The following is a 57,671-nucleotide window of genomic DNA, read 5'->3' on the forward strand; positions in this document are numbered from 1 at the left end:
ACAAAAAAGCCAACTAATTCGCAACATTTTGTGTATGAATTAGTTGGCTAATTTTATACTATCTACTGAATCTCCCTTATTATCACACAATCTCAATCCCCTGCTTCTTGCAAAGTTGTAATCCCAGGTCTTTCAACTTGAATTTCTGTATCTTGCCACTTCCCGTCATGGGGAATTCTTCGATGAAGAAGATATACTTGGGTATCTTGTAGCGTGATATTTTGCCGATGCAGAAGTCTCGTACATCCGATTCGTGCATATCCACTCCTTCGTGCAGGATGATGAAAGCGCCTACGGCTTCACCGTACTTTTTAGACGGAATACCGGCTACTTGCACATCTTTTACGCCTTCCAGTTGATAGAGGAACTCTTCTATTTCGCGCGGATAAATATTCTCACCACCGCGGATAATCATGTCCTTGATGCGCCCTGTGATGCGGTAATTGCCGTCCTCGTCCTTTACTCCAAGGTCTCCTGAGTGCAGGAAGCCGTTCTTGTCAATGACTTCGGCTGTAGCTTCCGGGTTTTTGTAGTACCCCTTCATGGTGTTGTAGCCGCGGTTGCACATTTCACCTTGTACGCCTATAGGACATTCTTCTCCGGTTTCGGGGTCGATGACTTTTACTTCCGTATGCTCAAAGTCGTGCCCTACGGTGTTGCAACGTACGTCGAACGGGTCGTCTATCCGGGTGGCCGTCATTCCGGGAGCAGCTTCGGTCAGCCCGTAAACGCTGGTTACCTTCATGTACATTTTCTCTTCCACCTGCTTCATCAGCTCTACCGGGCAGAGGGAACCTGCCATGATGCCCGTACGGAGGCTGGACATGTCGAACATATCGAACATCGGATGGTTCAGTTCGGCAATGAACATGGTGGGTACGCCGTAAAGCGCCGTGCAGCGTTCCTTGTGAATGGAAGCGAGCACTACCAGCGGGTTGAAGCGTTCCACCATTACTTCCGTGCAGCCGTGTGTCAGGCAGTTCATGGTGGCAAGTACCACACCGAAGCAATGGAACAATGGTACACAGACGCAGAGTTTGTCATCGGCGGTAAACTTCATGTGTTCACCGGTAAGAAAGCCATTGTTGGCAATGTTGTAGTGGGTAAGCATGACACCTTTCGGAAATCCTGTAGTGCCGGACGTGTATTGCATGTTCACTACATCGTGGCAGGTCACCTGACTCTTGAGCTCATTCAGGCGTCTGTCTTCTATATTGTCGCCCAAGAGGAGTATTTCGGTGGTATTGTACATGCCCCGGTGCTTTTCTTGGCCCACATAGATGACGTTTTTCATATAAGGGAAACGTTCGCTTTTCAGGTGTCCGCGCTGGCAGGTTTTCAGTTCCGGAAGCATGGTATAAGTCATCTGCACAAAGTCACTGTCCTTTTCGCCATTGACGATGCAGAGGGTATGCATGTCGGAGTTCTGGCAGAGATATTCCAGTTCAGACTGTTTGTAGTTGGTGTTCACCGTTACGTAGACAGCACCAATCTTGGCGCAAGCGTATAACAGAGTCAGCCAGTCGGGTACGTTGGCTGCCCAGATGCCTACGTGTGTTCCCCGTTCCACGCCGATGGCAATCAGTCCTTTGGCCATGTCGTCCACCCGGCGGTTGAACTGGCTCCAGGTGAAACGCAGGTTGCGGTCGGAGTAAACGATATATTCTTTGTCTGGTGTTGTCGCGGCCCAATGTTCCAACCATTGGCCGAGGGTGCGTTCGTATAACATGATGCGGAACTTTCCATTAATTTAAATTGGTGTATAAACTACTGCAAGTATCTTGGCTGCCTGTCCTTCGTAAGCGTGTACGTGGTGCGGAACAATGGAATCGTAATAGATGCTGTCGCCTTCTTCGAGCAGATAGGTGTTTTTGCCGTAACTGATTTCCATGGTTCCTTCCATCACCATGATGAATTCTTCGCCTTCGTGTGAGGAGAGTACAAAGTCATTGTCGTCCGTAGCGGCCACATCAATAATAAACGGCTCCATATGGCGGTCGGCTTTGGATTTGGAGAGTGAATGATACTCCATATGCTTGCGGCTGTGGATAGCATTGTTGGAGAAACTGATGCTGTTATGCGACTCGTTCTTACGGCAGACCACGGGACTGTTCTCATCTTGGTCGTCAAGAAAAGTTCCCAAACGCACCCCCAGCACGCGCGCTATCTTGATGAGAGGAGCCAGTGACGGGAGGTCAATGTTGTTTTCTATACGTTCTATCTGTTCGATGGCAAGTCCCGAACGTTGTGACAGTTCTTCCATGCTGATAGATTGGCTTTCGCGGAGCGATTTAATCTTTTCTCCTACAATTTTGCTGGTGTCCATAATGGTAATCAATCTCTAAGGTTATGATTTATAATTGTTAAATTGCAAAAATAAGAGAATCTTTGGCTTGTTGCAACATTCTTGGAAAAAAAAGTTTGTTTTGTGGCCGCAGCTCATTTAAAACAGACTTTTACGCTGGCTGCGTTTGAAAAAGGTATAAGATATGGAGGAGGTGCGGCTTAGGTATTTGCAGGACACTTATATATAATAAATGTATAGTCAGGCAATTTATTCATCTGGTTGTGCACAGTTATGTTGCGAAACGAAGAGTTTAATTCGTTAGACATCTGTCTAATGAGAAAAAATGGCGTTCGAAGATATTAAAAGACGGAAGGAGAAGCTAAAAGATGCGCGTTTTCTAATATGGAGTCGTGCAGATAAAAGTTCAAATAGGTTTCTATTAAGGAAACATACGACATTGAAAATGTTAAAACTGCTAAAATCAGTCAGTATGATGCTGTTCCTCATGGGGCTTTCCACCGGAGCAGCTTACGCAGTTTCCAATACGGGAACTGACGATGTGCGAATCACACAACAGAGTGCTACGTGTACGGGTGTCGTAACAGACTCCACAGGCGAAACCGTCATCGGTGCGTCCGTCGTGGTGAAAGGTACTACCAACGGTACCATTACCGGTCTCAATGGTGATTTCACTTTGAACAACGTGAAGAAGGGCGACATCATCCAAATCTCTTTCGTGGGTTACAAGACCATAGAAGTGGCTTGGGACGGCAAACCCATCAAAGTGAGCATGGAGGACGACTCTCAGACGTTGCAGGAAGTGGTGGTAACCGCCCTCGGCATCAAGCGCGAGAAGAAAGCGTTGGGTTACGCCATGCAGGAAGTGAAGGGTGACGCTTTGGTGGCTGCCCGCGAAACCAATTTGGCGAACGCCTTGAGTGGTAAGGTGTCCGGTGTGCAGATTATCCGTTCAAGTAACGGTCCTGCCGGTTCTTCTAAAATCCAGTTGCGTGGTGCCAACTCTGTGACGGGTACCAACCAGCCGTTGATTGTGGTCGATGGAACGCCACTGGATAACTTCACCGGCGCCGACAACAATGACTTTTGGAACCCATCTACCGATATGGGTAACGGCCTTTCGGATATCAATGCCGAGGACATCGAATCCATGTCAGTATTGAAAGGTGCATCTGCCGCCGCCCTCTACGGTTCGCGTGCCGGTAATGGCGTCATCTTGATTACTACCAAGAAAGGTTCGCAGAACCCGGGTCTGGGTATCACCATCTCCAGCTCTATCTCCATCGAGGACGTATTCATGAAGCCCGACCGCCAGATGCTCTTCGGTCAAGGTTCCGATGGCATTTATAACGCGCAAAGCGGTAGTAACTGGGGACCGGTCATCGACGGCAAGATGGTGGAGGACTGGGAAGGAAAGTCTGTTCCTTTCAAGTACTACGACAACGTGGGAAACTTTTTCAAGACAGGCGTCAACGCCACGGAGAACGTCGCTTTCTCGCAGCAGTACAACAAGACTTCCGTCTATACCTCTTTTACCAGACTGGATGACTTCTCCAAGATTCCGGGTGCAGACTACAAGCGTACCAATGTGACTACCCGCATTGCCTCTACCTTTGGTAAGGACGACCGTTGGAGCATTGACGGTAAAGTGCAGTACATCAACTCTTACGCCAAGAACCGTCCCATCTCCGGTCAGAATGCAAACAACTATTTCTATGCCATGTACTCCTTCCCGCTCACGATGGACATTACCCGCTTCAAGCAGGCTGTGGATCCGACGGACGGCAGCATGTACTGGTGGGCAAAAGGTAACAGCCGTAACCCCTACTGGTCCAAGGATCACAGTACTAACGAGGATAGCCGTAACCGTTTCTTGATGAACTACTCGATGAAATATCAGTTCACAGATTGGTTGAACGCTGAAATTCGTTTCGGCAGCGATATGTACTACACAGAAACCGAAACCAAGCTGACTTCCGGCGGACCGGATTCTGAAACAGGCCGTTACAGCGTGGGCGAACAGAAGTTCTATGAAAACAACTACAGCTTCTTGATTACTGCACAGAAAGACCAGGTGCTTGGCAAGTTCGGTGGCGTGGTTACCTTCGGTGGTAACTTGATGCAGCGTCGTTCGACGGGTATCAGTACCTCGGCAAGCGAACTCATTGTTCCCGACCTCTTCTGGATTACCAACTCCGAGTCTTCCAAACGTGACATTTCGCAGACCCTCTCTCATCGCAAGATTAACTCCTTGTATGGTACGTTTGGCGTAAATTACGACGGTTGGGTGTTCTTGGACGGTACGTTCCGTAACGACTGGTCTTCCACGTTGAGCAAGGAAAACCGTTCCTTCTTCTATCCTTCAATCAGTGCATCGTGGGTCATCAGCGATATGGTGAACAAGACGGGACACGAAATGCCTTCCTGGTTCACGTATGCCAAGACGCGCGTCTCTTTCGCACAGGTTGGTAACGACATGGACCCCTATCAGTTGTATAACACTTACTCCATCGGTTCCGATGGTTTCACTGGCGGTGTTACAGGCAATACAGGCGGCACCTTGTACAACGACAGGGTACGCAGCGAGCTGATTTCTTCTTGGGAAGCAGGTTTGGAAGTACGTTTCTTCAACAACCGTTTGGGCTTCGACTTCGCTTGGTATAAGTCGAACGCACGTCGCCAGTTGCTGAACATGCCGATGAACTCACTTTCCGGTTACAGCCAGTATAAAATCAATGCCGGTGACATCCAAAACACAGGTATCGAAATCATGCTGAATGCCACTCCGGTGCAGACCAGAGACTTTACGTGGGATACGCAGGTGAACTTCTCGCAGAATAAGAACAAGATTATCGAACTGGAGAAAGGCATCGAGGAATATCGTCTGGGCGGTTATGACAATCTGAAAATCATTGCCAAGGCTGGCGGTAACTACGGTGAAATCTGGGGTACTACGTTCACGCGTGTGACCGATAAGAGCAGCCCTCACTACGGCAAACTGTTGCTGAATTCCAGCGGTCTGCCCCAAGGCAATTCACAGATGACGAAACTGGGTGACCAGCAGGCTACTTGCCTGGTAGGTTGGACCAACACTTTCACTTACAAAGGATTCACGCTGAGCGCATTGGTTGATGCCCGTTTCGGCGGTAAGATTTTCTCCGGTACCAACCGTGCCCTGCAATCCAATGGTACGGCAGCTTGTACCGTGGTGGGCGGCAAGCGTGAGAAATTCGTGGTTGACGGCGTGATTGCCGACGGAAACGGCGGATACAAAGTGAGCGATGTTGAGGTGACTCCGCAACAGTACTGGGCAGCCGTTACCGGCTCAACAGGTAACCTGGGTATCGGCGAGGCAAACCTTTACGATGCCTCCAACATTCGTTTGCGTAACCTCTCCTTGAGCTACGCTTTCCCCAAGAAGATGCTTTCCAAGACTCCGTTCCAGCAAATGAAGCTGGGTGTTTCCTGCAACAACGTATGGATGATTAAGAGTCACCTGAACGGTGTTGACCCCGAATCAGTCTTTGCAACAAGCACCAATGCTACCGGTTTCGAGAATATGTCTTCTCCCACTTCACGGACATACTTGTTTAATGTAACCCTTGGTTTCTAATCCTATAATATCAGAATTACAATGAAAAAGATAAATAAATATCTCTATGGGTTCCTGTTGGGAACCATGACTGTCGGGTTGGTTGCTTGTGACGACTTCGACGAAATCAATCTGAGCCCTTCCGCTGCCGGTGCGGAAAGCATGCGCCCGGACTACCTGCTTGCCACCTCTTTCCAGAAAGCACAGCAGAACCCGAACGACAACGAACGTGTATTTGTTTACAATTGGGCTTCTATTGCCCGCGTCATCGGTGAAAATACCTTCGGATGCGCCGCCCGCTACAGCGACGAGTACAACGGCTGCCTTTACAGCTTCTCGTCCAACTCCATCAGTGCAGCCACCAATGCCATCAAGCTTGTGGACGAAAACGAGGCTGCCGGAAACTACAACGAGCGTGAGAAGAAATATAACAACAATATACGGCAGATTGCCCGCATCTGGCGTTGTATGGTCATTGCGGACTTCACCGATTGCTTCGGCCCTTACCCGCTGAACGCTTTCCAAGGTGTGAACCCCACGTTCAACAGCGTACAGGAAGTATACGACTTCATGCTTTCCGAACTGAAGGACGCACAATCCAAATTGGTGATGGATATTGATATTAGCGAAAAGGAGTCCAAACAGGACGCGGCTTTCAAACTGAACCCGACGAAATGGCAGAAACTGGCGAATTCCCTCCGTCTGCGCTACGCCATGCGTCTCTCCGAGGTGGATGCGGCAAAAGCCAAGAGCGAGTTTGAAGACGCTGCTCGCAGCGCGTTGCTGACAGACAACGCTGATTTGTTCGGTTTCCAGGAATATGGTGGATGGAGCGACTGGGAAGGTGTTTACAACCGTCCGTGGGATGACAATGTCATCTCTCAATCCATGGTCAACATCCTCACCGGTATCGGCGGCATCAAGACGGCGGAGAGTTACAATGCCATCACCGAAAGTACGGCCGACATCACTCCTTACGTGAAGCCCATGAACTACATCGGTCTGGAATTCAAGAACCACTATCCTGAAAATACGGATAACCCGATGAACTACCAATGGCTGGATGGTGTGCCCGAATCGGTTGACCCCCGCGCCTTCGTGCTCTACAACCTGCCGAACGATGCAACGGCAAACACTTACAGTGACGAGGCCAAGCAGACGGTGGCAGAAGAGGGTAATTCAAGTTATAAAGAGCGTGGTATGCTGGATACAGACGGAGAAACTTATACTTGGGGAAAAATAAACGCTACATTGACCTTCAATGGTGCGCTTTCCGGTGTAAGAACCGCTTGGAGTCCGACATTCAAGTTCAACGAAGTGGTGGTCAATAGTTGGAACACTTGCTCTTTCCTGAGCGAGAAGTATCGCAACAACTCGAAGGCACGTATCTGGTTCGGTCCGTGGGAGACTCACTTCCTGCTGGCTGAAGCTGCCGTTCGCGGATGGAGTGCCGGTACGGATGCCAAGACGGCTTACGAGGCAGGCGTTACCTCCAGTTTCGCTTATCACGGACTGGAGCGTTATGCAAGCGCATACTTGGCTTCGGAAGTATACAATCGTGTAGGTACATCGGCAAGTTTTGACCACACCGCAGAACCCGTTGACTTCGAGGCTGACTATGTGGACGGCTATACCAAGACCGCCGGCAAGAAAATGTATCACTATCCCGATGCTTCCAAGGCTCTGTACAAGGGTCACAAGCTGAACGATGCCCTGTCGAAGATTATCACGCAGAAGTATATCGCCAACACTCCTTACGGTGTGGTTGAAATGTGGAACGATCGCCGTCGTTTGGGGCTGCCGTTCTTTGAAGTGCCTGGTGCAGAAACCGTATTGACCGGTTCGGATATGGACAACGCAAAGACTTACGACCCCGTTACCCAGTCTTGCAAGAACGGTCAGACATGGGGTATGTTCACTCAGCGTATGCGCTACCCGACCTCTTTGGAAAATGCGGACGTGACCGAATACAACCACGCGTTGCAGCTCCTCGGTGGAGAGAACAACATGATGGTTCCGCTTTGGTGGGCTATCAAGTAAGATTGAGATAGAATAGGAAAAGGAAGGGGGTATCAGAACAAACTTTCTGTTTCCTTTTGATTAGGCACGGATTACACGGGATACACGGATTGGCAAAAGAAAAAAATCCGTGTAATCCGTGAAATTCGTGCCTGAGTTCTATCATTATGTTAGTCTTTCTTCATTTCGACACACCTAAATGTGTCTGAAAAGGTATACTTTTATATATGACAATGAAAACAAGAGCACTTTGCATTGACTTGCTGGTGGTATGGGGAAGCGTTATGCTTGCCAATGCCCAGCAGTCCACAGGCTATTACTTCAAAGAATTCACCGCCGGGAAAGTCCTGTTGAGGAACCGGCAGTTTGCCAAGGGCAAGTTTAACTACGATTGCATCAACAAGGAGATGCATTTCCTGAACGGAACGACGGACATGGTCGTAGAGAATCTGGATGACATCGACACGATAGCCGTGGACAAGCATCGTTTCATTCCGTTTGGAGGACATTTCCTGGAAGTGCTGACCGACCGTAACGCCACTCTTTTTGTCGACTGGAAGATACTTCCGAAAAGTGTAGGGAAAAAGGGAGCCATGGGAACCGTCACCCAAGGAAGCGTGCAGGCGATTGATGTCAACGCGCGCTACCAGCGTGTCAACGGCGAACAGGACCTGGACCTTTCTGTCTATAAGATGGCAACGGAGAACACTTATTATATATGTGTAGAAGGCAAATGGAAGAAATTCAGGAACGCGAAAACCTTGTTGGCACTTTTCCCTAAAGGGAGGCAGCAGGAGATGAAAGCGTTCATGGAGCGTGAGAAAGTCGACTTTGAGAATCCGAAAGAGATATTGAAAGTGCTCGTTGTGCAATCAGCATGGAATGAATAAGAAGAGCGGGAAACTTCCCAAAGGGGACTTCCCGCTCTTTCAATGGTTTTGGCGCAAGTAGATTACTTACGTAAGCCGAGTTCTTTGACGATAGCACGATATCTGGTGATGTCGCGGTCCTTCAGGTAAGTCAGCAATGCACGGCGTTTACCTACCAACATAGTCAAAGCTCTTTCTGTACTATAATCCTTTCTGTTGAGCTTAAGGTGCTCAGTCAGATGAGCAATACGGTAGGAAAACAAAGCTATCTGAGCCTCAGCTGAGCCAGTATCAGTGTTAGACTTTCCGTATTTGCCGAAGATTTCTTGCTTTTTAGCAGCGTCTAAATACATAATGTTTAATTAAAAGTTATTATAAATTATTCCCTTTCGGGGCTGCAAAGATAGGGATAAACTTTTATATCACAATGATATTCAGCAAAAAAATCATATCTATACTGCATATCTAATCCAAAATCACTAACTTTGCCGCCTGAAAATAATAGGTATTATATGCAAAATATTAGAAACATTGCAATTATTGCCCATGTAGACCATGGGAAAACGACGCTCGTTGACAAGATGCTTTTGGCCGGAAACCTTTTCCGCAGCAATCAGAGCACAGGTGAATTAATGCTGGATAATAATGACCTGGAGCGTGAACGAGGTATAACGATTCTTTCCAAGAACGTTTCTATCAACTACAAGGACACCAAGATTAACATTATTGATACTCCGGGACACAGTGACTTCGGAGGTGAAGTGGAACGTGTATTGAATATGGCGGATGGATGCATCCTGCTTGTGGATGCTTTCGAAGGTCCTATGCCGCAGACACGGTTTGTATTGCAGAAAGCCCTGCAAATTGGCTTGAAGCCTATTGTTGTTGTGAACAAGGTGGATAAGCCCAATTGTCGTCCCGAAGAAGTGTACGAGATGGTGTTCGACTTGATGTTCAGTCTGGAGGCTACCGAAGAACAATTAGATTTTCCCGTTGTCTACGGTTCGGCCAAGAACAACTGGATGAGTACCGACTGGCAGCAGCCCACTGATAACATTTGTCCGCTTCTGGACTGTATCTTAGAGAATATTCCTGCTCCCGAACAGTTGGAGGGTACACCGCAAATGCTGGTTACTTCGCTGGATTATTCTTCGTATACTGGGCGTATTGCTGTGGGCCGCGTGCATCGTGGCACACTGAAGGAAGGTATGAACGTGTCTTTGGCAAAACGTGATGGGAGTATCGTGAAATCAAAAATCAAGGAACTGCATACGTTCGAAGGTATGGGCCGTGTAAAGGTGCGGGAAGTATCTTCCGGTGACATCTGTGCGTTGGTAGGTATCGAAGGATTCGAAATTGGAGATACAATCTGCGATTTTGAAAATCCGGAAGCGTTGCCGCCCATTGCCATTGACGAGCCTACGATGAGCATGCTCTTCACCATCAATGACTCCCCGTTCTTCGGCAAGGAAGGCAAGTTTGTTACTTCCCGCCACATCCACGACCGTTTGATGAAGGAGCTGGACAAGAATCTTGCCCTTCGCGTGCGCAAGAGCGAGGAAGACGGCAAGTGGATTGTTTCCGGCCGTGGCGTGCTTCATCTTTCCGTATTGATTGAGACTATGCGTCGTGAGGGATATGAGTTGCAGGTAGGGCAGCCGCAGGTAATCTTCAAGGAGATTGACGGCGTGAAGTGCGAACCTATCGAAGAGTTGACCATCAATGTTCCTGAAGAATATGCCAGCAAGATGATTGACATGGTGACCCGCCGTAAGGGTGAAATGGTGAAGATGGAAAGTACCGGCGAACGTGTAAACCTTGAGTTCGACATGCCGTCACGCGGTATCATCGGTCTGCGTACCAACGTGCTGACTGCTTCTGCCGGAGAAGCCATCATGGCGCACCGTTTTAAGGAATACCAGCCCTATAAGGGTGAGATTGAACGGCGTACCAACGGTTCTATGATTGCCATGGAGTCCGGTACGGCTTTTGCCTATGCCATTGACAAATTGCAGGATCGCGGTAAGTTCTTCATCTTCCCGCAGGAAGAGGTTTATGCAGGGCAGGTAGTGGGCGAGCACTCTCATGACAACGATTTGGTGATTAATGTTACGAAGTCCAAGAAGCTTACCAATATGCGTGCTAGTGGTTCGGACGACAAGGCACGTCTGATTCCTCCCGTACAGTTCTCTCTTGAAGAGGCTTTGGAATATATCAAGGAGGATGAGTATGTAGAGGTTACTCCCAAGTCCATGCGTATGCGTAAGGTTATTCTGGATGAGATTGAACGTAAGCGTGCCAACAAGAACTGATAAATAGAAAATTTTTTAGTTGCTATAATACGATAGGAGTGCCCTGCCGAAAGGTAAGGCACTCCTTTTTTGTTGTCATTCAAACGGGAATCAATCTATGAATTTTACTTTTGCCGCATTGCGGGATTTGGCGGCAGGCGCCTCATCCGGATAGCCGAAAGCAATGCAGTAAAGCAGCTGGTATCCTTCCGGAATATCCAGTCTCTTCAAATATTCGGCAGCAGCCGGAGTAGAGGTCATGAAGCGCGTAGGACCGCCCAAGCAGCAAGAACCGATTCCCATGGACCAAGCTGATAGAATCATATTCTCACCCATCAGTCCGCAATCAATTTGCGAAAGGTCATATGCCAGGTCATTGGCAATAAATACCACTGTAGAAGCATTGCGGAACATGTTCTTGAATTTCGGGTCTTCGGCGGCTTTGGGATTTTCCTTCTTGTAGATTTCCGTAATGCCGTTGATGAAATCCGGGTTATCCACTACACGCACTTCCCACGATTGCTTGTTCTGTCCGTTGGGTGCATTGATACCGCAATCCAGGATAATCTGCATGGTGTCGCGGTTCACGGCTTGTGGTTTGTACTGGCGGATGCTGCGGCGTGACATAATGGTTTCAATCACCGCACTTGCTTTGCTTTCATCTACATTAGACTTCGTTGTTTGAATCTCTTTCTGAATTTGGGCACCACAACTGCAAAGTAGGAATAAACTTGCACCTGTCAACATTTGTTTGATACGTTTCATATTGTCTTGATAATTGGTGTTTGCAAATCTAGTAAAAAGGGATAATAAATCAGTGCAAATCCGGCAAAAAGGGGAAGAAGGCTCCTTGTAAGCCCTCTTCCCCTCCCAATGATTTTAAGATTTAAATTGAAGGTGAAGATTGTGTCTATTCATTCGTATCCGGTGCTTCCGGGTCTTCAACAGTAACCGAATAGAACTTGAATATGGACATAGTCCAGAACACGCTCTTTGAATTAGTTTCGTTGACTACAATACGTATCTGTTTAAACGGTTGTTCCACATCAAACACTTCCGAAGCATAGGTCCCGTCACCGGCAATGCCGTCAGCCTCTTTGGTGAAGTTCTTTATCAAGAACCACTCGTTGCCATCCATGCTACCCATCAAATCAAAATCTGTAGGTCTGTTGTTGGCATTACGCGGCGCGTATTCAAATCTATAAGCTTCCGTAATTTCTTTCTTCAAGTTTACTTGCAACCAGTGCGGTCCCGGAATCTCTACACTCCATGCCGTATGGAAGAATGTACCTGTATTTCCATCCAGCAAATTGGCGATAGGACCTTCGCTGGGTTCCTGCGCGTTTGTAGATAAATCAGCGGCAGTCAACGCAATTTGTGTGCTGACGTAAGTCGGCTCTGCCGGCTCTGAAACCTTTGAAATGCTCTGTAAGGCACTTCTGTCGCCCGTGGCGCTGACACTCTGCACCGTAAAGTTATACTCCCCGTATTTGGCGCGAGTATCCGGGATTTCGATGCTGTTTGCATAGACGCTTGCGGTACGCATCACATCCTTTTTCAACAATGGATCGTAATACTTCACCTCAATATAACGGATATTAGACTCTTCTGGAGTGTTCCAGCGCAATATAATGCAGCCCGGAGTACTTTCGGCTGTCAAATCAGTGATTTCACCCGGAGTAATACCGCTCTCGTTGTCGCAGCTGGTGAGCAGGGCAGCTCCGGAGAGGAGCAACCCTACAAAATATTTAAGTGTATTTTTCATTTTCATACTGTTTTTTCATTAATAACCAGGATTCTGAACCAGATTCAGATTTCTGTTGACATCTTCCACGGGGACAGGCATCAGATATTGAGTGGGGCTCTCGAATTTGCGTTCAAAAGAAACTTCTGATTCTTGTGCGAATTCTTCAATATTCTTACCCAAAATATTCATACCTTTTGCTTTTACACCGAAATGACGCTCGGCATCCTTCCAGCGGCGCAAATCCCAGAAAGTGTGATTCTCCAGATAGAACTCGATAGTACGCTCTTGACGCACAATCTCACGCATCTTGTTCTGGTCTAATGTGGCAATGCCATTCCAGGAAGTTTCCACATCAGGTATGCCGGCACGTTTACGAACTTCGTTCAAATACTTCTTGGCATTGGACAAATCGTTGCATTCCACACAAGCTTCGGCATACCCCAGATAAAGTTCGGCCAGACGGATTACCGGCCACGGATAAAATGGAGGATAGTACAGAGATGTACGTACACTATAACCCGGCACTACTCCTTTCTTGTTCAGGTATCCGGTAGGTGAATAGTTGTTTGTGCGCAACGTGCTTCCTTCCGGCTGGCGTGAAGTGTTGCCGCCAATCACAAAGTCACAGACCAATTTGCCCTGATTGACAGCCAAATTGTATTTCTGGTAACTTGCATCAGCATCATAAGCGCCATTGCCGTCCGTGGCGCTCAGAATTTCATAGAAACCTCCTTGGAAGGCCACCCAAGCGTAGAAACGGGGTTCGCGATTCAGATTGAACCGGATGGTCTGTGCTTCAGGATCACCGATGCTTGCATTCTCCTCGCCCAAAGTGGTCGATTCATAAATGCTGTTGCCTTTCGGGAAAGCCGGATCCGCATCAATCGGCAGACCGTTTTCGGTATAGAAACGCTTCAGCATGGCAAGTGTCGGAGACACGCCATTGTATGCCGAACCATTGCAGAAAGGCAAAGACTTGTTCTGTATACTGTAAGCACCTTCCGAGCGGCAATCAGCCCAAATCACCTCGTTATTGGCAGGCTCGATTACCGTATAGCGCAACGTGTGCTGCACCGGATCTACCGGTTCCACGTTATCAAAACCGTCCAACATATAGTCCGTTTTCTTGTAGAGCCCGTATCCGGCAGCTTCTGCCACACGGATAGCTTCTTCGTATGCGCTCTTGGCTTTCTGCCATTTGCCGGCATCGTATGTAAGAGGCATCAGTGCGTTGCCGTCCTTATCTTTAAAGTCGGCATAGAACTCACTGTTTCCATTGAACAAAGGAGATGCTGCATAAAGCAACATTCTGGCTTTGATGGACTTGGCAGCCACACTGGTGGCCAGCCCGTAATGCTCGTTGACGCGGGTGGCGGGCAGGCCTTCGGCCGATTCGTCCAGCATCTGGCATACATAGTCCACACACTCGTCATAGGAAGAACGGGGCGAATATTGGTCGGCAGGTGTAATCAGTGAAGGCTCTTCCTTTACCAGAATTACCGGACCATAGCTACGCACCAGCAAGAAGTGATAGTAACCTATCAGGAACTTGGCTTGGGCAATGTAATCGGCCTTGACGGATGCCTCCAATGCCGGAACCTTGTCAATGTTGTTTAATAGGATGTAGCACTGCTTGATTCCTTGGAACAAAGAGTTCCAATAGGAAATAACCGGACGGGAAGCGGAATAGTTTCCTTTCGGAAAAGAAGCGAATGTTTCATGCTCAAATGCTGTTACCACCTCATCAGCGGTAAAAAGATCGAGAGACGAGGTGCCGTTTCTCGGATTGGGGATATAAGCATAGCAAGAATAGATGAAACGTCTGGCTGCTTCCTTGTCCTCAAACGCATCTTTTTCTGTAGCTTTTTCATCGGGAACCACGTCCAGATAATCGCACGAAGACAAAACACCCAACAGCAAACACGCCATCACGATGAATATTTTATAGAACTTTTTCATACTGTTCATTTTTATCGGGTTATTTAAATGTCAATTGGAAACCAACGTTGAAAGTACGCTGTGTAGGATAACTTAAGCCTTTACCTCCACCCATTTCCGGGTCCCAAAGCTTAAACGGAGAGAAAGTCAGCAAGTTGATGCCGCTGATGTAGAATCTGGCTTTCTTATATGTATAGCCGATTTCTGCATTTTTCAGTTTTAGGAAAGCACCGTTGCGCAACCAATAGTCGGAGGATTGCATGTTGTGATTGTTATCGTTCTTGGTCAGACGCGGATGGCTGGCATTCGGGTTCTGGTTGGTTTCAGACCAATAGTCATCGGCAATCCAAGACAATACATTACGGTTATACTGCGTTCCGAAAGGAGCGAAGCCAGACATCATCAGCGAAGTATTCGCCACTCCCTGGAAGAAGAAGGAGAAGTCCCAGTTTTTATAGGAGAGAGAGGGTCCGAAACCGTAAACGATTTCCGGTACGGTGGGATAGCCCATGGCTACGCGGTCATCACTGGTGATTTTTCCATCATAATTACCGTTTTTGTCCGGTTGGTCCACATATTTGATGTCACCCGGAGCAATAGCGATATTGCCCAATGTAGAAGTCGGATTGTTGTCGATATCGGCTCTGTCTATATAAAGACCGTTGGATATATAGCCGTAGATGGTGTTGAGTTTCTTACCGATGTTTGAAAGCGTAGGACGTACGCCTGGAGCTTCGTCATATTCCAGAATCTTGTTGTGCGCATAAGTAAACGTGCCCTTGAACTGAATGGCAAGGTCCTTGTTCAATTGTCTGCCATAATCTACTGACAAGTCGAAACCGCTGTTCTTTACTTTGGCCAGGTTACCGTAAACGGCTGTACTTGCCGTACCCAGGTAGTTAGGAATGGAGTAGCGCTGTTGGAAGATGTCGCGGCGGATTTCGCGGAATACGTCCACATTGATATTCAATGAATTGAATAGCTGCATATCAAATCCTACGTTCAGTTTCTCGCCCACTTCCCATGTCAGGTCGTTGTTCTGATAACGTGTATACACGGGGCCGTTTAAAGTAGTCTGCTGCTTGTCACCGGTGGTGAAGCTTGCATTATCGCTCTGTAGGGTGATGTCCGACATATAGATGAAACGGATAATCTGGTTGCTTGAATCTAACAGCTGGTCGTTACCTACCAGACCGTAAGAAGCACGGAGTTTCAGGCTGGAGATGATATCTTTTATCGGTTCAAAGAAAGCTTCTTGGCTAACGTTCCATCCCACAGCTACCGAGGGGAAAAATCCCCATTTATGTCCTTTGGCAAAGTTTTCGGAACCGTTGTAACCGGCATTCACTTCCATCAGGTAGCGGCCGGCATAATCGTATGATGCACGACCGGCAAAACCCATTTTGCGACGGGGAAGAGATGCCACCAAGTCAGTAGGAGCATTGCTGTCATATTGGTCGATATTCCACAACACCATTCCATTGAAATTATGGTTGCCGAATTTCTGGTTATAGTCCAGATATGACTGGAAATAAATGCGGCGGTCTCCGCCAACATAAGAGGTCGTACTCAGTACTGGCTTAGTAGGGTTGGACGAACCGAACGGAGAAATCGTCATGTTATAGGTACCGTCCGGATTCTGTTCATATCCGGTCAAGGTATAACGGTTAATGCCTTGACTACGCATGGTGGTCGTCTTGTTATAGTTTTTATAAGAGAACAAGGCCTTGAAACGGAGTCCTTTCAGCAAGAAGTCCAGTTTCTGTTCAAAATCGATATTGGCCATCACCGTACTTTCAAAGATATCCTGATAACCGTTGGTCAGACTTGCCATGGGGTTCACGGCTCCCTGGTCGTTACCGCCGGCGTAAGCTCCCCAATATACCCAGTTATTTACGCCGTCTGCCGGATAAGCGATGGGGAAGTCTACCGGGTTGGAGTTCATTACGGCTCCATATAGGTCACCCACAGAGGTGTTTGGCTGAGTCAGGTCATTCAGCTGTACATTCAGGTGCAAGGAGATAGTAGAGCTTTTGGACATGTGGAAGTCAATATTGTTTTGAAAAGTATATTTCATCAAATCAATATTGTTCTTATAAGAGAAATACTTGGAAGCCTCGTTCTTCAACATACCGGTTTCGTGATTGACACCTACGTTCATGAAATAGGTGATTTTTTTCGTACCGCCGCGAATATTGAAGTTTGCCTTCTGGTTGAAAGCCATGTCATTGAACAATGATCCGTACCAATCTACATTCGGCCAGATATAAGGATTCACGCCATTGCGTGTGTTGTTAATCTGTTCTTGGGTATACAGAATGTTTCCGGTCTGTTCACTGGTCACGGCTTCATTGTAAAGTTCCATGTAACGGTAGCCGTCTACGAAACTTGGAATTTGGGTGGGAGTAGTGATATTCGTTTCCACGCGCACACCAATGATGGGCTTTTCCGAATCGGCACCACTTTTCGTGGTAACAATCATTACACCATTTGCACCACGTGTACCATACATGGCTGTGGCCGTGGCGTCTTTCAAAATAGAGAATCCTTCGATGATTTCGGGATCAAGTGCATTGAGGTCGGCGGAACTGACTTCCACGCCATCCAGAATAATCAACGGTGAAGTCATACCACTCAAAGTAGATATACCGCGGATGTAGAAATCGGAGCCATTACTACCCGGTTGTCCGCTACGTTGGTAGGCAATCACACCGGAGAGACGCCCGGCAAAAGAGTTGGATAAGTTAGATGACGGTACTTTCAAGTCCGAAGGTCGCACGGTTTGTATGGAACCTACCACGCTTTCTTTTTTCTGCCCTGTACCGAAAGCCGTTACTACAACTTCATCCAGGACTTCGCTGTCTTCCTTTAATGTAATTCTGAGTGAAGTCTGATTTCCTACTTTGATTTCTTGCGTTACGAAACCAATGAACGAAATCACCAAAACGTCTTTCGGAGAAACATTGATGGAAAAATTACCGTCAACATCGGTAATAGTCCCTAGATTGGGTTTGCCTTTTACTTGGATAGTTACGCCGATTATCGGCTCTCCTGTCTCATCTACCACTGTACCTTGCATTTTACTTGCTTGTTGCACAATGGCCGATTCATTGATAATAGGAACTTCTACTGCTTGTGCCCCAAGGAAATATCCTCCTAAGAGGGCCACCAATAGTGCTTTCTTTCTCATAATACTTTTTACTAATTCAAGGTTTTGATTTTAAATGTTTTGATAAACTCTTTTTACTTTTTCCATGTTACATTAGGGTGGTTTCATTCTCTTTGTATAATTATAGTTAATAAAAAAGGTTTTATTTAATTAGGTTTTGAAGTCGTTTATCTTTTAAGTTCTGTAGGAACTTATTTCGTGTTTCCTATCAACCTCGTTCCTGTAGTGGGGTAGCATTAAAAGCCTTTTAGTCATATTTTTCCTGTACTGTCTTCCTGACAGACTTATGCACGTATCCTGCTTTCCGGTTGCACTAAGATGCCATAACATGGAAGAGTAGCACTATTCTATTAAATACTAAAATATTTAAAAAAAGAAACGTCAATTATTTCTTTTATTAAAAAGAACAGATATATTTGCAAAAGATAATTCATTTTAGCAAATTATTCCTTTGAAGCTTTACCGAGTTCCTACAGAACTTGTAGTACAATTTGCACATGAAGGCTTCCCAGAATTATTGTTTTCTGTATGGTGCGATTATAAGTGCTGATGATAAGTTTTTAATATTATCTGTTATTCAGGCTGCGTTGAAATTTCTTTCTATTTTTGAGGGTTGGCGGTGAAGGTGGCTTCGGAAGTGTGCGGAGTCATTATTTTACTGGTGGGCCGCGTTTTTATTGTGCAGACTAGCTTTTGAATTTGCTCATATAAAGAAAGCGGCTCCCGAAAACGGGAGCCGCTTTAACTTTATGCAAATTGCTGTTATTAGAGTTTCGGACCAGCGGTAACCAGAGCCTTGCCAGCTTCGTTGCCAGTGAACTTAGCGAAGTTCTTGATGAAGCGGCCAGCCAGGTCTTTTGCTTTTTCTTCCCATTGGCAAGCGCATTCGTAAGTGTCGCGAGGATCAAGAATCTTCGGATCTACGTTAGGCAATTCAGTAGGTACTACGAAGTCGAAGAAAGGAATAACCTTCGTCGGAGCTTTGTCGATAGAACCGTCGAGGATAGCGTCGATGATACCACGAGTATCTTTGATGGAGATACGTTTGCCGGTACCGTTCCAACCGGTGTTAACCAAGTATGCTTTAGCACCAACCTTGTTCATCTTCTTAACCAGCTCTTCTGCATATTTAGTAGGATGCAGGCTTAAGAAAGCAGCACCGAAGCAAGCAGAGAATGTCGGAGTCGGTTCAGTGATACCACGTTCTGTACCGGCCAACTTGGCAGTAAAGCCTGACAAGAAGTAGTACTGAGCTTGTTCAGGGTTCAGGATAGATACCGGAGGCAATACACCGAATGCGTCGGCAGACAAGAAGATTACCTGGTGAGCGTGAGGACCCTTGGAAACCGGCTTAACGATGTTGTTGATGTGGTAGATAGGATAAGAAACACGAGTGTTTTCAGTTACGCTCTTGTCGGCGAAGTCAATCTTGCCGTCAGCAGCAACTGTAACGTTTTCCAACAGAGCGTCACGCTTGATGGCAGCGTAAATGTCGGGTTCGCTTTCTTTATCCAGATTGATAACCTTAGCGTAGCAACCACCTTCGTAGTTGAATACACCTTCGTCATCCCATCCGTGTTCGTCATCACCAATCAACAGACGTTTCGGGTCGGTTGACAGAGTAGTCTTGCCTGTACCTGACAGACCGAAGAAGATGGCAGAGTCAGTGCCTTCCATGTTGGTGTTGGCAGAGCAGTGCATAGAAGCGATACCACGCAACGGGTTCTTGTAGTTCATGATAGAGAACATACCCTTCTTCATTTCACCACCGTACCAAGTGTTCAGGATAACCTGTTCGTTGGTCTTCAAGTTGAATACAGTAGCTGTTTCAGAGTTCAAGCCCAGTTCCTTGTAGTTGTCAACTTTTGCCTTGGAAGCATTGAATGATACGAAATCGGGTTCTCCGTAGTTAGCCAGTTCCTCAGCTGTGGGGCGGATGAACATGTTAGTTACGAAGTGAGCCTGCCATGCCACTTCCATGATGAAACGTACTTTCATACGGGTAGCGGGGTTGGCGCCACAGAAAGTATCGACAACAAACAGACGCTTGCCGCTCAGCTGCTTAACAGCCTTAGCCTTCAGGTCAGCCCAAGCTTCTTCAGAGCAAGGTTTGTTGTCGTTTTTGTATTCTTCAGAAGTCCACCATACAGAATCCTTGCTGGCTTCATTCATTACGAAGAATTTATCTTTAGGGGAACGACCGGTATAGATACCTGTCATTACATTTACAGCACCCAGTTCAGTTACCTGACCTTTTTCAAAACCTTCCAAACCTGGTTTGGTTTCTTCTGCGAACAGTACATCGTAAGACGGGTTGTGGAAAACTTCCTTCACGTCTTGGATACCGTACTTGCTTAAATCTAAATTTGCCATTTCTTTTAATGATTTAAAATGTTGGTATTTGGTTTATATTCTCTTTTCTTTAATTCCTTTTTTCCTTTGATTTACAAGGGAAAACGGGTGTAGAAAAATCTCTTTTTTCCTGCTTTTCAGTAAGTCCCTTGTCTTTCGCCTACAAAAGTAATACTTTCTTTTTAAAGAAAGGCCCTATTAGAGAAATTTTTCTCTAATGAGAAATCTTTTATAAAACCATAACAAGATCTGCTAACTGAATGTTGCAAATTGGGTGAAATTCGTTTACTTTGCAGCACATTAGCACATTTATAATTATGAAGGTTATTAACTTTGCCGAGGCAAATTCCGTTTTGAACCAATACGTGGCGGAAATCCGTGATGTAGCAGTCCAAGGTGACCGTATGCGTTTCCGGCGTAATATTGAACGCATTGGAGAGATAATGGCGTATGAAATGAGTAAGGAACTGACGTATTCCATCAAGCGGGTACAGACTCCTTTGGGAGTGGCACCGGTCAGCACCCCCGATGACGAGGTGGTGATTGCCACTGTTTTCCGTGCCGGACTACCCTTGCATACGGGTTTCTTGAACGTGTTCGACCGTGCCGGAAATGCGTTCGTTTCAGCTTACCGTTATTATAAGGATAAGGAATGCCGCACGGTGGATGTACACATCGAATACATCGCTACTCCGGATTTGTCCAAGAAGACATTATTGATTGTAGACCCGATGCTTGCCACGGGTGAAAGTATGGAACTGGCCTGGAAGGCTCTCATCACCAAGGGGATGCCGGCCAAGTTGCAGATAGCTTGTGTCATAGCCAGTCGGCAGGGTGTAGAACATCTGGAAAAGTTGTTTCCCGGAGATGAAGTAACCTTGTGGTGTGCAGCCATCGACCCGGAGATGAACGAGCATTCCTATATTGTGCCCGGGCTGGGAGATGCAGGAGATTTGGCGTTTGGCGAGAAAATCTGAGTTGCCTTTACTCTTATGAAAAACCCTTCATCTCTGCCTTGGAGGCTTTGATGAAGGGCATGATAAAACAAGGGCCATTCTTATATTACGTCGGGAAGATTACTTCACTTCCCACGTATCGTTGGTCATTAACAACTCCTCGAAGTTGTGGTATTTCTTCTGGGCGGATACTTCTGCTATTTGCGCCTCCACAGCCTCGTCGTAGGTAGGAGCTTCCACATCACGGATGACGCCGAGTGCAATCGGAAAGTCGGGACCTTCCATCAGGGCGAGCTTCAGTTGCAGGGTGTTGTCCTCGCAGTGGGCGTTGTGCACCAGGATGTCTTTTTCGGTGATTCCGTTTTCGCCCAGCTTCACTACTTTCAGGCCGAATCCTTCCTGCACCAGTCCATATTCATTGTTTTCGCCGAAGAGCATCGGTTCGCCGTGTTTCAGGTAGATGGCGTTCTTGGCACGGTCTTCCTTTTTGGCTACCATGTCGTGTGTGCCGTTGTTGAAGATAACGCAGTTTTGCAGTATTTCGCATACCGAAGCACCTTTATGGTTGTAGGCGGCTTTCAAGATGTCTATGGTACCGGCGGCATCGGTGGCTACGGCGCGGGCAAAGAAGTGGCCACGTGCGCCGAAGCAGAGTTCTGCCGGACGGAAGGGGTCTTCTACGGTACCGTAGGGCGATGATTTGCTGACGAATCCGCGGGGCGACGTGGGCGAGTACTGTCCTTTGGTCAAGCCGTAGATGCGGTTATTCAGTAGAATCATGTTTAGGTTGATGTTACGGCGGTTGGCATGGATGAAGTGGTTGCCGCCGATGGCGAGTCCGTCTCCGTCGCCCGACACTTGCCAGACGGCCAGTTGCGGGTTGGCCACCTTGCAGCCTGTGGCAATGGCGGCCGCACGACCGTGAATGGTGTTCATGCCGTAGGTATTCATGTAGTGGGGCAGGCGGCTGGAACAGCCGATACCCGAAATCACTGCGATGCTGTGGGGAGCCACGCCTATCTCGGCCATGGCTTTGTGCAGGGAGGCCAGGAAAAAGTGGTCGCCGCAACCCGGACACCAGCGGGGTTGTCCTTTCTTATAATCTTTTGCTGTATATTCGCACATAATGTTTTGCTTTAAAATTGATGGTTGGTTATTTATCCATTAACTTGCTGAAGGCTTCTGCCAGTTCGTTCACCAGGAACGGCTGTCCCTTTACTTGGTTGAACTGATAGGGCACGAATCCGTCTACTTTCATGCGCAGGTAGCCGGCGAACTGTCCCATGTTCTGTTCGGCCACTACGACTTTCTTGTAGCGCTTCATCACTTCGGCCGTGTTCTTGGGCAGCGGGTTGATGTACTTGAAGTGGGCCAAGGCCACCTTTTTGCCTGCTGAGCGCAGTTCGTCCATGGCGGCGTGCAGGTGTCCGTAGGTTCCGCCGAAGCCCACGATGAGCAGGTCGGCATCGTCGCGGTCGCCCAGCACTTCTACGTCGGGCACGGCAATCTTGTCTATCTTTTCCTGGCGCAGGTGCGTCATGAGGTCATGGTTTTCGGGATCGGTAGAGATGGCACCCGTCTTGTCGTCCTTCTCCAGTCCGCCCAAGATGTGGGCAAATCCTTCGGTGCCCGGCACGGCCCAGTAGCGTACGCCAGTTTCGGGGTTGCGTTGGTAGGGAGTCCATTCGCCTTTCATCTCGGGGCGCACGTAGGGCGGGCAGATGGCGGGATATTCTTTCAGGTCGGGTAGTTTCCAGGCGGCCGAGCCGTTGGCTACGAAGGCGTCGGTCAGCAGCACGACGGGAGTCATGTGCTCCAAGGCAATCTTGGAAGCTTCGTAGGCAGCTTCGAAGCAGTCGGTGGGTGATGTGGCGGCTAGCACCGGCATGGGGCTTTCGCCGTTACGGCCGAAGAGTACCTGCAAGAGGTCGGTCTGTTCCGATTTGGTAGGGAGTCCGGTGGCCGGACCGCCGCGCTGTACGTCGAGCACTACCAGCGGCAGTTCCATGATGACGGCCAGGTTCATGGCTTCGGATTTCAGGCAGATGCCCGGTCCCGAAGTGGAAGTGACGGCCAGCGCGCCGGCAAACGAGGCGCCTACGGCAGAGGCGCAACCCGAGATTTCGTCCTCGCATTGCACGGTCTTTACACCCAGCGATTTGTGCTTGGACAGTTCGTGCAGCACGTCGGTGGCGGGAGTGATGGGATAGGAACCGAGGTATAGGCTTAGTCCTGCTTTTTCGGCGGCGGCGATGAAGCCGTAGGCAGTCGCCTTGTTCCCCGTGATGTCCATGTAGCGGCCGGGTACGGTGGCTTTGCTCTCTATGCGGTACGTGTGTGATACGGAGGAGTGCGTGTTGTGCCCATAGTCGTATCCGGAGTGTATTACCCGGATGTTTGCTTCGGCAATCTGGGGCTTTTTGGCGAATTTCTCGCGGATGAAGTCTTCGGCAATCTTCAGGTCGCGGTTGAAGAGCCAGCATACCAAGCCTACGGCAAACATGTTGCGGCATTTCATCATCGACTTGTTGTCCATACCCGTGTCGGCAAGACAGTCTTTCACCATCTGCGAGATGGGGGCGGCTATCACATCTTGTCTGATGCCCATTTCCTCTATCGGATTATCGGTCTTGAAGGCAGCCTTTTCCAAGTCCGACTTCTGGAAAGCATCTGTGTCGATGATGATACAGGCAGTCGGTTTGGCGAATTTATATTGTGTTTTCAGCGCAGCGGCATTCATGGCTACCAGCACGTCGCATTGGTCGCCAGGTGTATAGACTTTGTCTGCACCGACGTGTACCTGAAAACCGGAAACGCCGGTAAGCGATCCTTGCGGGGCGCGAATGTCTGCCGGATAGTCGGGGAATGTGCTGATGTCATTGCCCACCGTAGCCGAAACTGTAGAGAAGATGTTGCCGGCGAGTTGCATACCGTCGCCGGAGTCTCCGGAGAAGCGGACTACCACTTGCTCCAGTTCTTTGACCATCATGTCGTTTGCCATAACTTACGATTTACTATGAATTAAATAGTTCTTTTAGAGGTTAATGTATTTTTCATTGGGACAAATTTCGTAAAGTTAATCGGATTAACAAAACTTTTTTCGGAAAATCGATGGAAAGCATTATCTTTGCACTCGCAATCTGCTGCAAATAGCAGGAAATATGCAGAAGGGCTTGCTCCTTTACGGACAGCAGAAGCCTGCCTTGGTAGTTCAACGGATAGAATAGATGTTTCCTAAACATTAGATAGGGGTTCGATTCCCCTCCGAGGTACCCTTTCATTCCATTTTTTGCCCTCATTCTGATGCTTGTTTTTATTCCTCACCGCCTTCACCTCTGTTCTCAATCTCCCTATTCATCGGCTTTTCCGGTGAAAGTGGTTTGGGTTTGTGTTCGCTTTCCCGTTGAGTGACGGGAAGTTGTAGTTTGGCTTGTTGTCAATTTCACTGCAATGGAAAAATGTGGTGGCAACGCAACGGTGATGAACATGGCTGCAAGATTCTGCAAGCTGTTTGCACTGTCACTGCATAACGGTTGCAGCGCTACTGCACAACAGTTGCAGCGCTACTGCAAAGCTGTTGCAGCGCTACTGCAAGTATAGTTGCAGTGTCACTGCAAAACTGTTTCAGAATTTTGCAGTGCTTGTCCTTTGATTCATAATCAGTTGACTGTCGGCAGAAGGTGCTCTGCCAAGGAGGGTTGTACAATTGATGAGATAGGTGCGTTAACGGTTGTGAGATGCGGTAATGCAAAAAAGGAGTTTCACCGGAAAAGCCGATGAATAGGGAGATTGGAGACCGAGGTGAAGGTGATGAAGGGTGAAAATTACTTTTGATGTTATGATTTTGGGCGCTGATTACACGGATTTCGCGTTTATTGGTTGTTCTTTCTGTGAAATCCGTGTAATTCAGTGCTTGAAAAGGTAGTGAACCGGATGTTTGTCCGTGGCAGGTTCTCGACGACTCCTGTGCCTCTGTATTCGCACCGGTCGGCTTGTTTTGTTAATCGGCCGTCTTCTTATATACTTTCAAGTTGGTGACTTTGCTCTTGAACTCTCCGGTTTCTTGCAGCGGGAATACCAGCGTGCGCACGTAGTTCATCTTCGCTTTTCCCTCGTCGAAGAGCCGCTTTTCGATGTTCAACTCCTCTACCACCTTGCCGTTTATCAGCAGGCGGGTGGCTTTGTTGTCACCTTCGATGCCGATGTTTATGCGCTCGCCTTGGTGGATGCGATAGCTGAATGTGTTCAGATATCCGTCGCGGGCAAAGCCCAGCATGCCGCGGATGGGGTCGGCAAGGTAGAAGACGGCGTCGGGCGAGCGGAACAGTATGGTGTTCGGGGTCTCGGCGGCTCCGTCGATGTCGAAGGTGACGCGGTAGTCGTAGCCGATTTCGCGGTGAGGAGTGCGGCTGCTTGGAGTTACGGCGGATTGTTCGTACACCAGTCCCGGCCCGCCTTCGATGCGGCCCAGTTGGTTCACGCCCGGCGCTTCGCTGAGCCGGTGGCGCAGCCTGTCGAAGTCGGCGTAGGGAAGCGTGGTTTTTGCAGCGGTCCACGTCTTGACGGCCAGAGTCTGCATGGCAGGGAAGACGCGGTGGTGGATATCTTTGGTGGAGATTCCGTTTCCTACGTGGTCGTTCCATACGGCGAACATGCCTCCCAGAATGGCGGGGTCTTGTTCCTCAAACACTTCTTTGCCGATGTGGGCAGGCGTCCACTTGTTGTAGAGCATCTCCGTGTTGAGGTAATCGTAGTAGTAGCCGGCCGCAGGTACGATGTATACCATTCCGTCGGGGATGCTGATGAGCTTGTAGCCTTGTTTAGCCATTTCCTTGGGTTGGGCGTAGCCGTTGTACCACGCACTCATGATGACGTTTTCCGATTTCACGGGTGTCTCGCCGTCGGCATGGGTCAGTGCGCCCCATACGCAGGCCTGCTTGCCGAAGCTTTCCACGTAGCGGATGTAATGGTCGGTGAAGGCGCGGAACTTTTCTACGACGTCTTTCTTCTTGTTGGAGTACTCGTCGGTACCGATGTGCACCTTGGGACCACGGAACACGGGAGTATCACCCTCGAGGTATTCTTTGAAGAGTCCGTCCATGAAGGTGTAAGTTTCGGGATTGAAGAGGTCGAGGTGGTCCATGCCATATTCCTTGCTGCCTATTTCGGGCTTGTAGTGGGTGAAGGCAAGTGTGTGGGCGGGAGCATCGATTTCGGGGATAATCTCGACGAAGCGTTGTTCGGCCAGCTTCTGCAGGTCGATGAATTCGGCTTTCGTGTAGTGTCCGTCTTCGGCGGCAAGGCCCGGATAAGTGTCGGACTCAAGACGGAAGGCGCCGTAGGTCTTGCTCCAGTCTTGCTGGAAGTATTGTTTGAAGCCGTTGTCGTTCAGGTGAATCTGCAGGGTATTCATCTTGTAGTAGGCCATTATTTTGACATAGTCCTGCAGGAAGTGAAGGGGGATGAACTTGCGTCCGCAGTCTATCATGAATCCGCGGATGGCATAGTCGGGCCAGTCGCGCAGGGTGCCTTGGGGCAGTTGATGGTTGGGCGTTTGTTCGGCTATCTGGAGCAGGGTGCGTGTGCCCCAATAGATGCCGGTTGGTTCCGGCGCGCTGATTTGCACACGGTCGGTCACTTTAATACTGTAGCCTTCTTTGCCCAGTTTCTTGTCTGTGCGCAATGCCAGTACAAAGTCACCGGCAGCAGCCTTATCTTGGATGACTTCGGGCTTGCAGGCAAACATCGTTTCATAGTCTTCGGCAAAGAGCCGGGCTATACGCAGCAGTTCCGGATGTCCGGGGGGGCAAACGATTCTTGTTTTTGTGGTGGGGACAAAAGTGCCTTCAGCCCCTTTCCACTCCTTTAACTCGGGGATTACAAACGGTTTGGGGTTTACAGCTGCTGCCAGATTGGTGCAGACTGATAACAGCAAGAGACATGCTGTGAAAAAACGGTTAACGGTTTTCATGTTGGTATTTTGGGCAAAGATAAAAATAGTTTTGATAAAAAGCACGAAAAATATGTGAGAATCCTGATAGGGCTATGGACTTTGATGTTCATTATTAATAATTAAGCTATTAAGAGACCATCCAAAAATGAATAGTCCCTTAATAGCTTAATTATTAACAATAAAGTTTTTCTTATTTTGAAACTTCATTAAGTTCATTGCTCTTTTTGTCCTTTATCAACGTGTAAGCGATAGGAGATGCAACGAACAGAGAAGACATTGTACCGAATACAACACCCAGAATCATGGCGAATGCGAAGCTGCGGATGGAGTCACCACCGAGGATGAAGATACATAGCAATACAATCAAGGTACTCAGTGAAGTATTGATAGTACGTGCCAGAGTCGTATTCAATGATTCGTTGAACAACTGCATCTTGTTGCGCTTCGGATAAAGACCGAAGAACTCGCGTACACGGTCGAAGATTACCACCTTGTCATTGATAGAGTAACCGATAGCTGTCAGGATGGCACCGATAAAGGTCTGGTCGATTTCCAGAGAGAACGGCATCCAACCCCAACAGATAGAGTAGGCACCCAGGATGATGATAGTGTCACATGCCAGTGCGGTTACTGAACCGATACTGTATGCAATATTGCGGAAACGAATCAGGATATAGATACCGATGGCAATCAATGCAAGTACAACAGACCAGATGGCTGATACCTTGATGTCGTCTGCGATACTCGGACCTACCTTCTGAGAACTGACGATACTGCCACCCGTATGGTTTTCGCGGTCGATGAAAGTTTCCAGTGTAATGTTCTGGGTCAATACAGGTTTCAGAGTCTCATACAGATATGCCTCGATTTCAGAATCGATGTTGTTGCCTTCTTCTTCAATGCGGTAGTTCGTGCTGATACGTACAGTCTTACCGTCTGTACCGATAGCAATAACGCTTACATTGGCATCACCGAACTTGCTGGAGATAAGTTCGCGAATCTGTTCCGGTTCCACTTTGTTCTCAAACTGTACCTTGAAGTTACGTCCACCGGTGAAGTCGATGCTTTGGCTCAAGCCACGGATAGCAAGGAAAGCGATACATACAACTACGGCAGCTCCGGTGATGCTCAACCACAGTTTGTTTCTGCCCATGAAGTCGAAGTGTACGTTCGCCATCAGGTTCTTGGAAATCTTGGAAGAGAATGTCAGGTTCAGCAGTTTGTCTTTGCCCATGAAATAATCATAGAACAGACGTGTCATGAACACGGCAGTAAAGAACGAAATCAAGATACCGATAATCAGAGTGGTGGCAAAACCACGGATAGGGCCTGTACCGAAGTTGAACAAGATGATACCGGTGATGATAGACGTTAAGTTGGAGTCGAAGATAGCGGAGAATGCGTTGGCATAACCGTCGGACAAAGCCTTCTTCACGCCCTTGCCTGTACGCAGCTCTTCTTTGGTACGTTCGTAAATCAATACGTTGGCATCCACAGCCATACCCAGTGCCAACACCATACCGGCAATACCGGACATTGTCAAGGCTGCTTGGAAAGAAGAAAGGATGCCCAGCGTGAAGAATAAGTTCAGAACCAGAGCGCCGTTGGCCACCATACCTGGAATGAACCCGTACATGGAGCACATGTAAATCATCAACAGAATCAATGCCACGATGAATGACATGATACCGGCGTTGATGGAAGCTTGTCCCAATGAAGGACCTACGATATCTTCTTGTACGATGTGTGCAGGAGCCGGCATTTTACCGGATTTCAATACATTCGCCAAGTCTTTTGCTTGTTCAGGAGTGAAGTGACCGGTGATTTGTGAGTTACCGCCGGTGATTTCATTGTTTACGTTCGGTGCAGAGTAAACATAGCCGTCCAGTACAATAGCGATACTCCTGTTGATATTCTGTTTGGTGAGCTGAGCCCAGCGGCGTGCACCGTCAGTGTTCATAGACATACTTACGGCTGGTTTACCGTAGTGGTCGTACTCGTCTTTGGCATTTACTACTACATCACCTTCCAGCGGAGCTTTGCCGTTACGTTCTGTAGAACGGATTGCATAAAGTTCGAAAGTTTGGGCTTTCGGATCGTATTCATAAGGAGAAACACCCCATTTCAAACGTAAATCTTTCGGCATTTCAGCCTGGATTTCCGGCATGGAGAGGTATTTGTTGATTTCGGCAGTATCCTTATAGTTGGCATAAGCTACTACCGGACCTTGACCACTTGGGTTGACTTGCAATATAGCGAGCAGAGGATGTTCTTTCTTTATCTGTGCAAGGTCTACAGCTTGTGTCTTGCTCTCGCCCTTTAAAGCAGCGGCAAGACTGTCGGCTGTGCTGGTAGCTTGTGTTGCGGCAGGAGTTTCGGCGGCTGCGTTGTCTGCCTCTTCTGCCGGAGTTTCGCTCGCAACGATGGCACGCAACTTGTTGTCGGCAGCTTGCAGATAGGGAGTAACGTCTTTTGCAGTGTATGTTTCCCAGAATTCCAGATTGGCAGAACCTTGTAGCAATTTTCTTACACGCTCAGGCTCTTTGATACCCGGAAGTTCCACCATGATACGTCCCATTTTGTCTTCCAGACTTTGGATATTGGGCTGAACTACACCGAAGCGGTCGATACGGGTACGAAGTACGTTGTAGGAGTTCTCAACAGCTGCCTTTACTTCTTCGCGCAATACTTTCTCGACTTCGGCATCGGTAGACTTCTGAGTTACTTTGTCTTTTAATTGTTGGGTTGCGAACAGTTGTGAAAGAGGAGCACCCGGAGCAATATTGTGATACTCTTTGACGAACAAGGTGATAACGTCATCCTGACTCGTGGTAGCTTGTTTGGCGGCAGTGGCCAATGCTTGGTTGAATGCTTCGTCAGTCTTGTTGTCAGCCAATACTTTGATGACATCGGGTACGGAGACTTCAAGGATGACGTTCATACCGCCCTTCAAGTCCAGACCTAAACTGATTTCCATCTCACGACATTGTTTCAGCGTCCAATTGCCAAAATACACTTTCTCATTAGCTAGAGAATCGAGGTAGTCCTGCTCTACTTTCACATCGCCTTTTGCAAACTCTTTAGCCTTATTCGTGTAATGGCGAGTCACAAAAGAAAAGGAAAGATAGAACACACACACCAGTGTGAGCAATATCGCAAAAACCCTTACAAATCCTTTGTTTTGCATGTTACTTTTAGTTTATTATGATTATTTTTAATTAGATTCTGTTGCATACAAGGCTGCAAATATAGCTTTTTTTTCACAAATCTTACTTCATACCGCGATTTTTTAACATCGGGTCTAATTGAGGTTCAGCACCTCTGAAGTTTTTATAGAGAGTCATCGGTTCTTCGCTGTCTCCTTTTTCCAGAACATTCTGGCGGAAAAGGTCGGCTGTCTGCTTGTCGAAGATGCCGTGTTCTTTGAAAGCTTCGAAGGCATCATTGTCCAGAACATTGGCCCATAGATAGCTGTAATAGCCTGCTGCATAGCCGCCGATAATGTGATTGAAGTATGTGGTACGGTAGCGCGGCGCTATTTCAGGAATCAGTCCCAGCTTGTCCATTGCTTCTTTTTCGTATGCTACGGCATCAATGCTTTTCGTATCAGTCAAGTTATGCAGATTCATGTCGAGGATGGCGGCTGCCAGCAATTCGGTAGTAATGAAGCCCTGGTTGAACGTTTTCTGGTTCAATATCTTTTCAATCAGGCTGTCGGGGATGACTTCACCGGTTTTGTAATGCTTGGCATACATTTTCAGCACTTCGGGTTCGGTGGCCCAGTGTTCGTTGATTTGTGAAGGAAGTTCCACAAAGTCGCGCACGACATTAGTACCTGAAGTGCCTTTGTACTGGCATCGGGTCAGCAGTCCGTGCAGGGCATGGCCGAACTCATGGAACAGGGTTTCCACTTCGTCAATGGTCAGCAAGGAAGGAGTGTCTCCTACGGGCTTGGTGAAGCTGCATACATTGCATACCAATGGGCGTATGCTGCCTTGCTGCTCGCGGTAATTGCTCATCCAGGCACCACCGCTCTTGCCGGGACGGGGAAAATAATCCACATAGAAGATACCCACTTGTGATCCGTCTGCGGCTTTCACCTCAAACACTTCTACATCGGGATGGTAGACGGGGATGCCTTCGAGTTTTGTCAGCGTGATGCCGTAGAGCTTGTTGGCAACGATAAAAGCGCCTTCGCGTACGTTTTCCAGCTTGAAGTAGGGCTTTATATCTTCTTCTTCGAGGTTGTATTTCTCTTTACGCAGTTTCTCGGTGTAGTACCACCAGTCCCATGCTTCCAGCTTTTCTCCTTTGCCTTCTTTGTCCATCAGCTTTTGCAGTTCGGCTGCTTCGGCTTTTGCCTTGGGGAGTGCATAGTTCCACAAGTTGTTGAGGAATTCCATCACGGTGGTGGAGTTCTTTGCCATTGTATTGTCCAGTACAAAGTTGGAGTAGCAGTCAAAACCCAGCAGTTGTGCCTTTTCAAGTCTCAGGCTTACGATGTCGGCAATGATTTTCTTGTTATCGTTCTTGTCATTGTTGTTGCCACGGTTGATGTAGGCTTTGTACATCTGCTCGCGTAGCGGGCGGTTGGCTGAATATTGCAGGAAAGGCAGGCGGCTTGCATTGTGCAGGGTGAACAGCCATTTGCCTTCTTGTCCGGTGGCACGGGCTTCGGCCAAGGCACTTTCGCGGAACCATTGGGGAAGTCCGGCGAGGTCTTCCTCTTTTCCTACATAAAGCTTGAAGTCATTGTTTTCGTTCAGGATGTTGTTGCTGAACGTGATTCCGAGCGTGGAGAGCTGCTTGTTGATTTCGCGCAGGCGGGCTTGTTTGTCGGCCGGAAGATTGGCACCGGAACGGACAAAGTCCTTATAAGTCTTTTCCAGCAGTCTTTGTTGCTCACGGGTCAGGCCGAGAGCTTCTTTCTGATTGTAGACAGCATCTATTTTCTTGAAAAGTTCCTGATTGAGCGAGATGTTGTCTTCGTGCTCAGCCAGTGTCGGAGCCAGTTTCATGGAAAGGGCTGTCAGTTCATCGGTAGTTTCGGCTTCGGTCAGATTGAAGAATACACCGCCTACACGGTCCAGGGTGGGCGAACTTTTGTCGAGGGCAACAATGACGTTTTCGAAAGTGGGGGTTTCTGTATTGTCAATGATGGCTTGGATATTGGCATTCTGCTCTTCTATACCTTTCTGGAATGCAGGTTCATAGTGCTCCAACTTGATTTTATCGAATGGAGGCACACCATTGGGGGTTTGAAACTCGGTAAGAAACGGATTGTTTTCCGTCCGGGTGGCACAGGAGTACATCATACAACTTGCAGCTAAAGTTAGAATACATTTTTTGAACATTGTTTTCTAAAGTATTAAATGTTAAGTATTAATTCTCAATTCTTCTTGGTGATATAACACCATATCGGATAGTGGTCTGAATCCTTGATGGAGCGGTCTACTGTACAATTGTAGGCTTTCAGGTTCTTGCTGGCCAGTATGTTGTCTATCCGAAAATAGAATTTGTTCTGATTGTAGGAGATTCCTAATCCCCGTCCCGATTCGGTGAATGCATCATCCAAATCTTGGGCGATAGTACGGTGAGTATAGGAGATGGGGGTATCATTAAAGTCACCACATACAATAATACTAGGATGTGGTGAAGTTGTTATTTCGTGTGCGATTGCATCTGCTTGCGGAGCGCGGATGGCCGATGCTTCTGCCAATTTGCGTATGAGCAGGCGCATACCGCTTTTCACCTTTTCCTTTCCAGGGGATTTCAACATGTTTTCGTACACGGCTTTGTCAGCTTTGGTCAGTTTGTTGGACTCCAAGTGATTGTTGATGAGGGTAACTGTGTCCTCTCCTATTTTTACTTCATAGAGTACCGAACCGTTGTACTCGCTGGAATAATCCAGTACGCGTGCCGAGAGAATCGGATACTTGGAGTAACATGCTATCTTGTTGGTGTGTCCTTTTTCCCTGCCCACCGTGTTGATGCGGTGATATGGATATGCCTTGAGTTCCCGTTCCACATCTTTTTGCGAAAGGTGCCGGGATGATTCCGTCGTGGAGTATTCTTGGAGGCAGAGGATATCGGCATTACTTTCTTTTAAATAAGTCAGTATGGGATTCTTGCCATTCTGTTTGATGGCGCCGTCAAATCCCATGATGTTGTAGGAGAGTAATTTGAAACTTGTTTCAGGCAGCTTGTCTGTATGAAAGTTGATGGGTAGATAAGTGCGTATTTGTGAATAACAAAGTAGTAATCCTATCAAAGGAAGCAATGCGGTTCTGTAACGCTGGATGACCAGCCAAAAGATGAAGAAACTTATATTTATCACCAGGAAAACGGGAAATGTCAGTCCCAGGCACGACTGCACCGGATGTGTGACCGGCTGGATGTGCGGACTGTAGGCGGTAAACAGCAGCAAGCCCGTAAACAAGGCATTGACCGCCAAAATCAGGAGGGCGACAAAATTACCTAAATGCTTCATTATAATAGTTGAAAATTGAAAGGTGAAAACTGAAAATAAGAGTAGCGGTTATTTTCTTATTTTCCACTTTCCGTTTTCCATTTGTTTAACGTTTACTCGCGTCGAACAAGCTTTTCTTTTCCTCCGTAGTAAGGCTTTCGTATCCCGATTTCTTTAATTTGTCGAGAATGCGGTCTATCTCGTCGGATTGGGCTTTTTTCCGCGCGTTGTAATCATAATCTTTTTGTTTACTGGTACCGTAGTGTACTTTCATTTTCGGCTTTCGGGGTTTGAAGCTAACGATGGAAACCAAGACATCCAGGCATTTGTTTATCCATGAGGTCAGGTCGCTGCCTTTGCTGAGGCTGGCGGCAAACCAGAACCCAGCCAGCGCACCTCCTAAATGTGCGATGTGTCCGCCGGCATTACTGGAGGTGATGAACAGCAAATCAGTACCTATAACAATCAGTGCCAGGTATTTCAGCCGCATGGTTCCGAACAGCAGCAGCCGTATCGGATAGTTGGGCTCGCGATAGGCGGTGGCGGCTACAATGGCAAGTACGGAGGCAGAGGCGCCCAGCATGAACGAATAGTCTGTCATGGGACGGAAATACGGAAAAATGTTATAGGCGGCAATATAGAGCAAACCGCCACAAATTCCTCCCAGAATGTATACACCCCGCAGATGTTTTGCAGAGAAGAAACTCAGGAACAGTGCACCGAACCAGTAAAGCCACAGCATATTGAAAAGAATGTGCATGAATCCTGCATGCATGAACATATAGGTCAGTAGTGACCACGGTTGCAGGATGAAGCGTAGGATTGATGCCGGCAGTTCCAACCATTCGAATACGCCTACTATGCTCCGGTTGAACAACTGGAACATGACTTCGGTTAGCGTAGTGAGTATGAATACCGCTACATTGATGTAGGTCAGTTGGATATAAATATTCCCCCTGCGGAAGTTTTCTTTCAAATCAGTTATAATAGTAGCCATTTCCTCTGTTCTTTTTTCTCCAGTACATAATCAAGATAAAGCCGAATACCATACCACCCAGATGTGCAAAGTGGGCCACGTTGTCTCCTGCATTGTTTGCAAATCCTTCATAAAGCTCAATCAAGAAATATCCGATAACAAAATATTTGGCCTTGATAGGAACCGGTAACGGGAAGATAAACATCTGTTGGTTGGGGAACAACATGCCGAATGCCAACAGAATGGCGTATACCGATCCCGAAGCTCCTACGGTGGTCATCAGGTTGAGATATTCCTTCATCGGGAGGATGGCTATTCCGGTATTCACGCTGTCGTAGGCGGAGAGTACCATTTCATAATGGATGTATTGTACGATTTCCTGGCTAATTCCGGCTCCGATACCGCACATCAGGTAGTAGAATAAAAAGCGTTTCGGCCCCCATACCTGTTCCAAGATACGTCCGAACATCCATACGGCAAACATGTTGAAGAACAAGTGCGTGAATCCTGCGTGCATGAACATATATGTCATCAATTGTGCTGCATTGAAATCTGCGGCAAGGAAAAAATGCAATCCCAGATACCGGGCGAGGTCTATGCCGTAACTTTGAGCGACAATGGTGCCCAGAAACATCAGCACATTAATGATTAAAAGGTTCTTGGTTATAGTAGGTATGGTATTCATAATCTGTTGTTTCAATTCATTTTATGGTTTAAAAACAGTTGCCTGTCTTTGCTTTCTCCGGCAAAAATACGAATAAATTCTGTTCTATAACAGAAAAAGCAAATTCTATTCCTTCTTTTTCGCTGTTTTCCAATGTTTTTTTAATGTTTTTATTTGATATTCAGAAATATTGCTCTATTTTTGTAGAGGCTTGTACTGAAAAGTGAAAAAATATTTTGTGTAACATATTATTAATTTTGAGTATTATGAATAAGGCGGAGCTTATTGGCGCTATGGCAGCGGAGTCTGGTTTGTCAAAGACGGATTCAAAGAAAGCATTGGATGCATTTACCGCATCAGTCACTAAGGCAATGAAAGCCGGTGATAAAGTATCATTGGTTGGTTTCGGAACTTTTAGTGTGGTGGAAAGAGGAGCACGTATGTGTATCAATCCCTCTACTAAAAAGCCTATCGAGATTGCTGCAAAGAAAGTTGTTAAATTCAAACCGGGTACGGAATTGACAGCTGAATAGATAACAGTATACTCAACATACAAAGAGGGGACGTTTTGCAAAGAGCGTCCCCTCTTTGTATGTTGAATATCTTGTGGGTCAATAAAAACAAGCCTGCTTGTTTTGTACTGATTTTGGTTTACGTTATCTTTGCACGCAGGAAAATACATTTGAATCATGAATATAGAACAGAAACTGGTAGCGTCCGTCATCGGCGGACTGAAAGCGCTTTACGGGCAGGATGTTCCTGCCGCACAAGTGCAGTTGCAGAAAACCAAGAAAGAATTTGAAGGACACCTCACGTTGGTGGTATTTCCTTTCCTCCGCATGTCCAAGAAGGGACCGGAGCAGACGGCACAAGAAATCGGTGAATACTTGCAGGCAAACGAACCTTCGGTTGCTGCATTTAATGTCATCAAAGGCTTCCTGAACCTGACCATTGCCTCTTCCGCGTGGATAGAATTGCTGAATGGCATTCATGCGGACAAGCAGTACGGCATCATGGCTGCTACTGACAGCTCTCCGTTGGTGATGATTGAGTATTCTTCTCCCAACACCAACAAACCGCTCCATTTGGGCCACGTACGCAACAATCTTTTGGGAAATGCGCTGGCTAATATAGTGGCTGCCAACGGCAATAAGGTAGTAAAGACCAATATTGTCAATGACCGTGGAATTCATATCTGCAAGTCCATGTTGGCATGGCAGAAGTACGGCAATGGTGAGACTCCCGAATCATCCGGCAAGAAGGGCGACCACCTGATTGGCGATTACTATGTTTCTTTCGACAAGCACTACAAGGCGGAAGTGAAGGAGTTGATGCCGAGGTTCCAAAGCGAAGGCATGAATGAGGAAGAGGCCAAGGCAAAGGCGGAAGCCGAATCTCCTTTAATGAAGGAAGCCCGTGAGATGCTGGTGAAGTGGGAAGCCAACGACCCCGAAGTACGTGCGCTTTGGAAGAAGATGAACGACTGGGTGTATGCCGGTTTCGACGAGACTTACCGCATGATGGGCGTGACTTTCGATAAGATATATTACGAGTCGAACACTTACCTTGAAGGGAAAGAGAAAGTGATGGAGGGCCTGGAGAAAGGTTTCTTCTACCGGAAAGAAGACGGTTCCGTGTGGGCGGACCTCACGGGTGAGGGGTTGGACCACAAACTGTTGTTGCGTGCGGACGGCACTTCCGTCTACATGACGCAGGATATCGGTACCGCCAAGCTCCGTTTTGCCGATTATCCCATCGACAAGATGATTTATGTTGTGGGCAACGAACAGAACTACCACTTCCAGGTGCTTTCTATTCTGCTCGACAAGTTGGGCTTTGAATGGGGAAAAGGCTTGGTGCATTTCTCTTACGGCATGGTAGAACTGCCCGAAGGCAAGATGAAGAGCCGCGAGGGTACCGTGGTTGATGCTGACGACTTGATGGCGGAGATGATTGATACAGCCAAGGAGACCAGCAACGAACTGGGCAAACTGGACGGTCTGACGAAAGAAGAGGCGGACGATATCGCCCGTATCGTCGGTCTGGGTGCCTTGAAGTACTTCATCCTGAAGGTGGATGCCCGCAAGAACATGACATTCAATCCGAAAGAGTCCATCGACTTCAATGGCAATACGGGCCCGTTCATCCAATATACTTATGCACGTATCCAGTCTGTTCTGCGCAAGGCAAAAGAGGCCGGTATCGAAATCCCTGCCCAGTTGCCTGCCGGCATTGAACTGAGTGAGAAGGAAGAGGGACTGATACAGATGGTTGCCGACTTTGCCGCTATTGTGAAGCAGGCAGGTGAGGATTACAGCCCGTCCATCATTGCCAACTATACGTATGACCTTGTGAAGGAATACAACCAGTTCTACCATGACTTCAGCATTTTGCGTGAGGAGAACGAAGCAGTGAAGATATTCCGCCTTGCATTGTCCGAAAATGTAGCCAAGGTGGTACGCTTAGGTATGGGCTTACTGGGAATTGAGGTGCCGGATAGAATGTAAGTTTGGTTGTTGAAAAACATCTTATCTTTGCCACTGCCGATGATACGGAATGGTGTGTTAGGGCGGGGCGAAGCCGGAAGAGAGGTGTAGCAAGTCGTTTTGCTGCACCTCTCTTTATTATTGTTTGCTTATCAAGATAACCAGAAGGAGTACCAGTATTCCTGCCAATAGCAATGTGTTTCCCCACCTCACGATAAAAGCTGGTTTTTGCTCGATAATACGGCGCACTTTGTCACTGTGGCAATCGTTTTCGTTTGTAAAATTGCTGTGGTTGTTTTCCTTTAATTTCTTAGTCATGAGTTCCCTAGTTCCAATTGGTTCTTAATCAGGTTGTAGTACGTCCCTTTCTTTCGGATTAGTTCGTCATGTGTGCCGGTTTCCGATATTCTTCCTTTGTCTAACACCACTATTTGGTCGGCATGCTTCACGGTACTTAGGCGGTGGGCTACGATGACGGTAGTTTTTCCTTGGTAGAATTTCTGCAAATTGTCCACTATCAGTCGTTCGTTTCCGGAATCCAGGGAATTGGTGGCTTCATCAAAGAACAAGAAGGCCGGGCTCTTGTATACGGCTCTGGCTATCAGGATACGCTGTCGTTGTCCTTGGCTGATGCCTTGTCCGTTGGCACCTATGACGGTGTCGTACTTCAGTGGCAGTTGTTCCACCATTTCCGTGATGTTGGCTATTCGGGCGGCAGACAGCATACGTTCGTAATCTATCTCCTCATTGTCTAAAGCGATGTTGCGCGCTATTGATTCGGAGAAGATGTAACCGTCTTGCATGACCACTCCGCACAAGCTGCGCCAGAATCGGAGGTTTATCTCGTTCAGCCGATGCTCACCTATCAGGATGTCGCCCGATGCGGGCGGATAGAATCCTAATAATAGTTTCAGCAACGTGGTTTTTCCGCTGCCGCTGGCACCCACGATGGCCGTCACTTTCCCGTTGGGGATTCTTAGGCAGATATCTTCGAGAACTTTGAGGGAATGAGAGCCGTTGTAGCTGAACGTCACGTTTTTCAATAGGATGTCTTCCCGGCTGCAATGGCAATCGATTACCTTCCGATGTGTGTTCTCGTCTTCTTTCAGGTGAACCTCGTTGATTCGTTCTATGCTGAGCCGGACATCCTGCCAGGAGTAGATGAAGCGCATCAGTTGTTCTATCGGGACATTCAGCTGGCCGATGATATATTGTATGGACAGCATCATTCCCAAGGTGAGCTGCCCCTCTATCACTGCGGTTGCCGTCACGATGGTGATGAGGATGTTTTTCACCTCGTTGATAAAGAGGCTTCCTCCCTCTTGCGTCTGTTGCAGTTTCATGGAGGCAATGTTGGTATGGAACAAGTCGGCTTGTGTGTCTTCCCATTCCCAGCATTTGCGTTGTTCGCAGTTTTGCAATTTGATGTCCTGCATACCGTCTATGATTTGGATGGTCTTGTTTTGTCTTCGTGCATAGAGGTCGAAGAATTCGTAGTCCATGGCCTTGCGTTTTTGCAGGAAGGTACAAATCCACAATGCATATATCAGGCATCCGCCTGAGAAGATGGCGAACACGGCGGTGCTGTAGTAAAGCAACACCCCGCCGAATATGAGGAAACTGAAGACGGAGAACAGGGTATTCAGCGTCTGGGCGGCCATGAACTGTTCGAGGCGCTGGTGGTCGTTGATGCGCTGCATCAAGTCTTCTTTCAGTTTGGTGTCGAAGAAGGACATGGGCAGTCTCATCAGTTTCAGGAAGAAGTCGGACAGCAGAGTTATGTTGATGCGTACGCTGATATGCAGCAACAGCCACCGGCGTATGAAGTCGACCGAAGTCCTTCCTATGGTCAGCATCAGCTGCCCCAGCAGAATCAGGTAGATGAGGTTCAGGTTCTTTCCGTTTATTCCCTTATCTACCACTGCCTGCGTCAGGAAGGGGAAGAGCAACTGTAGTCCGCTGCCGATGACCAGTCCTGCAATCAGTTGTCCGAACAGGCTCTTGTAGTCTTTCAGATAGCTCCAGAGAAAAGACAATGAACGTTCCGTGCCTACTTCCTCTTTCAGCGAATGGAAGACGGAGGTGGGTTGCAGCGCCATCAGTATTCCTTTTTCGCCTTGCATTCCTTCGCCGGGTGTCCATGCCTTGCGGAAAGCCTCTTCGTCTAAGGCAAGCAGGTACTTCCCCGGATCGGCGATGTGGAATTTCAGTTTGCCTTTTCGGTCTCTTTCCACGCGGTGCAACACCACGAAATGTTCCTGGTTCCAGTGCAGGATGCACGGAAAAGGATGCTGTTCCACCAGCTTCTCTACGGTCATCCGTCCGCAGACCGTCCGGAAACCGATTTTGACGGCCGCTTCATTCAAGCTCAGCATGGACACCCCGTTGTGGCCCACGGTGCATATCCGGCGCATGGCTTCGGCAGAGTACATCTTGCCGTAATGACGGGCTATCATGCGGAGGCAGGTGGCTCCGCACTCCATGGCGTCCGGTTGCTTGATGTGGTGGAAACGGGGCTTGAATATCATCGGTTATATCTGTTTAAGTTATTTCACCCCTATGCCTTGCAATTCTCTATCATCGTTATTGAACTGCTTTTTTTGTCTCCACTTGTTCTGCACCTTGTTCTTGAAGGTATATGAGGCACCTATTGAGAAGGTAGGGATGCGGTCTGTCAGGTAATTGGCCTTGTATGAGGTGTACCCTTCGTCCTTCACCCACGACTTCGACCACATACCGGTTCCTACGAAATATTGCCCCATCACATAGACTCTCCAGTTCTTGGGCAGATTCCATGAGAGGTTGGCATTGCTGTAGGGTGTCCCCTCCGATTTGGTGGTGTAGCCGTAGCTGGCGGTCGTATAGCCCATGTTCAGCGAGAGCGATACCTGCTTGTAGTATAGATAGGCATTCATATTGAAGTTCCACAGATCTGCGTTGGCAAAGGTCATTCCTTTCTGATATCTTCTCTCGTAGTAGGCGCTCATGCCTATGTTGCCGAAAGGCAAGTTGTAGTTGGCCGAGGTTCCCGCGTTAAGGAAGTTGGCACACAGGAGGTTCCGGTAAGACTGGATATAGATGTTGTCTTTTAGCGTACCGACGGCATTAATCAGCTTTGACGAATAGCTGTAGGAGATGTAAGGCTCAAGGAACAGGCTTTTGTAGCTGAGTTTGTAAGAGAGCCGGACCTGATCTTGGAAACTGGGCCTCAGATACGGGTTACCCTGATTGATGAGCAAACTGTCGGTAGAGGTGTTGCGCGGGTTCAGCATGCTGAGTGTCGGGCTGTAGCGATGGCGCCGGTAGCTCAGGTTCAAGTTGTGTTTCTGATTGAACTTATAAATTAGTGCCACGGAGGGAAGCACGTCTATGTAATGGTTCTTTACCCCATCCGCTTCGGTGAAGAGCATGTCCATCCCTATGGAAAGCAAATAGAAGAACTTGCCTCCCGAACGGTTGTTGTTGAAGCCGACATACAGGTATTCTTGCCACTTCTTGTAGTTGTACACCGGAAAACAATCTTCCTTGTCGTCTATGTTGGTGCTTGAATAAGAAGTGTTGGAGCCGGCTGTGAGGGAGTATTTGCCTTGTATGAGGTTTGTGTAGTCCAAATCCAACTTCCCGTAGTGCCGGTCGTTGATGTAGTCTATCAGGTGATGGTATTGGTAGAAATCGTTATGCTCCTGCTGCTCTCCGATGGAACCGGAATAGCTGTAGGAGTAGTTTCCGGTGGCCTCCAGCGACTGATGCTTGCTGAAGGAGTGCTTGTAATAGAGATAGGCGGTGGCCAGATGGTATTTGTTGTCCGACTGGTTGTAGACTGTGGCATCCGACTGTTTCTGTTCGGAGGCATATTCCACGCTTCCTTGTCTGTGGCTTTCGGTGTCCGAGGGGTTACTGATGTATTTCAGGGCAAAGGCGGCATAGTTCTTGTCCGAAAAGATGCGGTCTCCCCCCAATGCTGCGTAGTAGCTGTTGGCGCTATAGAGTTGCTCTCCGGAGAATTTGCGCCTGATGTCCCCCGATTGGCTTTCCGAATACTCATTGCTCTTGGTATCGGAGAAGTAAAAACTCTGGAGATTCAAGTATAGGGACGACTTGGCATTCCCCAGTTCGGCTCCTCCACCTGTCACTCCATACCGGTAGGTGAGGGCATGGTTTGCATAAATATTTCCGTTGACATAGGTAGGGGTAGCCACGCGTTTCAGGTGGATGTTCAGGATGGCAGTCACGCCCTCCTCGCCTAAGTAGCGTGCATCCGGTACGTCTATAATCTCCACGGACTCTATAATCTCGGGATTCATCACGTTGATGTAACCCGGTCGATTGACCCCGTCTATCAGAATTATGGGAGATTCCCCCGTGAGCAGTTTGATGTTGCGTTCGATGGGGTTCACCACCAGTTTGGGTACTTCCAACAGTGCATCGTAAGCAGTCTTCGCCTTCTTGGCATGTTCGGACAGAAAGAAGGTGGTACTTCCCGCACTACTGTGTACGATGTTGCGCTTGTCGCCTGTCACGGTCACCTCTTTCAGCTGCGTGGCATCTTCCTGCAGTGTGAACTGGGGCAGGCGCACGCTTCCTGTCAGCTTGAAGGGGTGTTCTATTTTCTTGAATCCTACCATGGACACGCGGCAGACATAGTCTCCTGCCTGTAGGCCTTCTACGGAGAAGTCGCCCTTCTTGTCGGTGATGCTGCCCCCCACAAGTGTGTCGGCTTGTATGAAATATACGGTACAGCCTTGTAGCGGCGACTTGTCTTTGTCTTTCACATTGCCGCTTACGGTGATGGCGGTCGTTTGCGCATGCAGCAGCGAGAGGCTGCACACGATGACTGAGATAAGAGAGAGAATACGTTTCATCGGTATCATGTATTGATTATTGATTTAAGGTGGCGTTAATATACGCATTATTAAAACGATAACGAATATAATCCGCTATATTTAATTCCATATTTTGTTTTTGGCAGAATCTTCTGAAATTATCCGGAGTGGTTTCCAGTTGTTTCTGGCAGCAAGGCCCCCAGCATAACGGCAGGAATTTGCATGTCCGACACATGTCGTTGTCATAGGTGACGATGGCGAGGCGCTTGTCCAGTTTTGGTTGGTTCCATTGTATGTGTCCATCGGGCAGCAAGACCCCGTCTTGATGCTCTGTGGTGAAATCTCGGCCGGAACATTTATACACGGCACCATCGTAGGATATCACGCACTGGTTCTTGACAGATGCCTTGCACGAATAACTTCTTCGGGCCATGTTCATGTACGACACCTTGAAGCCGTTCAGCATCCACAGGTTGATGACCGATTTCAGTTCCTCGTTGTCGTAGTTCATGAAGGTACCTGTCTGCCACACACGTTCCAGATGAATGCTTATCTTGTGGCGGTCTACATCAATCAGGTCTTTAATCAGGTCTTTCATGTAGGGCAGGGTTTCGTCATCGTAGTTGATGCGCAGATTGATGTAGGTGCTACCCAGCTGTTCCGTCAGTGCATAGATAGTCCGTATCATGTTGTCGTAAGTGCCCTCCTGAGTTTCGGGCATGTACTTTATCCGGTCGTGGCGGTCTTTATATCCATCTATGGAAATCTGGAAGGAGGCGTTCAGCTCGTCGAACAGGGGGAGTGTGTCCGGAGTGATGCAAACGGCATTGGTGACGAAGAAGAAGGAGACATGTTTCTGCTGTGTTGTGACGTACTGCTTGATTTGCGACAGCAACGGATATAATTCTTCTTTGAAATAGAGCAGAGGTTCCCCACCGAATAATTCTACGCGAAGGCTGCTCAAATCCGGATTATGGTCGAACAGTTGCTTTACGTGTTCCAGTATGGCTTGGGAATTCTCGGCTGTCAGGTGGCTGCCCTGGATGTGTTTCTCAAAGCAGTACCAGCACCGCAGGTTGCAGTCCAAGGAGGGCAGCAGGGTGAGGTGATAGACGTAAGGTGAGTTTATGCTTGCATCGTACTCTTTGCACAATTCTTGGTACTCGTCCGCTTCATCTTCTATGATGAATCTATTCTTCACTAAGTCTTCATAGGCTTTGGGGGATTGTTCGGACAGTTTTTGCAGGTCGTGCTTCAACAATTCGGCATCCGGATGAGAAAGAAGACAAAAAGAATCGTATTTGGTGTTGTAGCAAATGACGTTATTTTTGTTCTTGGTGTATATATTGTAGTGACTTGTTTTCATAAGTATGTTTCGTAAATTATAAAGATAAGGGTGATACACTTCACCCTTATCAAATCTTACTGGGCAGGAGTATTGTCTGCTGGACTATTGCATCCGCATCCACAACCACTTCCGTTTTCACATCCACAGCCTTTTCCACTGTCACATCCACACCCATTTCCGTTGTTACAACTGCAACCGCATCCGCTACCTGCTGCGCCGGCAGCTGCTCCACCCAAGACGAACATCAGTTCATCTTTCAGCACCTCTATGCCATCCAATGGCAACTGGGCTTCTTTTTCTGTAATGAATTCTTTCATAATGATTTTGATTTAAATTAATATATATTACTAAGCCGCTTGACGCGGTCGAAGTCTACGGTAAATATCTGCTTGTAATGCTCCTTTAGCTCTGCCAGCAAATCTTTGTGTTCGTCCAGCAATTGCAGCATCTTCTGATACAAAGGTTCGTTCTGGTGTCGGCAGATGGAAAAGACCTTTTCTTCCAGTTCGTCGGGAAGCAGCAATGCCGCTATCCATAAGCGGTTGTACATTAATTCGTCTTGGCACACCCGGTAGGGGGAGCGTGTGCGATAGATATGTCCTGCCTCGATATTCTTAATAAGCTGACACCGTCCTCCTTCCAGCCATACCTTCAGTGATATATAAGTCTCGTCGAAGCCATAGCGGATAAGTCCTTCCAGCCCACGGAGGTAAGTCCAATAGCGTTCGCTGGCGGCATAGGCAGCTCCAAATACGCAAGGAATGTCTATGAGCTCTTTCTCCGGTTCCGGGTCTTCTGTAAAAATCCATTTAGGACTCAGCAGGTTGGCATCTTGAAACGATATATAAGCTCCATAAGAGACTCTCCGTCCTGAGAGGGGAATCACCTCATCGCTTTCGTCCTTGACAAGGGCATATGTCTGGCAGCACAGCAACCGTCTGTCGTCTTCGTCCAGATAGTCCGCAATCTGTTCTGCCCAGTCCTCTCTATAGAATCGCATGTGCGCGTCAAGAAACAGGAAATAAGGGGTTTGTATCAGACTCACTCCCAAATCGCGGCAGGCAGCTATCCCCAATCTCTCTTCGTTTCGGAGATAGGTGGCGGAATAGGGCTTCAACATCTCTTCGTAATCATACAAATGATTGGAAGCATCGTTGATGACCAATATTTCCACTCGATCCGCAGCATATTGCCGTACGCTGGCTACGGTGTGTTCCACTTCCATGCCTTCATTCAGGAAAGGAATGATTACTGTCAGTTTCTTCGACGTATCTTCAGACATGCTTGTTCTGGTATTTCTTATTTTACTTCAAAATAGCCTTGATACTTGTGTTTCCCGTTGTTCAGCTCCAGGATGTAGGTGCCGCTTTCGAGGTTTCCGATATCGTAGCTATAAGGTTGTTTGGGAAGTAAAGCGATTTCTTGTATGGAGATGATTTTGCCTATATTATCCTTAATAAGGATTTGCAGGTTTGCTAATGGGACATCAGATACAAAATGAAGGTTATTGCCATCATGAATGACAGTAGGGATTAAAAAAACTGAACGATCGTTTGTTGAATGTTTAATTTCAGTAAGTTCGATTTTAATATCCTTTGCGCTTAGGTTGCTACTGAATAGAAGCGCGCTTAAAACAATCAATAAGAGTTTCATGTTTATATGAATCTTAGTTTCGTTACCTGCAAATATATATGCTTTCCGATTATTCATCCGCATAAATCCTGTGCGGTTTTGTGCGGTTAGCTTGTCCTTGTGCAGTTTTGTGCGTATTCGGCTTCTTTCCTCTATAAAGCATAGATAAAAAGATCCCATTCCTCTGGTTTTCCAGGCTTCCCATGTGTCTTTTCGTATAGTTTTTTGCGCGCCGAAACGATGGTCGACTTACTACGCTCGGTAAGCATAGATATGCCGGTCACATTAATTTTGATTTTGAGCAATAGGCATATTTTCATTTCAATGTCACTGACCGGATAGATGGAATATAGACGGGAAGTAAAATCTTTATAGCAATGGTCTATCTGAACACGCAGCATCTCCCAATCTTTTGACTCGATGACAATTTCCTTACAGGTTACGGCACTCTTGAATTTGTTATAGATATCAGATTGACGAAATGCGACTTCCAGTAAAGCCTGCTCCTTTTGATCTATCTCGACTTTGCTGTTTATGCGGAGCAATTGTTCCTTTTGCGTTAAAAGTAATTTGTATATGGAATCATTCTTTTGCTTGCTCAACAACAATTCATTCTCCAGCTCGTTTATCTTCCGCTTGTTTTGCTCAATGAAGTTATTGCTTTTTTCGTATTGCTCTTTTTTTACCTGTTTCAATTTCTCCAATTGGATCTTAAGCTGTTTTCTCTTGCTTTGGGCATACATCCAATATGTAATGGAAGAGAATGTCAATAGAATCAAAAAAATTCCGCCATAAGCAATCCATTGCTTCAAGTCTTCTTTATCGGCCTTTAGCTGTGCGTTCTCTCTTTCCCGAAGTTGGTAGTTGTAGAGTGATTGTAATCTGCGGATATTCTCGCCATTTGTTATTTTTTTGATAGAATCAGTCCAACTATTATATAGATGAAGATGCTCTAATGCTGATGAACTGTCTGATTTCTTTTCCGCTATTTCTGCCAATCCCCGGTGAGCTGTTTGTTGAGCGTAGATATTATTAAACTTCAAAAGTTCCTTGTAGTAGTATGCGGCAGAGTCCATCTCTTCTATTTTGAAATATAGATGTGCTGCAACTGCGCAGGTGGAAATCTGGTTTCGTAATTGAGGCGAGTCCAGCATCTGTAATGATGCTTTAGCCGAAGAATACTCCTCCAATTGTATATATAGACTGGTCAAAGAAATTTGTGCTCTATCCATCATAGCTCTATTGTTGATTTCAGAGGCTTGTTCATAGGCCTTTTGGTAATAAAATAATGTGCTGTCCGCATTGTTCAATGCAGTAAACGTATTTCCTATGTAACATAGATTAATCACCATTCCTCTTCCGTCTTCCAGCAGTTTATTGTACAGATAGGCCTTCTTGAAAGCCTTCATCGCCTCCTCATATACATCCTGATAGAAAAATAATTCTCCCATTTGGCTATAAATCACTTTCATAAGTCTGTAGTCAGAGCCGCCTTCCAGCAGTTCGGCCGCTTTCTGATAATAACTCAAAGCCTGCGGTGCATCCTGCAGGTCGGAATATACCCGTCCGGCATAGTAGTATGCTTCCGGCAAGTGTTTCTTGTCGTTTCTGTCTTCATAGTAATGCAGGACTTGTAGTAGTGCGCTGTCTGAGGTGTGCGTCACATAAGCCTTGTCGCGAGCTTTGATGCACAGTAGTTGGTAGTACATCTGTGTGCTCTGTGGTTCTGTAAGTATGCTGTCTTTCATCCTGTCCAGCAATGTGCAGGCACTATCGGGGTGGTCGTAGACCAATGTGTCCGCTGCTTGCAGGGTATATGGATAAGGTCTGTTGCGGCAGGCATGGCAACATAACAGCAGAAGGCATACATATGTCAACTTTAATATTTTCATTGTGTCATTGTTTTTTCAGTTTATCAATAATGGCCAGGTACTGGAAACAGTATGGCTCATTGGTGCCATAAATGAAGACAGTATGCCGACTCTATTAAAATAGACGCATAAAAAAGAAAAATCTCCTATTAGGGAAGGTGTTTTTTGGGGGTTAAAGAAAGCTAAAGGTTACTCAAGCTTCACAGAAGGATTTGCTGAAGGTTTGGAGTAAGGGGGTGTTGTTATAATATTAGGCGCGGATTACGCGGAATGACATGGATTCAATAAACAGAATTCGTGAATTCCGCGTAATTCGCGTCTAAAAAAAAGTGTTAAAAGGTTTTACTCTATTTCTTCTTGTTTGCTTTCGTAGTTTTTGTTGCTTTCACCGCCTTTGCAGTCCGTTTCGGTTTGCTCGTTTCCTTGTCGCTTTGCAGTTTCACAATCTCCAGACAAGCCTGAAGGTTCAGGTCTTGGGGGATGATGTCTTTAGGAATCTTGTAGTTGCTGCCTTTATAAGCGATGTAAGGGCCATAGCGCCCGTTCAGGATTTCCAGTTCCGGTTCTTCCTCAAACTTTTTGATATGTTTCTGGGCTTCTGCTTCCTGCTTCTTTTGTATCAGTTCGATGGCTTCTTCCAGCGTGACAGTCATCGGGTCCATTGTCTTGGGCAACGAAGCATACAAGCCGTTGTTCTGGATATAGGGTCCGAAACGCCCTGCACCGACAACTACGTTTTTGCCTTCGTATTCGCCGAGGGTACGGGGAAGTTTGAACAGCTCCAGCGCTTCTTCCAGTGTAATGGTCTCGATGGACATCTCTTTCTTTACCTGGGCGAAACGGGGCTTTTCCTCATCTTCGGCAGTACCTATCTGTGCTACTGGGCCGAAACGTCCGATTTTTACAGACACTTGCTTTCCGCTGACGGGGTCTGTTCCTAGAATCCGTTCGCCTGCCTTGTGGGCGGTTTTCGCGGCAAGCGTGTTCTCCACCGAAGGATGGAATTTCTTATAGAATATTTTCAGAATGGCGGTCCATTGCTTGTCGCCTTCGGCTATTTCGTCGAATTGCTTTTCGACGCTCGCTGTGAAGTTGTAGTCAAGGATGTCAGGGAAGTACTCTATCAGGAAGTCATTGACCACGATACCCGTGTCAGTCGGCATCAGTTTTGACTTTTCGGCTCCGGTGATTTCCGTATAGTTGTTGTCCGTTATTTCATTGCCTTGCAGGTTGAGCACATTGTAGATGCGTTCTTCGCCCGTTTTCTCTCCTTTTATTACATATTCGCGCTGCTGGATGGTGGAAATGGTCGGAGCGTAGGTAGACGGACGTCCGATACCCAGTTCCTCCAGTTTGCGCACAAGGCTTGCTTCCGTGTAGCGGGGAGGGTGTTGGGTGAAACGTTCGGTAGCGGTGATACCTTCATGTTCGAGTTTCTGTCCTTTTTTCAGAGGGGGCAGTAGGCGTACTTCATCTTCCTGGGTTTCTACATCATCATCGTACGATTCGCGGTAGACGCGCAGGAAACCGTCGAATTTTACCACTTCTCCGGTTGCAGTGAAAGTTTCCGGCTCGTTGCTGATGCCGATGGTTACGGTTGTTTTTTCCACTTCGGCGTCTGCCATCTGCGAGGCGATGGTACGTTTCCAGATGAGGTCGTACAACTTTCTTTCTTGTGGGGTACCTTCTATCTTGGCATTTTCCATGTAGGTGGGACGGATGGCCTCGTGCGCTTCTTGTGCTCCTTTAGTCTTGGTGGCGAAGTGGCGGTTGTGTACATAACGTTCGCCCATCAGGTTGGAGATGGTTTCACGGCTGGCGTTGACGGCAAGCTCGGAAAGGTTGACGGAGTCGGTACGCATATAGGTTATCAATCCCGATTCGTATAGACGTTGCGCCACCATCATGGTTTGTGCCACGGTGAATCCCAGTTTGCGGGCAGCCTCCTGCTGCAAGGTAGAGGTGGTGAAGGGGGCGGCAGGACCTTTCTTCAGCGGACGGGTGGTGATGTCGTTGATGGTAAATGTGGCCGATTTGCAGCTTTCCAGCAATTTTCGGGCTTCTGCCTTTGTCTTGAGGCGGTGTGCCAGTTCGGCTTTCATTTCTACCGTTTTGCCGTCGGTGTCCGGAACGAGGAATACGGCGGTAAAACGGTAGGATGCTTCACTCCGGAATGCGTGTATCTCGCGTTCGCGCTCCACGATGAGGCGGACGGCTACGGACTGTACACGGCCTGCAGAAAGGGCGGGTTTCACTTTCTTCCACAATACCGGTGAAAGTTCAAAACCTACGATACGGTCCAGGATGCGCCGGGCCTGCTGGGCATCGACCAGGTTGATGTCAATGTCGCGGGGATTTTCTATCGCTTTCAGGATGGCGTCTTTGGTGATTTCATGGAAGACGATGCGTTTGGTGCGTTCCGGTTTTAGTTTCAGCACTTCGTACAAGTGCCATGCGATGGCTTCCCCTTCGCGGTCCTCATCGGAAGCCAGCCATACGGTTTCCGCCTGCTCGGCTTCTTCTTTCAGTTGGGTTACGATTTTCTTTTTATCTGCCGGTATCTCGTAATGCGGTTTGAAGTCTTTATCTACATCAATACTGAATTCTTTTTTCTTCAAATCACGTATATGGCCGTAGCTGGAAAGGACTTTGAAATCTTTTCCCAGGAATTTTTCAATTGTTTTTGCTTTTGCCGGAGACTCGACTATGACAAGGTTTTTCTGCATAATTTTCTGTTTTTTAGTGACTCCCGCCACTGAATTCGCTCGCAAAAGTAGGAAAAAAACATTCTTCCCACCTTATGATATAAGGAGAATTTAGCAAAAATGACCTTTTTTGTTCAATTTAGAGCTCCGGCTCGCAGTGACTCCATTAAAACCGAAAGCTTACTCCACCCAAGAAATTGAGGCCTTCTGATGGGCATCCCCAGTAGTATTGGTAATTTTTGTTTAACAGATTGTTGACGTGTGCATATACCGAAATTCCTTTGAAGAGTTCATAACTGCCGCTCAGGTAGAGGTTGCTGACGGGGTCTGCTTTGCTCTCCTCTACTCCTTGGCGGGCAATGTGCCGGTAGCCGATACCGACAAGCAGCGGAGAGATGGGACGTACTTTGAGGTCGAGATTACCTTCTATGGCAGGTTTGAAGCTCACTATGACATCAGGACCGTCTGTGTCCGTTGTCCAATGACGATAGACGGCATTGGCGGCGAGATAGAAGATGTCCTTATAGTTATAGCTTAGGTCGGCTCCGGCGTAGAAGTTCTTGGTGTCTTCTTCGAGGAGAACATTACTTATTCCGTCATTTTTGACGGTCGGAGTATCAATCAAGTCGTTTTTCAAATCCTGATACCCGCCATAGAGGTTGAACCACAATCCGCTGACGGGGCTTGCCTTGAAGCCGATGGCAGCGTTGAGTTGTTCGTAGGTGTCATCCGGCTGTTGGTTGGTTATTCCATAAGGCGTGATGGTTTCCAGACGGCGGAAGTCGTTCTGCAGCCGTCCTCCCTTGCCTTGTGCATAAAGGATGTAGCTGTCCGAGAAGATGTATTGTATGTCTACGTCGGGTGCGGCGCGGAACTGCTTGCCGAAGCCAAAAGCCAGGTCGACGTGTGCACCGAGGCGTATTCTCCAGTCGTCATTCTGAAAAAGATAATAGGGGTTGAAGTCTGCGCTGGTGTGGTTTTCGAGCCGTTCGTCGCCGTAGAATATGTTGTTCATGGCAAACGCCATACCGATGGTCTGTTCATCGGAGATGGAGCCGGTGACATCGGCTTTCGTACGCACGATGTTTTCTTTGATGTTGCTTACCATGAGGTCGTGTTGCCGTTGGTAGAGCAGCAAATTGGTTTCGGCACGGAATCGGAGAGGCATATCCTCACTCGTGGAGCTTACCCCAAGATGTACGTCGCCCGAAACAAATTTCTGCTTGCCGGCGATGGAACCGGGCAGGGAGTTGAAGTTGCTTTGGTTGAACTTCCCGGTAATGTTCATATCGACTTTGTCGAAGGCGTGTACGTAATCCAGGCCGGCATGGGTGCGATAGTAGAAGGAGTTCCACTTCCCGCCGTTGCTCGGCAAGTCCAGTTTGCCATCCATGCCATCCATGCCGAATGTCAGGTTGAGGCGGTCTTTGGAAGACAAGGAGAACAGATAGTTGGCGCGTATATCGAGGTTGCCGTAGTTCCCATATCCGAGACGTGCATAGCCGGGCTGTGCTTTCGTCTGCGTCTCTTTCCCGGTATAGGCTTGCATGATGCCTGCGGGGATTTGGGTTGCCGGCATCAGGGTGGCGTCATATTCCACCGCCTTCTTGCTGACGGTAGGAGGTTCCACTTTGGGCAGCACGTTTACTTTGGAGGCATCCATGATGTCCGGGTTGTATTCTTGTTCCACGACTACCGTACGGTTCATGGTGGTGTCCTGGGGTTGTGTCTGGGCTTGTGCTTCCAGAGAGAGCACCGCGAGGGTGACTCCTGCAAGGATGTATGTTATCTTTTTCATATCTTTCACGCTTTCTATGTTGTTTTTATTCCTTAAAGTGGGCTTACTTCAATTTTTCCAGTCTTTCATTAATCATCCCTTGTATATCGTCGTCGGCCTGGTAGTTCTGTTGCAAGCTCAACAAGTACTGGCGTGCGTCAAGCTTCTTGTCCATGGCTGCATATACATCCGACAGAAGGATGAAACTGCGTGCCAGCCAGTAGGCATGCGGTGTGCTCTGGTCAATGAAGTTAAGGATTTCCTTTTCAGCCGAAGCATAGTTGCCGGCGTTGTACCATTGCAGCGCCACCAGGTATTTGGCTTCGGCTCCATAAAGGGTACGGGTGTCTTTTGCCAGCAATTGCAGGTCGTCCATCGCTTTCTTGTCGGCTTTCTGGTTCAGGTATGCCTTGGCACGGTAGTACAGAGCTTCGTTGCGAAGTTCCGGAGACAACTTGGCTTCGGCAAGCAGGTCTGTGGCGGCGTTGATTACTTCCGCGTCATCGTGCATCAGCGCTCCGCAACGAAGTATGCCGATGGCACCGAGTTGCCGGCGTTCTGCCGTGGTGGCCTTGGCCTGCAACTGCTTGTAGTCGGGCAATGCCTGGTCGTACTGCTGGCGGTTGAACAAGATTTCTCCATGCATCAGCAAGGCTTCTTCAGAGTACGGGTTGTCGGGATATTCCAGCAGTTTCCCGGCATGCTCCAATACCGCCTCGTCATCCTTCTGCTCTTTGCCTATGACACACAGATAGTAGTGGGCATTCAGGCTGAAAGCGCCTTCCGGGAAACTTTGCAGATAGCGGGTAAAGCTGTCTTTGGCAGGTGCAGGCTCACCTTTCATGTATGTCTTTTCGGCAGCGATGTAAGTCAGTGAGTCTTGTTCGCTGGGCTCGAAGCGGATTTCGCCCGGCATCTGGGCGGCGAGGGCGGCAAACTCGTCCACGCGGTTGGCATCTACGTAGATGGACTTCAAGTCGCGCATGGCAAGGCGGGCTTCCTCACTTCCGGGGTATTGGGTGATCACATGCTTGTAGGCTTCTATGGCACGGTCATAGTCATCGTTCTGATAGTAAAGCAGGCCGATTTCGGCAGCGGCTTTACGGCTGACAGGGCTTTCAGGATATTTGGCAAGCAGTTCGCGGAAGGTAGCGATGGCTTGGCCGCTGTTGTTGCTCTGTACGTAGGAACGTCCCTTCTCGTAGAGGGCGTTGATGGCGTAGGGCGAGTTGGAGTATTTGGCTGCAAGTCGGTTCAGCATGTTCACCTTTTCCGTATGGTTTTTCTGCATGCCATATACCAGTGCTAATTGATAGACGGCATAGTCTCCGGCGGGAGTGTTCAGGTTCTCGGCTTTGGCATAGCATTGCTTGGCTTCCTCGAAGCGGCGGGCGTGCAGGTTGCAGTCTCCGATGCGGTTGTAGGCATCGGCCAGTGCGGTCGGGTTTTCGCCTTTCTCCAATTGGACGAAGTTGCGGAAACGGTTCTCTGCCGCCGCGTAGTCCTTTTGGTGGAAAGCGATGTAACCAAGATTGTAATAGGCAAGGGCGAACATTTCCGTATCCCTCTGCCGGGTGAGCGACAGATATTCGTTGAAATTGCGGGCGGCTTCTCTCATTCGGTTCAGGCGGTAATAAGACTCGCCAAGCCAGTAGAGGGCGTCTGCTTTGGTGTGGAGGTTGTATTGTCCCAACGCGACGCTTTGGTTGAAGTGTCCGATGGCCTGCTCGAATTGTGTGTTGGCAAAAGACTGGGTTCCGAGGTGGAACAGAATCTTTTGTTTGGCTTCCAGAATGGCCTTGCTGGGGTGGGAGATACGGCCGATGGACTTGAGGGCAGCATCGTAGCTGCGTGTGTTCATGTACACTTCCACCAGGTAGTTGCCGACTTTCTCGGCATATGGAGAGTTCGGGAACTCGTTCAGGAATTTCTCAAAGACGGTCACCGATTCGCCGAAAGCGGAATAGGAGGTCTCGTGAATGCACAAGGCGTAGTTATAGGCAGCTTGTTCCTTGATTCTCATATCAGCGTTGGAAGCGGCGGCCTGCTCGAAGGCCATACGCGCTTTGGGCTTGTCGGCCAGTTGCAGATAGGCCAGTCCCATGTGCAGGTATGCGTTTTGCGAAAGGGCGTCGTTTTCGGTAGTCACTTTGCCGAGGACGGAGGGGACTTGCGAATACACGCCACATTGATAATAGGACATTCCCAGCATGTAAAGGGCATCCCTTCTATGAGTGGAAGATTCGGCATTGTGCTTTATATGTTGTTCGAAGGATTTCACGGCTTCGTGGTACTTCCCGAAATGGTATTCGGCTGTACCGAGGATACGGTTCAGCTCTGCCGCATGCGTGTAGCTCAGGCCGTCGGGATGGGCTGACAGCGCATTCTGCGCCACGATTTCAGCCTTGTCATATTGTTTCTTCAGCAAATAGATTTCGGCAATGTAATAGGGAACCAAATCCTTGTACTTGGCATTGTCTTGCAAAGGCAGGAAGCCGCCGAGCGCTTCGTCATACCGTCCTTGGGTATATCGGATATAAGAGATGTAGTAAGCGCAGTCCGCTGCATACTTACGGCTGGTGCTGCGCAGAGTCTCGAACCAGATTGCCGCCTCCTTTACATTACCGGTTTTCAGATAGCAGGTGGCAAGGCGGTAGGTCATGTCATCCCGCTCTTCGGAACCCAGCAGGTCGAGGCGGGTGGAGTTGAACATGGCAAGGGCATCGTCATGATTGCCTTCGAAGAAGTAGGCGGAGGCAATCAATGCATAGATGCGGTTGGCATGGGGAGTATCGGGATATTCGTCCATGAAGGCACGGAGCAGGTCTATGCTTTGGGGGGCTCTGAGTTCGTATGCGGCGCATACCAGCATGTATTCCGCTTCTTGCCGCTCGCCGGTATCAGGCAGAGGCTTGCCGTCTGCATTCATCTGGCGTACATAGGCTTGCAACGGAGAGATGGCGGCAGCATAGGCCTTTTGCTGGAATAACGTTTGTCCTTCCTTGTAGAGTCGCTTGGGAGAAGTACTCTTCTCGCTTGTTTGTGCTGAGGCGAGTAAAGGTGCGCAACAGAGTGCTGTGCACAATATTCGGGAGATTTTATGTTTCATTTTCTTTTGTTAGAATAGGTGTTTTACAAAAATACGGGTTTTAACCCGAAAATGTTACACTTGTTTGGCTTTTTTAGGATATATACCATAATAAGAACGGATAATCATTCGCTTTTGTTCTTGCGCATATCTTCCAGAAAGATCTCCAGTCCTTTGCGGATGGAGTTGAGTCCAAAGTCTTCCGTACGGATGTCTTTCAGGGGAAGGAAGAAGAGGGATGCCGCATCGTCCATCGCCCTGAAGTGTGAGGCGTCTTCCACCGTACAACGGAAAAACATATCCAGTGTGTGTACGGGGAAGCCCGAATAGATATAAATGTTGGGCAGGGAGAAGAGGTATTCGGCTTTTGTAACCCTCATGCCGGTTTCTTCCTTCACTTCGCGGGCAACACCTTCCTCGCCGGTCTCTGCCATATCAATGAAGCCTCCGGGAAGGTCCAGTGTCCCTTTTGCGGGTTCTTTGGCGCGGCGGCACACCAGCAATTCGTTCTGCCGGTTCAGAATCAGGGCGACGGTGGCGGAAGAGGGGTTGAAGTAGTAGACGAAACCGCAGTCGGCGCATTGCTTCGACTTTTCGTTATGGACTTCGAAATGGGCTGAACCGCATTTCGGACAATATTTGAATTGAGAAAGTGGATGTTCCATGATATTTTAGCCTTTGTCCGGGGGACAAAGATAATGGAAACCAGGTGTAGTATGAAAGGAACGGAGTTCTTTTTTATATTACGGGTGCGTTTACAATAGGCTGTAAAGGTGTTTACATTATGGGGTAACGGGCTTTACATTCTTAGGTAACGGTAGTTACATTATGGAGTAAAAGCTTTTACCGAATAGAGTAACGGTCTGGTAAATGTAAGACGTTGGTAAAGAGAGTTGGAAGAACAAGTTATGATGAAAGTTGTTTTTATTGGTGTAGGTTATTGTGGCAGGCAGTTGCTGCATTTGTTGCAGCGTCTGCCTGCCTTCAGAGTAGTGGCGCTTGCCAATCCGGGACTCGGTGATTCCGGTGAAAAATCAGTCTCAATCCCGGTTGGATACTTCCGGAATTCCACAATCATACGGTTGCACCGAAGCCGGTGTCGTTATAGGGTGGGCCAATCTTAATTCTATGGTGGTATCCACAAATGCTTCTTCACCTTTATCGGCAAATTCCACTTTATAGGTTGCCAGCTTCCCTTTCCGCCCCACGAAAGCTGCTCCTGCAGTTTCTGTTATTTCGGAGAGTGCCAACAATTGTATGTCATACGATTTCCCTCTTTTCCCGGCCACTTTCAAGGTATAGGTCTGGCTTCCCGGGTCGTAGCTTTCCCTTTCTATCCTTAAACCTTCGTCCGGCATGCCGTCATAAAGAGTGGGCAGGTTCGTCAGCACACCTATGCCTCCTCTGTACTTTATGCTTATCTCCTTCTTCTCACCAATCCTGAGCGGATTGAGGGAGACACGGACATTCTGTACATCTGTCGTTAGCTGATAAGGGACGGCTTCCCCGTCGATATATACCTGCTCTACCTCGGTGGCCAAAGGCAATATGGCGGCGAACTCCATGCTTGTCGGCTTTCGGCTTTCATTGGTTATCACATACCTGTACTGGCTGTCTTCCCTTTCATAGTCCAGCCCCATTCGCCGCTCTGCCGTGCGTATGTTTCGCACGTGGGCAAATGTCCAGTCGGCAGGAAAGGCCGGAGCCAATGACAGACTGTCCTTTATGGCATCCGATTTCATGCCGAGCATACCCTCGTACAGTGGCAGGAGATTCATGCTGCTCGACCATTGCTGGTGCGGACAGATGCCGGTAAAACTCAATTTGTTGCCTAAGATGACTTCTGCAATATTGCCGTAGTCCCAAGTGTCGAACAACCGCAAAGAAGAGTAAGCATGCCTGAAGCCCTGGTAACAGAGCCCTGCCCGATACTCTGCCAGTGCCGCACACCCCGTATGGAAAGGCCATATATTCCCGTAAGTATATCCTCCCAGGGCAAAGAAAGGGCTGTCGTATCCCACCATTCGCACTCCCCAGTCCGTGGAATAATACTTGTCGGAGAAATGGCGGGCGGTTGCCAGCGCCTTCCGGTGGTCGGCCAGGCCGAACAATACCGGAGTACCTCCCAGCACGCATTTGTGCTCCTGATACGTGCCGTCTCTCATCAGGCCGTGGTTGAAGAACTGCAGGGAGTCGTTCCAGAACTCCTCGTTGATGAGGCGGTGGCACGTGCGCATGTCGTTCGTGCAGCGCAGTTCCGTCTCTTTATCTTCGAGCGCCGCAGCCATGTAGGCACACTCCTTGAGCGCTTGCGTCCACACGGCAGCCAAATAAACCTCCGTATGTGCCCCATACAGCTGCCATCCCTCCTGCCATCCGTGCCCCACATTGGTGTTTTCAATGAGCCCGTCTCCGTCCGTATCCGTGGAGTAGCAGAACGACAAAGCCTTCTTGAGGTGCGGCCATTGCGACCTGATGAAAGCAACGTCTCCGCTCTTGCGCAAGTAGTTGCCTGCCAATACAAGATAGAGCGGAGTAGCATCCGAAGCGTCGTAGTGGACAGAACCGCTGGTGGTGAGCTCATGATAAACTTTCCCATCCGGACTTTGGTGTTTGCCGAATGTAGTCAGAACTTCCTTTA

At 48.0% G+C, this 57,671-nt stretch carries 37 protein-coding genes and 1 tRNA gene (1 of these 38 running past the window's edge); 9 read left to right on the forward strand and 29 right to left on the reverse strand.

Annotated features, from left to right (window positions below; genetic code table 11):
* Positions 1–82 precede the first annotated feature (82 nt).
* A complete protein-coding gene (locus M1B78_RS10510; RefSeq protein WP_257940641.1) occupies positions 83–1,729 on the reverse strand; it encodes an AMP-binding protein in 1,647 nt (548 codons plus the stop codon).
* Positions 1,730–1,750: 21 nt separating this feature from the next.
* Positions 1,751–2,326 (reverse strand): helix-turn-helix domain-containing protein, encoded by a 576-nt coding sequence (locus M1B78_RS10515; protein WP_257940642.1) that lies wholly within the window; start codon positions 2,324–2,326, stop codon positions 1,751–1,753.
* Positions 2,327–2,750: 424 nt separating this feature from the next.
* Between M1B78_RS10515 and M1B78_RS10520 the strand changes: the two genes are divergently transcribed.
* The 3 genes from M1B78_RS10520 to M1B78_RS10530 all read left to right on the forward strand — a co-directional run bounded on the left by M1B78_RS10520 (position 2,751) and on the right by M1B78_RS10530 (position 8,806).
* Positions 2,751–5,918: a SusC/RagA family TonB-linked outer membrane protein gene (locus tag M1B78_RS10520; protein ID WP_257930415.1), complete on the forward strand. Its 3,168-nt coding sequence runs from the start codon at positions 2,751–2,753 to the stop codon at positions 5,916–5,918.
* Between the two features lie 21 nt (positions 5,919–5,939).
* Positions 5,940–7,937, forward strand: coding sequence for a SusD/RagB family nutrient-binding outer membrane lipoprotein (locus tag M1B78_RS10525; RefSeq protein WP_257940643.1), 1,998 nt, complete (start codon positions 5,940–5,942; stop codon positions 7,935–7,937).
* Positions 7,938–8,149: 212 nt separating this feature from the next.
* Positions 8,150–8,806 (forward strand): hypothetical protein, encoded by a 657-nt coding sequence (locus M1B78_RS10530; RefSeq protein ID WP_136010030.1) that lies wholly within the window; start codon positions 8,150–8,152, stop codon positions 8,804–8,806.
* 62 nt (positions 8,807–8,868) lie between these two features.
* Here M1B78_RS10530 and rpsO read toward each other — a convergent pair whose 3' ends face one another.
* Positions 8,869–9,138 carry a 30S ribosomal protein S15 gene (gene rpsO, locus M1B78_RS10535; protein ID WP_016272369.1) on the reverse strand — a complete coding sequence of 90 codons (270 nt, stop codon included), beginning with the start codon at positions 9,136–9,138 and terminating at the stop codon, positions 8,869–8,871.
* A 159-nt stretch (positions 9,139–9,297) separates the two neighbouring features.
* Here rpsO and typA point away from each other — a divergent pair, with 159 nt between their 5' ends.
* Positions 9,298–11,097 (forward strand): translational GTPase TypA, encoded by a 1,800-nt coding sequence (typA, locus tag M1B78_RS10540; RefSeq protein ID WP_257940644.1) that lies wholly within the window; start codon positions 9,298–9,300, stop codon positions 11,095–11,097.
* Between the two features lie 90 nt (positions 11,098–11,187).
* Here typA and M1B78_RS10545 read toward each other — a convergent pair whose 3' ends face one another.
* The 5 genes from M1B78_RS10545 to pckA all read right to left on the reverse strand — a co-directional run bounded on the left by M1B78_RS10545 (position 11,188) and on the right by pckA (position 20,303).
* Entirely contained in the window at positions 11,188–11,841 is a 654-nt protein-coding gene (locus M1B78_RS10545) for a nitroreductase family protein (RefSeq protein WP_257940645.1), read from the reverse strand.
* Between the two features lie 145 nt (positions 11,842–11,986).
* Positions 11,987–12,841, reverse strand: a complete 855-nt coding sequence (locus M1B78_RS10550; protein WP_176468360.1) for a discoidin domain-containing protein — start codon at positions 12,839–12,841, stop codon at positions 11,987–11,989.
* 18 nt (positions 12,842–12,859) lie between these two features.
* A complete protein-coding gene (locus M1B78_RS10555; RefSeq protein ID WP_257940646.1) occupies positions 12,860–14,782 on the reverse strand; it encodes a RagB/SusD family nutrient uptake outer membrane protein in 1,923 nt (640 codons plus the stop codon).
* A gap of 19 nt (positions 14,783–14,801) precedes the next feature.
* Entirely contained in the window at positions 14,802–17,951 is a 3,150-nt protein-coding gene (locus M1B78_RS10560) for a SusC/RagA family TonB-linked outer membrane protein (RefSeq protein ID WP_176468362.1), read from the reverse strand.
* A 744-nt stretch (positions 17,952–18,695) separates the two neighbouring features.
* Complete coding sequence (pckA, locus tag M1B78_RS10565) at positions 18,696–20,303, reverse strand: phosphoenolpyruvate carboxykinase (ATP) (RefSeq protein ID WP_136010036.1); 1,608 nt, start codon at positions 20,301–20,303, stop codon at positions 18,696–18,698.
* Positions 20,304–20,599: 296 nt separating this feature from the next.
* Between pckA and upp the strand changes: the two genes are divergently transcribed.
* Positions 20,600–21,259, forward strand: coding sequence for a uracil phosphoribosyltransferase (gene upp, locus M1B78_RS10570; RefSeq protein WP_136010037.1), 660 nt, complete (start codon positions 20,600–20,602; stop codon positions 21,257–21,259).
* A 99-nt stretch (positions 21,260–21,358) separates the two neighbouring features.
* On the opposite strand, the gene M1B78_RS10575 is transcribed toward upp, so the two are convergent.
* Positions 21,359–22,363, reverse strand: coding sequence for a 2-oxoacid:ferredoxin oxidoreductase subunit beta (locus M1B78_RS10575; protein WP_176468363.1), 1,005 nt, complete (start codon positions 22,361–22,363; stop codon positions 21,359–21,361).
* Positions 22,364–22,391: 28 nt separating this feature from the next.
* Positions 22,392–24,239, reverse strand: a complete 1,848-nt coding sequence (locus tag M1B78_RS10580) for a 2-oxoacid:acceptor oxidoreductase subunit alpha (protein WP_136010039.1) — start codon at positions 24,237–24,239, stop codon at positions 22,392–22,394.
* A gap of 199 nt (positions 24,240–24,438) precedes the next feature.
* Between M1B78_RS10580 and M1B78_RS10585 the strand changes: the two genes are divergently transcribed.
* Together M1B78_RS10585 and M1B78_RS10590 are read left to right on the forward strand one after the other, a co-directional pair.
* Positions 24,439–24,510: transfer RNA gene (locus M1B78_RS10585), tRNA-Arg, on the forward strand.
* 178 nt (positions 24,511–24,688) lie between these two features.
* Positions 24,689–24,838, forward strand: a complete 150-nt coding sequence (locus tag M1B78_RS10590) for a hypothetical protein (RefSeq protein ID WP_168354309.1) — start codon at positions 24,689–24,691, stop codon at positions 24,836–24,838.
* Positions 24,839–25,238: 400 nt separating this feature from the next.
* On the opposite strand, the gene M1B78_RS10595 is transcribed toward M1B78_RS10590, so the two are convergent.
* From M1B78_RS10595 to M1B78_RS10620, 6 genes are all read right to left on the reverse strand, one after another.
* On the reverse strand, positions 25,239–27,209 hold the full coding sequence (locus M1B78_RS10595) for a family 20 glycosylhydrolase (RefSeq protein WP_257940647.1): 1,971 nt from the start codon (positions 27,207–27,209) through the stop codon (positions 25,239–25,241).
* Between the two features lie 172 nt (positions 27,210–27,381).
* Positions 27,382–30,378 carry a protein translocase subunit SecDF gene (gene secDF, locus M1B78_RS10600; protein WP_176469121.1) on the reverse strand — a complete coding sequence of 999 codons (2,997 nt, stop codon included), beginning with the start codon at positions 30,376–30,378 and terminating at the stop codon, positions 27,382–27,384.
* 82 nt (positions 30,379–30,460) lie between these two features.
* Positions 30,461–32,545: a M3 family metallopeptidase gene (locus M1B78_RS10605; RefSeq protein WP_136010042.1), complete on the reverse strand. Its 2,085-nt coding sequence runs from the start codon at positions 32,543–32,545 to the stop codon at positions 30,461–30,463.
* 35 nt (positions 32,546–32,580) lie between these two features.
* On the reverse strand, positions 32,581–33,681 hold the full coding sequence (locus tag M1B78_RS10610) for an endonuclease/exonuclease/phosphatase family protein (protein WP_136010043.1): 1,101 nt from the start codon (positions 33,679–33,681) through the stop codon (positions 32,581–32,583).
* An 85-nt stretch (positions 33,682–33,766) separates the two neighbouring features.
* Positions 33,767–34,657, reverse strand: a complete 891-nt coding sequence (locus M1B78_RS10615) for a rhomboid family protein (RefSeq protein WP_136010044.1) — start codon at positions 34,655–34,657, stop codon at positions 33,767–33,769.
* Complete coding sequence (locus M1B78_RS10620; RefSeq protein ID WP_257930424.1) at positions 34,638–35,321, reverse strand: rhomboid family intramembrane serine protease; 684 nt, start codon at positions 35,319–35,321, stop codon at positions 34,638–34,640. Before M1B78_RS10620 ends, M1B78_RS10615 begins: the two co-directional genes overlap by 20 nt.
* Before the next feature lie 245 nt (positions 35,322–35,566).
* On the opposite strand from M1B78_RS10620, the gene M1B78_RS10625 reads away from it, so the two are divergent.
* On the forward strand, positions 35,567–35,833 hold the full coding sequence (locus M1B78_RS10625) for an HU family DNA-binding protein (RefSeq protein ID WP_257930425.1): 267 nt from the start codon (positions 35,567–35,569) through the stop codon (positions 35,831–35,833).
* 156 nt (positions 35,834–35,989) lie between these two features.
* Entirely contained in the window at positions 35,990–37,807 is a 1,818-nt protein-coding gene (argS, locus tag M1B78_RS10630; protein WP_257940648.1) for an arginine--tRNA ligase, read from the forward strand.
* Between the two features lie 117 nt (positions 37,808–37,924).
* On the opposite strand, the gene M1B78_RS10635 is transcribed toward argS, so the two are convergent.
* The 13 genes from M1B78_RS10635 to M1B78_RS10695 all read right to left on the reverse strand — a co-directional run.
* Entirely contained in the window at positions 37,925–38,104 is a 180-nt protein-coding gene (locus M1B78_RS10635) for a hypothetical protein (RefSeq protein ID WP_257930427.1), read from the reverse strand.
* Positions 38,101–40,314, reverse strand: a complete 2,214-nt coding sequence (locus tag M1B78_RS10640) for a peptidase domain-containing ABC transporter (protein WP_257930428.1) — start codon at positions 40,312–40,314, stop codon at positions 38,101–38,103. Before M1B78_RS10640 ends, M1B78_RS10635 begins: the two co-directional genes overlap by 4 nt.
* Before the next feature lie 18 nt (positions 40,315–40,332).
* A complete protein-coding gene (locus M1B78_RS10645; protein WP_257940649.1) occupies positions 40,333–42,648 on the reverse strand; it encodes an outer membrane beta-barrel protein in 2,316 nt (771 codons plus the stop codon).
* Positions 42,649–42,664: 16 nt separating this feature from the next.
* Entirely contained in the window at positions 42,665–43,975 is a 1,311-nt protein-coding gene (locus tag M1B78_RS10650; protein ID WP_257940650.1) for a radical SAM/SPASM domain-containing protein, read from the reverse strand.
* Positions 43,976–44,031: 56 nt separating this feature from the next.
* Positions 44,032–44,274, reverse strand: coding sequence for a hypothetical protein (locus M1B78_RS10655; RefSeq protein ID WP_257940651.1), 243 nt, complete (start codon positions 44,272–44,274; stop codon positions 44,032–44,034).
* A gap of 17 nt (positions 44,275–44,291) precedes the next feature.
* Positions 44,292–45,239: a glycosyltransferase gene (locus M1B78_RS10660; RefSeq protein ID WP_257940652.1), complete on the reverse strand. Its 948-nt coding sequence runs from the start codon at positions 45,237–45,239 to the stop codon at positions 44,292–44,294.
* Between the two features lie 17 nt (positions 45,240–45,256).
* Positions 45,257–45,769, reverse strand: a complete 513-nt coding sequence (locus M1B78_RS10665; protein WP_257940653.1) for a DUF3244 domain-containing protein — start codon at positions 45,767–45,769, stop codon at positions 45,257–45,259.
* Positions 45,742–47,481, reverse strand: coding sequence for a tetratricopeptide repeat protein (locus M1B78_RS10670; protein WP_257940654.1), 1,740 nt, complete (start codon positions 47,479–47,481; stop codon positions 45,742–45,744). Before M1B78_RS10670 ends, M1B78_RS10665 begins: the two co-directional genes overlap by 28 nt.
* Before the next feature lie 326 nt (positions 47,482–47,807).
* Positions 47,808–50,186 carry a type I DNA topoisomerase gene (gene topA / locus M1B78_RS10675; protein WP_257940655.1) on the reverse strand — a complete coding sequence of 793 codons (2,379 nt, stop codon included), beginning with the start codon at positions 50,184–50,186 and terminating at the stop codon, positions 47,808–47,810.
* Between the two features lie 145 nt (positions 50,187–50,331).
* On the reverse strand, positions 50,332–51,963 hold the full coding sequence (locus M1B78_RS10680; RefSeq protein ID WP_257940656.1) for a TonB-dependent receptor: 1,632 nt from the start codon (positions 51,961–51,963) through the stop codon (positions 50,332–50,334).
* Between the two features lie 43 nt (positions 51,964–52,006).
* Positions 52,007–55,051 carry a tetratricopeptide repeat protein gene (locus M1B78_RS10685; RefSeq protein ID WP_257940657.1) on the reverse strand — a complete coding sequence of 1,015 codons (3,045 nt, stop codon included), beginning with the start codon at positions 55,049–55,051 and terminating at the stop codon, positions 52,007–52,009.
* 104 nt (positions 55,052–55,155) lie between these two features.
* A complete protein-coding gene (locus tag M1B78_RS10690; protein ID WP_136011084.1) occupies positions 55,156–55,695 on the reverse strand; it encodes an NUDIX domain-containing protein in 540 nt (179 codons plus the stop codon).
* Between the two features lie 375 nt (positions 55,696–56,070).
* A protein-coding gene (locus tag M1B78_RS10695; RefSeq protein WP_257940658.1) for an amylo-alpha-1,6-glucosidase crosses the window boundary here: on the reverse strand, positions 56,071–57,671 show its final stretch. 1,891 nt of this gene lie beyond the right edge of the window; 1,601 of the gene's 3,492 nt are visible here — the last part of the coding sequence; its start codon lies off the right edge, out of view — the gene reads right to left on this strand; its stop codon occupies positions 56,071–56,073.

Source organism: Bacteroides muris (ex Fokt et al. 2023), assembly GCF_024704895.1.
GTDB classification, from domain to species: domain Bacteria; phylum Bacteroidota; class Bacteroidia; order Bacteroidales; family Bacteroidaceae; genus Bacteroides; species Bacteroides muris.

Coding starts and splice junctions, on each gene's coding strand:
- M1B78_RS10690 (WP_136011084.1), bottom strand. CDS start 55,695: ATGGAACATCCACTTTCTCAATTCAAATATTGTCCGAAATGCGGTTCA.
- M1B78_RS10530 (WP_136010030.1), top strand. CDS start 8,150: ATGAAAACAAGAGCACTTTGCATTGACTTGCTGGTGGTATGGGGAAGC.
- M1B78_RS10680 (WP_257940656.1), bottom strand. CDS start 51,963: ATGAAAAAGATAACATACATCCTTGCAGGAGTCACCCTCGCGGTGCTC.
- pckA (WP_136010036.1), bottom strand. CDS start 20,303: ATGGCAAATTTAGATTTAAGCAAGTACGGTATCCAAGACGTGAAGGAA.
- M1B78_RS10510 (WP_257940641.1), bottom strand. CDS start 1,729: ATGTTATACGAACGCACCCTCGGCCAATGGTTGGAACATTGGGCCGCG.
- argS (WP_257940648.1), top strand. CDS start 35,990: ATGAATATAGAACAGAAACTGGTAGCGTCCGTCATCGGCGGACTGAAA.
- M1B78_RS10595 (WP_257940647.1), bottom strand. CDS start 27,209: ATGAAAACCGTTAACCGTTTTTTCACAGCATGTCTCTTGCTGTTATCA.
- M1B78_RS10615 (WP_136010044.1), bottom strand. CDS start 34,657: ATGGCTACTATTATAACTGATTTGAAAGAAAACTTCCGCAGGGGGAAT.
- M1B78_RS10640 (WP_257930428.1), bottom strand. CDS start 40,314: ATGATATTCAAGCCCCGTTTCCACCACATCAAGCAACCGGACGCCATG.
- M1B78_RS10575 (WP_176468363.1), bottom strand. CDS start 22,363: ATGTGCGAATATACAGCAAAAGATTATAAGAAAGGACAACCCCGCTGG.
- M1B78_RS10515 (WP_257940642.1), bottom strand. CDS start 2,326: ATGGACACCAGCAAAATTGTAGGAGAAAAGATTAAATCGCTCCGCGAA.
- M1B78_RS10610 (WP_136010043.1), bottom strand. CDS start 33,681: ATGAAGCATTTAGGTAATTTTGTCGCCCTCCTGATTTTGGCGGTCAAT.
- M1B78_RS10670 (WP_257940654.1), bottom strand. CDS start 47,481: ATGAAAATATTAAAGTTGACATATGTATGCCTTCTGCTGTTATGTTGC.
- M1B78_RS10685 (WP_257940657.1), bottom strand. CDS start 55,051: ATGAAACATAAAATCTCCCGAATATTGTGCACAGCACTCTGTTGCGCA.
- M1B78_RS10635 (WP_257930427.1), bottom strand. CDS start 38,104: ATGACTAAGAAATTAAAGGAAAACAACCACAGCAATTTTACAAACGAA.
- M1B78_RS10555 (WP_257940646.1), bottom strand. CDS start 14,782: ATGAAAAAGTTCTATAAAATATTCATCGTGATGGCGTGTTTGCTGTTG.
- secDF (WP_176469121.1), bottom strand. CDS start 30,378: ATGCAAAACAAAGGATTTGTAAGGGTTTTTGCGATATTGCTCACACTG.
- M1B78_RS10550 (WP_176468360.1), bottom strand. CDS start 12,841: ATGAAAAATACACTTAAATATTTTGTAGGGTTGCTCCTCTCCGGAGCT.
- M1B78_RS10605 (WP_136010042.1), bottom strand. CDS start 32,545: ATGTTCAAAAAATGTATTCTAACTTTAGCTGCAAGTTGTATGATGTAC.
- upp (WP_136010037.1), top strand. CDS start 20,600: ATGAAGGTTATTAACTTTGCCGAGGCAAATTCCGTTTTGAACCAATAC.
- topA (WP_257940655.1), bottom strand. CDS start 50,186: ATGCAGAAAAACCTTGTCATAGTCGAGTCTCCGGCAAAAGCAAAAACA.
- M1B78_RS10590 (WP_168354309.1), top strand. CDS start 24,689: ATGGAAAAATGTGGTGGCAACGCAACGGTGATGAACATGGCTGCAAGA.
- typA (WP_257940644.1), top strand. CDS start 9,298: ATGCAAAATATTAGAAACATTGCAATTATTGCCCATGTAGACCATGGG.
- M1B78_RS10580 (WP_136010039.1), bottom strand. CDS start 24,239: ATGGCAAACGACATGATGGTCAAAGAACTGGAGCAAGTGGTAGTCCGC.
- M1B78_RS10560 (WP_176468362.1), bottom strand. CDS start 17,951: ATGAGAAAGAAAGCACTATTGGTGGCCCTCTTAGGAGGATATTTCCTT.
- M1B78_RS10665 (WP_257940653.1), bottom strand. CDS start 45,769: ATGGGATCTTTTTATCTATGCTTTATAGAGGAAAGAAGCCGAATACGC.
- rpsO (WP_016272369.1), bottom strand. CDS start 9,138: ATGTATTTAGACGCTGCTAAAAAGCAAGAAATCTTCGGCAAATACGGA.
- M1B78_RS10655 (WP_257940651.1), bottom strand. CDS start 44,274: ATGAAAGAATTCATTACAGAAAAAGAAGCCCAGTTGCCATTGGATGGC.
- M1B78_RS10545 (WP_257940645.1), bottom strand. CDS start 11,841: ATGAAACGTATCAAACAAATGTTGACAGGTGCAAGTTTATTCCTACTT.
- M1B78_RS10620 (WP_257930424.1), bottom strand. CDS start 35,321: ATGAATACCATACCTACTATAACCAAGAACCTTTTAATCATTAATGTG.
- M1B78_RS10660 (WP_257940652.1), bottom strand. CDS start 45,239: ATGTCTGAAGATACGTCGAAGAAACTGACAGTAATCATTCCTTTCCTG.
- M1B78_RS10625 (WP_257930425.1), top strand. CDS start 35,567: ATGAATAAGGCGGAGCTTATTGGCGCTATGGCAGCGGAGTCTGGTTTG.
- M1B78_RS10650 (WP_257940650.1), bottom strand. CDS start 43,975: ATGAAAACAAGTCACTACAATATATACACCAAGAACAAAAATAACGTC.
- M1B78_RS10525 (WP_257940643.1), top strand. CDS start 5,940: ATGAAAAAGATAAATAAATATCTCTATGGGTTCCTGTTGGGAACCATG.
- M1B78_RS10645 (WP_257940649.1), bottom strand. CDS start 42,648: ATGAAACGTATTCTCTCTCTTATCTCAGTCATCGTGTGCAGCCTCTCG.
- M1B78_RS10520 (WP_257930415.1), top strand. CDS start 2,751: ATGTTAAAACTGCTAAAATCAGTCAGTATGATGCTGTTCCTCATGGGG.